Origin of the sequence: uncultured Barnesiella sp., from assembly GCF_946496565.1 — a bacterium.
GTDB classification, from domain to species: Bacteria; Bacteroidota; Bacteroidia; order Bacteroidales; family Barnesiellaceae; genus Barnesiella; species Barnesiella merdigallinarum.
Window position 1 is genome coordinate 1 of the sequence record NZ_CAMMHD010000012.1, and the last position, 57671, is coordinate 57671.

The 57671-nt window shown below is 53.9% G+C and carries 47 protein-coding genes, 1 tRNA gene, 1 pseudogene and 1 riboswitch (1 of these 50 running past the window's edge); of the genes and pseudogenes, 27 read left to right on the plus strand and 22 right to left on the minus strand.

Features of this window, described 5'->3' with window-relative positions; all coding sequences use genetic code 11:
• The first annotated feature begins 228 nt into the window (after positions 1-228).
• The 3 genes from argS to cysS are packed head-to-tail and all read left to right on the plus strand — an operon-like array spanning position 229 to position 4261.
• Positions 229-2022 carry an arginine--tRNA ligase gene (gene argS, locus Q1K76_RS07565; protein WP_087407952.1) on the plus strand — a complete coding sequence of 598 codons (1794 nt, stop codon included), beginning with the start codon at positions 229-231 and terminating at the stop codon, positions 2020-2022.
• A gap of 30 nt (positions 2023-2052) precedes the next feature.
• Entirely contained in the window at positions 2053-2751 is a 699-nt protein-coding gene (locus Q1K76_RS07570; RefSeq protein ID WP_087407951.1) for a Bax inhibitor-1/YccA family protein, read from the plus strand.
• Between the two features lie 37 nt (positions 2752-2788).
• Entirely contained in the window at positions 2789-4261 is a 1473-nt protein-coding gene (gene cysS, locus Q1K76_RS07575) for a cysteine--tRNA ligase (protein WP_087407950.1), read from the plus strand.
• A 114-nt stretch (positions 4262-4375) separates the two neighbouring features.
• On the opposite strand, the gene sulP is transcribed toward cysS, so the two are convergent.
• From sulP to upp, 4 genes are all read right to left on the minus strand, one after another.
• Positions 4376-6061 (minus strand): SulP family inorganic anion transporter, encoded by a 1686-nt coding sequence (gene sulP, locus Q1K76_RS07580; protein ID WP_087407949.1) that lies wholly within the window; start codon positions 6059-6061, stop codon positions 4376-4378.
• A 276-nt stretch (positions 6062-6337) separates the two neighbouring features.
• The gene (locus Q1K76_RS07585) at positions 6338-8713 is read right to left on the minus strand and encodes a GDSL-type esterase/lipase family protein (protein ID WP_300132268.1); all 2376 of its coding nucleotides are present in this window, start codon (positions 8711-8713) and stop codon (positions 6338-6340) included.
• Positions 8714-9003: 290 nt separating this feature from the next.
• Positions 9004-10134: an N-acetyltransferase gene (locus tag Q1K76_RS07590; RefSeq protein WP_258326867.1), complete on the minus strand. Its 1131-nt coding sequence runs from the start codon at positions 10132-10134 to the stop codon at positions 9004-9006.
• A 47-nt stretch (positions 10135-10181) separates the two neighbouring features.
• Positions 10182-10832, minus strand: coding sequence for a uracil phosphoribosyltransferase (upp, locus tag Q1K76_RS07595; RefSeq protein ID WP_087408044.1), 651 nt, complete (start codon positions 10830-10832; stop codon positions 10182-10184).
• A 270-nt stretch (positions 10833-11102) separates the two neighbouring features.
• On the opposite strand from upp, the gene pckA reads away from it, so the two are divergent.
• Positions 11103-12710: a phosphoenolpyruvate carboxykinase (ATP) gene (gene pckA / locus Q1K76_RS07600; protein ID WP_087407945.1), complete on the plus strand. Its 1608-nt coding sequence runs from the start codon at positions 11103-11105 to the stop codon at positions 12708-12710.
• 116 nt (positions 12711-12826) lie between these two features.
• Here pckA and Q1K76_RS07605 read toward each other — a convergent pair whose 3' ends face one another.
• On the minus strand, positions 12827-13303 hold the full coding sequence (locus Q1K76_RS07605; protein WP_258326870.1) for a DUF456 domain-containing protein: 477 nt from the start codon (positions 13301-13303) through the stop codon (positions 12827-12829).
• A gap of 269 nt (positions 13304-13572) precedes the next feature.
• Between Q1K76_RS07605 and Q1K76_RS07610 the strand changes: the two genes are divergently transcribed.
• The 5 genes from Q1K76_RS07610 (at position 13573) to Q1K76_RS07630 (ending at position 17215) form a co-directional block, all read left to right on the plus strand.
• A complete protein-coding gene (locus Q1K76_RS07610) occupies positions 13573-14295 on the plus strand; it encodes a tRNA threonylcarbamoyladenosine dehydratase (protein WP_300132271.1) in 723 nt (240 codons plus the stop codon).
• Entirely contained in the window at positions 14292-14972 is a 681-nt protein-coding gene (locus Q1K76_RS07615; protein WP_087407942.1) for an ABC transporter ATP-binding protein, read from the plus strand. The genes Q1K76_RS07610 and Q1K76_RS07615 overlap by 4 nt, the downstream gene beginning before the upstream one ends.
• Entirely contained in the window at positions 14969-15631 is a 663-nt protein-coding gene (locus tag Q1K76_RS07620; RefSeq protein WP_087407941.1) for a NigD-like protein, read from the plus strand. The genes Q1K76_RS07615 and Q1K76_RS07620 overlap by 4 nt, the downstream gene beginning before the upstream one ends.
• 4 nt (positions 15632-15635) lie before the next feature.
• Positions 15636-15947, plus strand: a complete 312-nt coding sequence (locus tag Q1K76_RS07625; protein WP_087407940.1) for a DUF3467 domain-containing protein — start codon at positions 15636-15638, stop codon at positions 15945-15947.
• Between the two features lie 65 nt (positions 15948-16012).
• Positions 16013-17215 (plus strand): DUF3843 family protein, encoded by a 1203-nt coding sequence (locus Q1K76_RS07630; protein WP_300132286.1) that lies wholly within the window; start codon positions 16013-16015, stop codon positions 17213-17215.
• Between the two features lie 13 nt (positions 17216-17228).
• Here Q1K76_RS07630 and nrdG read toward each other — a convergent pair whose 3' ends face one another.
• The 9 genes from nrdG to miaB form a co-directional block, all read right to left on the minus strand.
• Positions 17229-17714: an anaerobic ribonucleoside-triphosphate reductase activating protein gene (nrdG, locus tag Q1K76_RS07635; RefSeq protein WP_087407938.1), complete on the minus strand. Its 486-nt coding sequence runs from the start codon at positions 17712-17714 to the stop codon at positions 17229-17231.
• The gene (locus tag Q1K76_RS07640) at positions 17715-20093 is read right to left on the minus strand and encodes an anaerobic ribonucleoside triphosphate reductase (RefSeq protein WP_300132288.1); all 2379 of its coding nucleotides are present in this window, start codon (positions 20091-20093) and stop codon (positions 17715-17717) included.
• 52 nt (positions 20094-20145) lie between these two features.
• Positions 20146-20354: riboswitch (cobalamin riboswitch) on the minus strand.
• Positions 20355-20710: 356 nt separating this feature from the next.
• Positions 20711-21760, minus strand: coding sequence for a tRNA preQ1(34) S-adenosylmethionine ribosyltransferase-isomerase QueA (gene queA / locus Q1K76_RS07645; RefSeq protein WP_087407936.1), 1050 nt, complete (start codon positions 21758-21760; stop codon positions 20711-20713).
• Complete coding sequence (gene truB, locus Q1K76_RS07650; RefSeq protein ID WP_300132289.1) at positions 21757-22494, minus strand: tRNA pseudouridine(55) synthase TruB; 738 nt, start codon at positions 22492-22494, stop codon at positions 21757-21759. The genes queA and truB overlap by 4 nt, the downstream gene beginning before the upstream one ends.
• Before the next feature lie 6 nt (positions 22495-22500).
• Positions 22501-23349: an undecaprenyl-diphosphate phosphatase gene (locus Q1K76_RS07655; RefSeq protein ID WP_087407934.1), complete on the minus strand. Its 849-nt coding sequence runs from the start codon at positions 23347-23349 to the stop codon at positions 22501-22503.
• 35 nt (positions 23350-23384) lie between these two features.
• Positions 23385-23660 (minus strand): DUF3098 domain-containing protein, encoded by a 276-nt coding sequence (locus tag Q1K76_RS07660; RefSeq protein WP_300132292.1) that lies wholly within the window; start codon positions 23658-23660, stop codon positions 23385-23387.
• A gap of 20 nt (positions 23661-23680) precedes the next feature.
• A complete protein-coding gene (locus Q1K76_RS07665) occupies positions 23681-24511 on the minus strand; it encodes a permease-like cell division protein FtsX (protein ID WP_300132294.1) in 831 nt (276 codons plus the stop codon).
• Between the two features lie 244 nt (positions 24512-24755).
• Positions 24756-25946: an MFS transporter gene (locus Q1K76_RS07670; RefSeq protein ID WP_300132295.1), complete on the minus strand. Its 1191-nt coding sequence runs from the start codon at positions 25944-25946 to the stop codon at positions 24756-24758.
• A gap of 15 nt (positions 25947-25961) precedes the next feature.
• Positions 25962-27323: a tRNA (N6-isopentenyl adenosine(37)-C2)-methylthiotransferase MiaB gene (miaB, locus tag Q1K76_RS07675; protein ID WP_258326877.1), complete on the minus strand. Its 1362-nt coding sequence runs from the start codon at positions 27321-27323 to the stop codon at positions 25962-25964.
• A 537-nt stretch (positions 27324-27860) separates the two neighbouring features.
• Here miaB and Q1K76_RS07680 point away from each other — a divergent pair.
• Both Q1K76_RS07680 and Q1K76_RS07685 read left to right on the plus strand, forming a co-directional pair.
• The gene (locus tag Q1K76_RS07680; protein WP_300132297.1) at positions 27861-28031 is read left to right on the plus strand and encodes a hypothetical protein; all 171 of its coding nucleotides are present in this window, start codon (positions 27861-27863) and stop codon (positions 28029-28031) included.
• Between the two features lie 230 nt (positions 28032-28261).
• Positions 28262-29752 (plus strand): acetyl-CoA hydrolase/transferase family protein, encoded by a 1491-nt coding sequence (locus Q1K76_RS07685; RefSeq protein WP_087407928.1) that lies wholly within the window; start codon positions 28262-28264, stop codon positions 29750-29752.
• 114 nt (positions 29753-29866) lie between these two features.
• On the opposite strand, the gene Q1K76_RS07690 is transcribed toward Q1K76_RS07685, so the two are convergent.
• Together Q1K76_RS07690 and Q1K76_RS07695 are read right to left on the minus strand one after the other, a co-directional pair.
• Complete coding sequence (locus Q1K76_RS07690; protein ID WP_087407927.1) at positions 29867-30547, minus strand: phosphoglycerate mutase family protein; 681 nt, start codon at positions 30545-30547, stop codon at positions 29867-29869.
• Between the two features lie 180 nt (positions 30548-30727).
• The gene (locus Q1K76_RS07695; RefSeq protein ID WP_087407926.1) at positions 30728-32710 is read right to left on the minus strand and encodes a glucosamine-6-phosphate deaminase; all 1983 of its coding nucleotides are present in this window, start codon (positions 32708-32710) and stop codon (positions 30728-30730) included.
• Positions 32711-32897: 187 nt separating this feature from the next.
• Here Q1K76_RS07695 and nagB point away from each other — a divergent pair, with 187 nt between their 5' ends.
• A complete protein-coding gene (nagB, locus tag Q1K76_RS07700; protein WP_087407925.1) occupies positions 32898-33710 on the plus strand; it encodes a glucosamine-6-phosphate deaminase in 813 nt (270 codons plus the stop codon).
• Between the two features lie 170 nt (positions 33711-33880).
• On the opposite strand, the gene queG is transcribed toward nagB, so the two are convergent.
• From queG to Q1K76_RS07715, 3 genes are all read right to left on the minus strand, one after another.
• Positions 33881-34825, minus strand: coding sequence for a tRNA epoxyqueuosine(34) reductase QueG (gene queG, locus Q1K76_RS07705; protein ID WP_087407924.1), 945 nt, complete (start codon positions 34823-34825; stop codon positions 33881-33883).
• Positions 34800-35408: a polysaccharide deacetylase family protein gene (locus Q1K76_RS07710; protein ID WP_087407923.1), complete on the minus strand. Its 609-nt coding sequence runs from the start codon at positions 35406-35408 to the stop codon at positions 34800-34802. The genes queG and Q1K76_RS07710 overlap by 26 nt, the downstream gene beginning before the upstream one ends.
• An 83-nt stretch (positions 35409-35491) precedes the next feature.
• Complete coding sequence (locus Q1K76_RS07715) at positions 35492-38749, minus strand: DUF2723 domain-containing protein (protein WP_300132301.1); 3258 nt, start codon at positions 38747-38749, stop codon at positions 35492-35494.
• A gap of 268 nt (positions 38750-39017) precedes the next feature.
• Here Q1K76_RS07715 and Q1K76_RS07720 point away from each other — a divergent pair, with 268 nt between their 5' ends.
• From Q1K76_RS07720 to Q1K76_RS07745, 7 genes and pseudogenes are all read left to right on the plus strand, one after another.
• Positions 39018-40028 (plus strand): NAD(P)-dependent oxidoreductase, encoded by a 1011-nt coding sequence (locus Q1K76_RS07720; RefSeq protein WP_298661995.1) that lies wholly within the window; start codon positions 39018-39020, stop codon positions 40026-40028.
• 72 nt (positions 40029-40100) lie between these two features.
• Positions 40101-40688, plus strand: coding sequence for a TIGR00730 family Rossman fold protein (locus Q1K76_RS07725; RefSeq protein ID WP_258326883.1), 588 nt, complete (start codon positions 40101-40103; stop codon positions 40686-40688).
• 13 nt (positions 40689-40701) lie between these two features.
• Positions 40702-41601 carry a DUF4271 domain-containing protein gene (locus Q1K76_RS07730; RefSeq protein ID WP_300132305.1) on the plus strand — a complete coding sequence of 300 codons (900 nt, stop codon included), beginning with the start codon at positions 40702-40704 and terminating at the stop codon, positions 41599-41601.
• On the plus strand, positions 41598-42347 hold the full coding sequence (locus Q1K76_RS07735; protein ID WP_300132308.1) for a uroporphyrinogen-III synthase: 750 nt from the start codon (positions 41598-41600) through the stop codon (positions 42345-42347). Before Q1K76_RS07730 ends, Q1K76_RS07735 begins: the two co-directional genes overlap by 4 nt.
• An 82-nt stretch (positions 42348-42429) precedes the next feature.
• Positions 42430-42840: a ribonuclease P protein component gene (locus Q1K76_RS07740; RefSeq protein ID WP_087407917.1), complete on the plus strand. Its 411-nt coding sequence runs from the start codon at positions 42430-42432 to the stop codon at positions 42838-42840.
• Positions 42837-43055, plus strand: a pseudogene (yidD, locus tag Q1K76_RS11885) (membrane protein insertion efficiency factor YidD); the annotation flags it as partial. The gene Q1K76_RS07740 and the pseudogene yidD, both read left to right, overlap by 4 nt.
• Positions 43056-43106: 51 nt before the next feature.
• Positions 43107-43760 (plus strand): TatD family hydrolase, encoded by a 654-nt coding sequence (locus tag Q1K76_RS07745; RefSeq protein ID WP_309249695.1) that lies wholly within the window; start codon positions 43107-43109, stop codon positions 43758-43760.
• On the opposite strand, the gene Q1K76_RS07750 is transcribed toward Q1K76_RS07745, so the two are convergent.
• Positions 43717-44256 (minus strand): UpxY family transcription antiterminator, encoded by a 540-nt coding sequence (locus Q1K76_RS07750; protein ID WP_087407915.1) that lies wholly within the window; start codon positions 44254-44256, stop codon positions 43717-43719. The genes Q1K76_RS07745 and Q1K76_RS07750 overlap by 44 nt on opposite strands.
• 238 nt (positions 44257-44494) lie before the next feature.
• On the opposite strand from Q1K76_RS07750, the gene tyrS reads away from it, so the two are divergent.
• The 3 genes from tyrS to Q1K76_RS07765 all read left to right on the plus strand — a co-directional run bounded on the left by tyrS (position 44495) and on the right by Q1K76_RS07765 (position 47275).
• Positions 44495-45787 carry a tyrosine--tRNA ligase gene (gene tyrS, locus Q1K76_RS07755; protein ID WP_258326888.1) on the plus strand — a complete coding sequence of 431 codons (1293 nt, stop codon included), beginning with the start codon at positions 44495-44497 and terminating at the stop codon, positions 45785-45787.
• An 81-nt stretch (positions 45788-45868) separates the two neighbouring features.
• Positions 45869-45939 (plus strand) — tRNA-Gln (locus tag Q1K76_RS07760).
• Positions 45940-46174: 235 nt separating this feature from the next.
• Positions 46175-47275 carry a hypothetical protein gene (locus tag Q1K76_RS07765; RefSeq protein WP_258326890.1) on the plus strand — a complete coding sequence of 367 codons (1101 nt, stop codon included), beginning with the start codon at positions 46175-46177 and terminating at the stop codon, positions 47273-47275.
• Between the two features lie 179 nt (positions 47276-47454).
• Here Q1K76_RS07765 and Q1K76_RS07770 read toward each other — a convergent pair whose 3' ends face one another.
• Entirely contained in the window at positions 47455-49317 is a 1863-nt protein-coding gene (locus tag Q1K76_RS07770) for a right-handed parallel beta-helix repeat-containing protein (protein WP_300132312.1), read from the minus strand.
• 280 nt (positions 49318-49597) lie between these two features.
• A complete protein-coding gene (locus tag Q1K76_RS07775; RefSeq protein ID WP_300132314.1) occupies positions 49598-50686 on the minus strand; it encodes a TlpA disulfide reductase family protein in 1089 nt (362 codons plus the stop codon).
• A gap of 219 nt (positions 50687-50905) precedes the next feature.
• Between Q1K76_RS07775 and Q1K76_RS07780 the strand changes: the two genes are divergently transcribed.
• The 5 genes from Q1K76_RS07780 to Q1K76_RS07800 form a co-directional block, all read left to right on the plus strand.
• The gene (locus tag Q1K76_RS07780; protein WP_298662008.1) at positions 50906-51595 is read left to right on the plus strand and encodes a succinate dehydrogenase/fumarate reductase cytochrome b subunit; all 690 of its coding nucleotides are present in this window, start codon (positions 50906-50908) and stop codon (positions 51593-51595) included.
• 37 nt (positions 51596-51632) lie between these two features.
• Positions 51633-53654: a fumarate reductase/succinate dehydrogenase flavoprotein subunit gene (locus Q1K76_RS07785; RefSeq protein WP_300132316.1), complete on the plus strand. Its 2022-nt coding sequence runs from the start codon at positions 51633-51635 to the stop codon at positions 53652-53654.
• A gap of 43 nt (positions 53655-53697) precedes the next feature.
• A complete protein-coding gene (locus Q1K76_RS07790; protein ID WP_087407908.1) occupies positions 53698-54453 on the plus strand; it encodes a succinate dehydrogenase/fumarate reductase iron-sulfur subunit in 756 nt (251 codons plus the stop codon).
• Between the two features lie 177 nt (positions 54454-54630).
• A complete protein-coding gene (locus tag Q1K76_RS07795) occupies positions 54631-56034 on the plus strand; it encodes a hypothetical protein (RefSeq protein WP_300132318.1) in 1404 nt (467 codons plus the stop codon).
• Between the two features lie 166 nt (positions 56035-56200).
• Positions 56201-57671, plus strand: the 5' portion of a protein-coding gene (locus Q1K76_RS07800) for a T9SS type A sorting domain-containing protein (protein WP_300132319.1). The gene runs 1478 nt beyond the window's last position; the window shows 1471 of its 2949 coding nt (coding positions 1-1471); it begins with the start codon at positions 56201-56203; the stop codon falls past the right edge of the window.

The window sequence follows — 57671 nt, forward strand, 5'->3', positions numbered from 1 at the left end:
TGCCTCTGCGCTCGTCTTTCACTATCTTTCCAGAAGAAAGGAGGCGGCTCGGCACTGTCAAATGTCGAAAACTTCGTTTTTCGTTTGCCTCTGCGCTCGTCTTTCACTATCTTTCCAGAAGAAAGGAGGCGGCTCGGCACCGTCAAATGTCGAAAACTTCGTTTTCCATTTGCCTCTGCGCTCGTCTTTCACTATCTTTGTACCCCATATATTTAATAAAGTAGAGAGATGAAAATAGAACAAATCATATCCGATGCCGCCGCCAAGGCCGTGAAAGCCTTGTATGGAGTCGACGCGGCCCCCGGGACGACCAATCCCCAGAAGACGAAAAAAGAGTTCGAAGGCAACCTTACCCTCGTGGTCTTCCCCTTCTTGAAGGCCTCGCACAAAGCTCCCGAAGCTACGGCTCAGGAGATTGGCGAATACCTGAAGGAGCATGAACCTGCCGTTGCCTCGTTCAACGTAATCAAAGGGTTCCTCAACCTGGTTATCGCTCCGGCGTTCTGGAGCGAGATGCTGCACCACATCGACGAGGAGGCTCAATTCGGTATCCGCCAGGCTGCCCCCGATGCTCCGCTCATCATGGTCGAATACTCTTCGCCCAACACTAACAAGCCGCTGCACCTGGGTCACGTACGTAACAACCTGCTGGGATACAGCCTCTCGAAAATTCTGCAAGCCAACGGCAACCGGGTGGTGAAGACCAACATCGTGAACGACCGGGGTATCCACATCTGCAAGTCGATGCTGGCCTGGGAGAAGTGGGGCAACGGCATCACGCCCGAAAAGGCCGGCAAGAAGGGCGACCACCTCATCGGCGACTTCTACGTGCTCTTCGACAAGCACTATAAGGAGGAGCTCAAAGAGCTCGAGGCCAAGGGCATGACGGCCGAAGAGGCCGAAGCCGCATCGCCCCTCATGCAGGAGGCTCGCGAGATGCTGCGCAAATGGGAGGCCGGCGACCCCGAAGTACGTCGGGTTTGGGAGATGATGAACAACTGGGTATATGCCGGATTCGACGAGACGTATCGCCGTCTGGGTGTAGACTTCGACAAGATCTATTACGAGTCGCAGACCTACCTCGAAGGGAAGGCCAAAGTGCTCGAAGGTCTCGAAAAGGGGCTCATGTTCCGCAAGGAGGACGGCTCGGTATGGGCCGACCTGACGAACGAGGGCCTGGACCAGAAACTGCTGTTGCGCAGCGACGGCACCTCGGTCTACATGACCCAGGACATCGGCACGGCCCAACAACGCTTCAGGGACTTCCCCATCGACAAGATGATCTATGTGGTGGGTAACGAACAAAACTACCACTTCCAGGTTCTCTCCATACTGCTCGACCGGCTCGGCTTCAAATGGGGCAAAGACCTGGTGCACTTCTCCTACGGCATGGTAGAGTTGCCCGAGGGCAAGATGAAGTCGCGCGAAGGTACGGTAGTCGATGCCGACGACCTGATGGACGAGATGATTGACACCGCCCGCGAGACCTCGGCCGAACTGGGCAAACTCGACGGCTGTACCCCTGAAGAGGCCGAAGAGATTTCGCGCATCGTAGGCCTGGGTGCCTTGAAATACTTTATCCTGAAGGTAGACCCCCGCAAGAACATGACTTTCAACCCCAAAGAGTCGATCGACTTCAACGGCAACACGGGGCCCTTCATCCAGTATACCCACGCCCGCATCTGCTCGGTGATGCGCAAGGCTGCCGAAGCCGGTATCGACTACCACAGCGTAGATACCAGCCACGTAGAGCCTACCGAGAAAGAGATTTCGCTCATCCAGCACCTGGCCGACTTCCCCTCGGTCGTAGCCGAGGCCGGTCGCATATATAGCCCCTCGCTCATTGCCAACTACGTGTACGACCTGGTCAAGGAGTACAACCAGTTCTACCACGACTACGCCATCCTGCGCGAGGAGGATGCCCAGGTACGGGCCTTCCGCCTGATGCTCTCGGCCAACGTGGCCAAGGTCATCAAGACCGGTATGGGTCTGCTCGGCATCGAGGTGCCCGACCGTATGTAAAGAACAACAACCTTTTAAAACCAGACAGATATGGAAAACTCGTATGATTCGTATAAATCGACAGCCACCTCATCGGTGTTGTCGACCGTGATGCGCAAAGTATATGTGCGCATGTTCCTGGCTCTCGTGGTGACTGCCTTCACGGCACTCTACGTAGCCTCGTCGCCCGCCTTGCTGACCACCATTCTGGGCAGCCGGGCCATCTTCTTCGGCCTGATGATTGCCGAGCTGGCTGTCGTGTTCGTCCTCTCGGGCATGCTCCACAAGCTCAGCACCGCTACGGCCACCCTGCTCTTCTACCTCTACGCCATACTCAACGGCGTGGTATTCTCGTCGATATTCGTGGTGTATGAGTTGGGCTCCATCGCCTACACCTTCTTCATCACGGCCGGTGTATTCGGTGCCATGAGCGTGTACGGCCTGGTGACCAAAAACGACATGACCCGATTCGGCAGCTACTGCGTGATGGCCCTCTTCGGCCTCATCATCGCTACGGTAGTAAACATCTTCGTAGCCAGCAGCACCCTCGACTGGATTATCAGCTTCGTGGGTGTAGCCCTCTTTATCGGCCTCACCGCCTGGGATACGCAGAAAATCAAAAACGCCGCCTACGAAGTAGAGTCCTCGCAAATGGGCAAACTGGCCACCATCGGAGCCCTGTCGCTCTACCTCGACTTTATCAACCTGTTCCTCTATCTGCTCCGCTTCTTCGGCCGCAGCAACGATTAAGGGAACAACCTGAACAAGCTATCTAAACAGACACGATATGACACAACCCTTTTTCATCTACAATACGCTCGACCGTAAAAAGGAGGAGTTCAAACCGCTGAACCCGCCCTATGTGGGCATGTATGTATGCGGTCCCACCGTCTACGGCGACGCGCACTTGGGACACGCCCGTCCCGCCATCACCTTCGATGTGCTGTTCCGTTACCTCAAGCATCTGGGGTATAAAGTGCGCTACGTGCGCAACATCACCGACGTGGGTCACCTCGAAAACGATGCCGACGAAGGCGAAGACAAAATCGCCAAGAAGGCCCGCCTCGAGTCGCTCGAGCCGATGGAGGTGGTACAATATTACCTCAACCGCTACCACAAGGCCATGGAGGCCCTCAACGTGCTGCCCCCCAGCATCGAGCCGCATGCCTCGGGACACATCATCGAACAGATCGAATACATCAAGAAGATTCTCGAGGCCGGCTACGCCTACGTGAGCAACGGCTCGGTCTACTTCGACGTGGTGAAATACAACAAAGACCACCACTACGGCAAACTGTCGGGCCGCAACATCGACGACCTGCTCAACACTACCCGCGAGCTCGACGGGCAGAGCGAGAAGCACAACAGCTTCGACTTCGCCCTCTGGAAAAAGGCAGCCCCCGAGCACATCATGCGCTGGCCTTCGCCCTGGAGCGACGGCTTCCCCGGCTGGCACCTCGAGTGCTCGACCATGAGCACCAAGTATCTGGGCGAGGAGTTCGACATCCACGGCGGCGGCATGGACCTGCTCTTCCCCCACCACGAGTGCGAGATTGCCCAATCGGTAGCCGCACAGGGTCACGAAACGGTGCACTACTGGATGCACAACAACATGATTACCATCAACGGGCAGAAGATGGGCAAGTCGCTGGGCAACTTCATCACCCTCGACGAGTTCTTCACCGGCAACCACAAGCTGCTGCAACAGGCCTACTCGCCCATGACCATACGCTTCTTCATCCTGCAGGCCCACTACCGCAGCACCGTCGACTTCAGCAACGAGGCGCTGCAAGCCTCTGAAAAGGCTCTGCAACGCATGCTCGAGGGTTGGAACAACCTGGCCAAAATCACGCCGAGCGACACCTCGACGGTCGATGTCAAGGCTATCCGCGAGCACTGCTACGAGGCCATGAACGACGACCTGAGCACGCCTATCGTCATCTCGCACCTCTTCGAAGCGGTGAAGATCATCAACACGGCGCTGGCCGGCGAAGCCAAACTGACGGCCGACGACATCGCCCACCTGAAGGAGACCTTCTCGACCTTCCTCTTCGACATCATGGGTATCCGCGAGGAGGCCAAGGCTTCGGACGAAGGTAACGAGGCTTACCACAAAGCCGTAGACCTGCTGCTCGACGTACGTAAGGAGGCCAAGGCCCGCAAGGACTGGAGCACCTCGGACTACATCCGCGACAAGTTGACCGAAATCGGTTTCGAAATCAAAGATACCAAAGAGGGCGTGGAGTGGAAACTGAAATAACCGCACGCTCGACCGAACAAAATAATAACGCCCGGGGCCGTTGCCCCGGGCGTTATTTGTATAGCATCGTCGTGGAAGAGAGGCGCGGCACCGAAGCCGCTCCGCCCCACGGGCCTATTTCTGCATTTCGGCCACGAACTCGTTGGCCTTGGCCACCGCCTTGGTGATGTGGTCGCAGATGTGGTCGTCGCCGATGAGGCGGTCGATATTGGCCTTTTTCAGCGTCTCGTGTACCTGGGGATTGACACCCGAGAGAATCACATGTATCTTCTCCTTCTGCGACGAGGTAATCAGAATCTCGAGGTTGTGCAGGGCCGTGGAGTCGATGAAGGGCACCTTGCGCATGCGGATGATGCGCACCAGCGGACGGTCGGCCATACTGCGCATCAGCTCGTCGAACTTGGTGGCGATACCGAAGAAGAAGGGGCCTTCGATTTCGTACACCTCTACCCCCGGGGCCACCTTCAGCACCTCGTGCTGATTCGACTCGGTGCCGTGGGCAATGTCGAGCTCGTCGTGGAATACCGAGATTTTGGTCGTCTCGGTCATCCGGCGCAGGAAGAGCACTACGGCCAGCAACAGACCTATCTCGATGGCAATCGTCAGGTTGAAGATGACGGTGAGCAGGAAGGTGATGATGAGCACCGATACGTCCGACTTGGGGTTCTTCAGCAGCGAGCGCACCGTGCGCCAGCCGCTCATGTTATACGAAACCACAATCAGCACACCGGCCAGGCACGACATGGGCACCAGCCGGATAAGCGGCATGAGGAAGAGGAATATCAGCAGCAACACCACGGCGTGTATCATGCCGGCTACCGGGGTGCGGCCGCCGTTGTTGATGTTGGTCATGGTGCGGGCAATGGCACCGGTCACGGGGATACCGCCGAAGAAGGGCACCACGATATTGGCAGCCCCCTGGGCTATCAGCTCGGTGTTCGAGTTGGTCTTGTCGCCGGTCACACCGTCGGCCACGGTAGCCGAGAGCAACGACTCGATAGCCCCCAGCACGGCGATGGTGAAGGCCGGAGAAAGGAGTTGGTTGATGGTATCCATGTTGATATTGAGCGACTGCGGCTCGGGCACTTCGCTGCTGATGTTGAAGCGGTCGCCAATCGTCTCGATACCCTCAATGCCCCAGACATTACGGAGGATATAGACCAGTACCGTCATCAGGATAATGGCCATGAGCGAACCCGGTATCTTGTTGGAGATACGTGGCGTATAGGCGATGATGAGGATACTGAGCACCCCGATGCCCAGCGACCAGAAGTTGGTGGTATCGATGTGCTGGAAGTAGGCAATCCACTTCGATATGAAGTCGGCCGGCACACTCTCCATCGTGAGCCCCAGCAGGTCCTTTATCTGTGTGGCAAAGATGGTGAGGGCGATACCGCTGGTGAATCCCACCACAATGGGATAAGGTATGAACTTGATGATGGTTCCCAACCGGAAGCAGCCCATGAGCACCAGAATCAAGCCCGCCATGAAGGTAGCGATGGCCAACCCCTCGAGACCGTAGGTCTGTATGATGCCGTAGACAATGACGATAAAGGCACCGGTAGGCCCGCCTATCTGCACGCTGTTACCGCCCAGAAACGAAACCAGGAAGCCACCGATGATGGCTGTAATAAGACCCTTTTCGGGCGATACCCCCGAGGCGATACCAAAAGCGATGGCCAGTGGCAGTGCCACGATGCCCACAATGATACCGGCCATGAGGTCTTTCAGAAATCTCTCTTTGGAATAGCTGGCCAACGAAGCCACGAACTTCGGGTGAAAATCCAATCTGCTTTTCATCTTTCTTTACCTATATATAATACCTGTTATTATCCTCTTTTTCTCAACAGAGGTCACTCGATAGCAACACCGGCAAGCCCGGCAAAAGTGCGACTCAAGCGAACCGGCATTCGCGCCGGTTTGAAAAACAGCGGCAAAATTAACTCTTTTTTATGATTCGAACGGTATGTTTGTTGAAAAAAATTAAAATAGAAAAGGGGGCGATAACTCGCGGATGGTCGACCCGACGAGCCTTGCCCCCTGAAGGGAAAAGATAGTTACTACGCGATAAAATGCTTAATAGATAATGAGCAGACCCTTTTGAGCCGTACCTTCGAGGAGTACCAGATAGGTACCGGCCGTAAGAGTATCGGTCGAGAGGGTATCGCCCTCGGCCCGCAACGACTGGCTATCGACCAGCATACCGTTCACCGAATAGATGTCGAACCGACCGGTGCAACCGGCGTTGACCCGGCTGCCCTGCCTGACCGGATTGGGCGAAAACAACAGGTTGTCGACCTTGACCGAGGCAATGCCCGACGTGCTGTTGTCGACCAGCGAGAGGGTGTTGGTACTCTGGGCCAGGTTGAGCAGAGGTACCTCGGCGCTCAACGGAGCATAAATCTCGAGGCTCGAGCGCAACATCTTGCCTTCGGCTACGGCGGCCAGCTCCTCGGCATTCATACCCGAGCGCCAGAAGAAGAGCTGACGGTACTGAGCCTCTGCGGGGGCTGCACTTCCACCCAAGGCAAAGCGTTTCACCACGAGCTTCTCGGCCAACTGTCCGGCATGGACACCGTCGACATAGAGCTGGGTCATACCCCAAGCATAGTAGTGGGTGAGCGAAACAGTGTGCCAGCTACCGGCCGTGAAGGCTACGGTCGAAACAATCTCCCCACCCAGCGGCGAGCGATAGACCAGGTTGCCGCTCTCGTCGACAACGAGGCGACCCATACCGCTTTCATTCTCGAACGAGGCCAGTGTACCGGCCGAAGCGGCATTCACCTCGAACGAGAGAGTAAAGGGGTGAACAATATTCTCGGGCGTGAATTCGATATGCTGTGTAGAGGTAGCCGTACCCAGTTCAAAGGCCGTGCTCTCCTGACGCTCCGGGGCCTCCTTGCCGGCATCGAGGGCATCGAAGAGCGAAGGTACGATGGCGTAGGAGAACTCGCGGTGACCGTCGGAGTTGGGGTGAGCGCCATCGCTCTCGATGGCTTTGACCCAGCGGCCCGAACCGTCGTCGACAGCACCCAGCATGTTGACCGAGGGAACCGTCCATTGCTGGATGGTGAGGTTGAGGTTTTTCAAAATCTCGTAGTCGTCGGCATTGAAACCGGCATTGGCATAGTTGTTGGCCATGACGGGAACGATGCCTACCGAATCGGCCTGATGGATGAGCTGCTTCATACCCTTCTCGTAGTTGATGGCCGCCTGTTGGGTAGGTGTACCGTCGTTGCGCTCGTTACCGAGCGAGAGGCCGTAGAAGACGTAGCGGCCGCAGTCGCGCAGCAAATCGCGCTCCCAACGGTCGAGCACCATCTGGGTCGTGTTGCCGCCTATCGAAATGTTGGACGAAATCCAATCCCGACCGATACCCTGTTGTGCCCGTTGTTCCAACAGGTAGGCATACATGTAGGCATAGCCATAGTTGTTGGTAGCACCGGTACCGTAGCATACCGACGAGCCCATGAACGAAATCTTATACTCGTCAATCTCCTTGCACGACTCGGGATAGGGCTTCTCGATGTCGGGACGCTCCATCGGTTCGTCGGTCTCGTGAATCTCTATCTTGTCGATATTGGGTCCACTGTTGCGGCACGACTCGGTAAACGAGATGGTGTTGAGCCCCTTGTCGAGCCAGACAAGTACCGAAGTTTCGGCTGTGGGCAGCTGGTCCCAGCCGCCTTGCGATTTGTTCACGTTGATGTAGATTTTGGCGTAGTTGTTGGTCTGTATGTCGAGCGGACGACCCATCGGGTCGTTGGTGAATATCTTCAATTCGTAGGGACCCTCTTCGGGAATATCGATGCAGGTAAACTGCAGAGCCGAGTTGGTATCCTTGTTGAAGTCGCCCACGTAACGGTCGTTCGACATACCTTCGAGCGTCTTCACCTTGAGGGTACCCGACAGGTGGGCATACTCGGCCTCCAGCACGATAGGGAAACCCTCGTGAGGTACGGGCAGCGGCGTTTCGGTCGTTTCGAGAATCTCGAACTTGTCGAGGTTGGGACCACCCGACGTCGTGGGATAGGGTGTAATCTTGATGTTGTTCTTGCCGGCAGCCATATAGACGAGCACGCTCGTGGTCTCGGCCGGCGGCGTATCCCATTTGGCCGTACCCTTTACCGAACACTCTACCTCGGGGTAGTTGTTTACCTTGACGGTGAAGCGGCGCGTGCCGTTGCAGTTGAAATAGGTTTTGAACTCGTAAGTCCCGGCCTCATCCATCTCGACATCGTGAAAGAAGAGGTAGCTGCCGGGATCGTTGCCACCGACATATTTGCCTCCCGAGAAGCCATCGACCGACTTGACTTTAGCCGGAGCATGAACCGAGTCGGCATTCTCGGCCTCCAAGACAACAATCGGATTTTGTGCGCACAAGCCAACAGCGGCACACAAAGAGAGGAGCAGAATCCCCGCTTTTTTCTTGAAGTAAAACTGGTTTTTCATGTGAATATACTATTATTATAATAATAAGGATTTCAAGCACTACTATTGTGACACAAAAAGAGAGTCCTACCCTTAGCCCCGACAGCAAATTTTTTTTATTCGTTCTGTCGAGACGGACCATCGGCCACACCCGCCACTTGCACGAAAGAGTCTCAGCTTCACACCCCCCAAAAACAGACACACCCCCAGCCACGGCCTTTTGTCCGTGACAGGGGGTGCGATAAAAGTTGCTATCTGTACAGGCTATGTGCAACGGGTCCGACACTCGAAACCCGAGGCTCGAGCCGTTATCAGAGTTTCTTGGTATAAGCCCGACGGCGCTTGTGCTGATGACGCTCGAAGTATTGCCACTGCGACTGCACCTTCTCGTTCTCCTCGAGTTCGGGATTGCTCTCGGCATACTTGTACCCGTTGCGGATAAAGACCGGTATCAAGTCGGAGAAGAGAAGAGCATTGACACCCTTGCTCTGATAGTCGGGGCGCACGGCCACCAACAACAGGTCTACGACATCGTTCTTTCCTTTCAAAGCCTTGAGCAAAGGGACAAACCCGAAGGGGAAGAGGCGGCCTCTCGATTTCTGCAATGCTTTCGACAACGACGGCATGGCAATACCCACGGCCACGAGATCGTCGTGCTCATCGACAATAAGCGTCACATTCTCAAGGCGCAACACCGGGATATACATGTTGACGTAGTAATCGATCTGCCGTTGCGAGAGTGCCGAATAACCGTAGAGTTCGGCATAGGCATCGTTGATAAGGTCGAAAATCTTCTGTCCATATTTTCCCTTATGAATCTCCGACACCTTTTTGAACTTGAGGATACGCAGATTGTACTTGCGCTGCACGATGTCGCTGATGCGTTGGTGCTTCTCGGGCACACTCTCGGGCACCTTGATTTTATACTCGACCCAGTCGACGGCCTTCTCATATCCCATACCCTCGATGTGGTCGACATAGTAGGGATAGTTGTAAATCGAAGCCATGGTACCCAGCTGGTCATATCCCTCGACCAGCAGCCCTTCGGGGTCCATATCGGTAAACCCGAGGGGACCGTGAATTTCGTTCATTCCCTTGGAACGGGCCCAATTCTCCACGGCGTCGAAGAGCGCCTTGCTCACCTCGCGGTCGTCGATAAAATCGACAAAACCGAACCGAGCTGCCTTCTCGCCGGTCTTTTCGTTGACTTTGCGATTGATGATACCGGCTATACGTCCCACGGGCTTACCGTCGCGATAAGCCATGTAATAGACCGATTCGCAAAAGTCGAATGCCGGATTGCTTTTTGCACTCAACGTGCCCACCTCGTCCAGGACCAGTGAGGGCACATAATACTCGTTGCCCTCATACAAATCGATCGAGAACTTGACAAAATTCTTTAGAGCACGATTCCCGGCAATTTCCTTAATTGTGATTGACATGATGTTTATAATTTCAGCAATTTATTCCTATGCGCTTGCCTCCGCTTCTACTCCTTGATTCCGTAGGCAAGGTCGCCCGCATCGCCCAGCCCCGGCACTATGTAGGAGTGGTCGTCGAGCTGGTCGTCTATGGCTCCCACCCACAAGGTCGTGTCGTCGGGGAAATGTTGTTTCACATAATCGATGGCCTGCCGACTGGCAATGACCGAAGCCACATGCACGCTCTTGGGGGTACCTTTGGTAAGCAATGCCTTGTACGACAACTCCATGGAACCACCGGTAGCCAACATGGGATCGGTGATGACGAGTACCTTGCCATCGAGACGAGGCGAGGCAATATACTCGATGAAGATGTCGAAATTGAGTTTGTCCTTGTATTTACGATACGCCGATACAAAAGCATTTTCGGCATCGTCGAGACAACTGAGGAATCCCTGGTGGAACGGGAGACCGGCTCTCAAGATCGTAGCCAGCACCACCGTATCGTCGGGCAGATTGACCCGTGCGGTTCCCAGCGGGGTGGTTACCTCTTTTTCGGAGTAATGGAGGCGATGGCTTATTTCGTAAGCCATGATTTCGCCAATGCGCTCGAGATTCCGACGAAACCGTATCCGGTCATTCTGAATGTTCACATCCCGTAATTCGGCCATGAACCGGTTTACTACCGAGTTTTTCTCGGCAAAATTGATAACTTCCATACTTTTCTGTTTTTTGCCGAAGAGCAAAAGTACGTATAAATTTTGTTTTAGAAAATTATAAATTGTTTTTTCTCCTGTTTGCCCTAAAAAAAGCGCCTTTTTGCTATGCCGGCATAGCGATTCGGGGTATATTTGTAATAAATACAAACAATTAGCGAAAATTTTCTTTAATTACATCGCTACTTGTAGAATTTGTTTTTAATTTTGCAGTCGGTTTTCATGGACTAAGAATACAAATAAACATTTTATAAACCATTAAATTCAAGAACAATGGCAACATTAGATTTAAGCAAGTATGGTATTAAAGATGTAAAAGAGATTTTACACAATCCTTCTTACGAAGTGCTGTTTGAGGAAGAGACCAAAGCAGGCTTGGAAGGCTACGAAAAAGGTCAGGTAACTGAACTTGGTGCTGTGAATGTAATGACGGGTATCTATACCGGTCGTTCTCCCAAAGATAAATTCTTTGTAATGAATGAAGCCAGCAAGGACACTCTCTGGTGGACCAGCGACGAATATAAAAACGACAACAAACCTTGCTCCGAAGCTGCTTGGGCCGATTTGAAAGCCAAAGCCGTAAAAGAACTCTCGGGCAAGAGACTGTTCGTGATGGATACGTTCTGCGGTGCCAACCCCGCTACTCGTCTGAAAGTACGTTTCATCATGGAGGTTGCATGGCAAGCTCACTTCGTTAAGAACATGTTCATCCGTCCTACCGAAGAGGAACTGGCCAACTACGGCGAACCCGATTTCGTATCGTTCAACGCTGCCAAAGCCAAAGTTGACAACTACAAAGAACTGGGCTTGAACTCCGAAACCGCTACGGTATTCAACTTGAAGACCAACGAGCAAGTAATCTTGAACACCTGGTACGGTGGTGAGATGAAGAAAGGTATCTTCTCGATCATGAACTACCTGAACCCCCTGAGAGGCATGGCTTCAATGCACTGCTCGGCCAACACCGACAAAGAGGGCAAGAGCACCGCTATCTTCTTCGGTCTCTCCGGTACGGGTAAAACCACGCTGTCGACCGACCCGAAACGTCTGCTCATCGGTGATGACGAACACGGATGGGACAACGACGGTGTATTCAACTACGAAGGTGGTTGCTATGCCAAGGTTATCAACCTCGACAAAGAGAGCGAACCCGATATCTACAACGCCATCAAACGTGACGCCCTCCTCGAGAACGTAACGGTTGACGCCAACGGTAAGATCGACTTCGCCGACAAGAGCGTAACGGAGAATACCCGTGTATCGTATCCTATCTACCACATCAACAACATCGTTAAACCGGTATCGAAAGGCCCGCACGCCAAACAGGTTATCTTCCTGTCGGCCGACGCATTCGGTGTATTGCCCCCCGTTTCTATCCTGAACGCCGAGCAAACGAAATACTACTTCCTCTCGGGCTTCACCGCCAAATTGGCCGGTACCGAGCGTGGTATCACCGAGCCGACTCCTACTTTCTCGGCTTGCTTCGGTGCTGCCTTCCTTTCGCTGCATCCTACCAAATATGCCGAAGAGCTGGTTAAGAAGATGGAAATGGTCGGTGCCAAGGCTTACCTCGTAAATACGGGTTGGAACGGTACGGGCAAACGTATCTCGATCCGCGATACTCGTGGTATCATCGACGCCATCCTCGACGGTTCTATCGACAAGGCTCCGACGAAAGTTATCCCCTACTTCGACTTCGTTGTTCCTACCGAATTGCCGGGTGTTGACAAGAACATCCTCGACCCGCGCGACACTTATGCCAACGCTGCCGAGTGGGATGAAAAAGCCAAAGACCTGGCAGGCCGCTTCATCAAGAACTTCGCTAAGTTCGAAGGCAACGCCGCTGGTAAGGCTCTGGTTGCTGCCGGCCCGAAACTCTAATCGAAAATCGATTAACTCCAATAAAAACCGAGGCTACTCCACACGGAGCAGCCTCGGTTGCTTTTTAAATACATCTGATTCAATACGGGTTCCTCTTGCCGGCCCGGTAACGGCTCTCACACGAGTGCCGCTACAAACTCATAGATGAAGTAGCCGCAGAGCGATACCTTGATCACTACACCCAGCAGGAAACCCACAAAGGCTCCCAGCCCTGCCCTGAGGGCTTCGTGCGTGAGCTTGCCACCCAACAGTTCGCCTGCGATAGCCCCCACCAGAGGGCCCAGAATGATACCCCACGGCGGGAAGAAAAACATGCCTATCACCGTGCCGGCTATGCAGCCGCGATTGCCCCACTTGCTGCCACCCCCGTATTTGGTGCCGATGAGCGGGGTGAAGTAGTCGAGCACCTGCACCACAATGACCAGGATGGCCCACACAACCAGTTGCGTGACAGTAAACTGCACCCGCTCGGTAATGTGCAGCAACAACATACCCACATAGGCCAGCGGCGGCCCGGGCAGTGCGGGAAGAAAACAGCCGGCCAGCCCCACGAGCAGGCACAAGGCTCCCAAAACAATCCATACAATATCCATATCGTTCTTTCGGTTTTAAGGGTTATGCTCGTCCCCTCCGTCCGGCAAATCGGGTAAGCGACCCAACCGTCGAGGCGGGGACTTTCACAAGCAAAGATAGCATAAATGGACGACGAAACAAATTCTACGAAACGGTATCTCCGCTCACATTCAAGCGATTCCGTCGGGAAAATGAAGCCGCGAACATTCATTTTACGGACGGGGATTCCGATTTTCTCCAAAAAAAGAGTATCTTCGTAAATTGATAAAATACAAAAAGAGAAGATACGATGAACGAAGAGTGGCTGTCGCGAACCCGCCTGCTGATGGGCGATGCCGCCATGGAGCGGTTGCAACGCGCCCATGTTATGGTGGTGGGTGTTGGAGGCGTGGGTGCCTATGCGGCCGAGATGATTGCCCGGGCCGGCGTAGGCCGCATGACCATCGTCGACGGCGACACGGTGGCCGAGAGCAACCTGAACCGCCAGCTCGTAGCGCTGCACAGCACGCTGGGGCGACCCAAGACCGAGGTGATGGCCGAGCGGCTGCTCGACATCAACCCCGAGTTGCAGCTCACCGCCAAACAGCGATTCCTCGAAGCCGACGACATCCCGGCCCTGCTCGAGCGGGAACCGGTCGATTTCGTAGTCGATGCCATCGACACCCTGGCGCCCAAGATTGCCCTCATCACCTATTGCCTGCGTCACAAGGTGCGCATCGTCTCGTCGATGGGTGCAGGTGGCCGCAAAGACCCGTCGGCCATTCGCCTGGCCGACATCGCCGACACCTATCACTGTGGACTGGCCCGGGCCGTAAGGCTGCGGCTGCGCAAGGCAGGCATCACCAAGGGACTGAAAACGGTATTCTCGACCGAACAGGCCGACCCGCACGCCGTCATAGCCGTAGAGGGCGAGCGCAACAAGAAGTCGACCGTGGGCACCCTGTCGTATCTGCCGGCCCTGTTTGGCTGCCATCTGGCCAGCTACGTGATACGAAAACTTACGGAATCATGATAGAGATTAAAAACATACACAAGAGCTACGGCTCGCTCGAGGTGCTGAAGGGAATCGACGCCACCATCGAGCAGGGCGAAATTGTTGCCATCGTAGGAGCGAGCGGCGCCGGCAAGACCACGCTGCTGCAAATTGTCGGTACCCTCGACAAGCCCGATTGCGGCGAGATACGCTACGACGGCAAGCGGGTAGACAACCTGCCCGACCGCGAGATGGCCCGATTCCGGAACGGACACATCGGGTTTGTCTTCCAGTTTCACCAACTGTTGCCCGAGTTCTCGGCCCTCGAAAATGTGATGATACCCGCCCTCATCGGCGGACGCAACAGCTCGGAGGCGGAGCGGGAGGCCAAGCGGATACTCGACTTTCTGAGTCTGGGCGACCGGCTGGCACACAAACCGGCCCAACTCTCGGGCGGCGAGAAGCAGCGGGTGGCCGTGGCCCGGGCCCTCATCAACCGTCCCTCGGTAATTCTGGCCGACGAACCCTCGGGCAGCCTCGACTCGAAAAACAAAATCGAGCTGCACAAGCTCTTCTTCGACCTGCGCGACGAGTTCAAGCAGACCTTCGTCATCGTCACCCACGACGAGACACTGGCCCAAATGACCGACCGCATCCTCTTCATGAAAGACGGCTCTATCGTGGAACCGGCCGGGAAGGAGGAGGCCGAGGTATGAAACGACACGTCGCCCGTCGCTGGTGGCTGCTCGCCGTGCCGTTGCTGCTGTTGACGGCCTGCGAGAAGGAGGAGGATCTCTACGGCATCTTCTATGCCGACATCGTCACTTGCCACCGGGGCAACGAAGGGACCTACTTCACCTGCCAGGCCACCGACTCGTCCCCGATGGATACCCTCTGCCCCATCGGCGCGGTAGACGAGAGCCGCACGGCCGAAGGGGTGCGCGTGCTGCTGCAATACCGCCCCGTCGAGGAGTTGAGCACGACCCGCAAACGGATAGAGGTGCAGGCCCTCTCGGCCATCCACTTCGATACCCTGCGGCTGGTCTCGCACGAGCGGATGACCGAGTTGCCCGACGATACCCTCTACCTGCAAAGCATCTGGAAAACGGGCGATTTCCTCAACCTGCGCTACCGTATCGACTACCACAGCCAGCCGCACAGCATCATGCTCGTAGCCGACGAATCGACCCTCGAGGGCGATACCCTCAAGGTGGAGCTGCGCCACAGCCGCAACGACGACCCCGAGGGACACTGGAGCAACCTCTACTCGTCGTTCAACATCGAGGGGTATCGCAACCGCCCCTACACCACGCTGCAAGTATATGTGAACCAAGTAAATTTCAATTATAAATATTATTATTTCAAACTAAACTGACATCATGGAAGAGAAAAAAGAGATTCAAATAGAGTTGTCGGCTGCCGTAGCCGAAGGTACCTACTCCAACCTGGCCATCATTTCGCACGCTCCGTCGGAGTTTGTCATCGACTTTATCCGGGTAACTCCGGGCGCTCCCAAAGCACCGGTGAAATCGCGCATCATCCTCACGGCCGAGCATGCCAAACGGCTGCTCTTCGCCCTGCAGGACAACATCCGCAAATATGAATCCCAGTTCGGTCCCATCCAGATGAACGACCCGCAACAACGGGGCGGAGGCATGCCTCCCTTCATGGCTCCCGGCGGCGAGGCTTAATCGACTTGCAGGCGGGCCGCTACCCGGTCTGCCTGCCTTTGTATCACCCTCTAAAAGACGACCACATGAACATCACCCTGCAACAATGGCTGGCGCGGCAGCCCTATACCCTCACCACCGACAGCGACCGCTACTACACGCGACTGGCCAACCGGCTGTACGACGAGATAAAACAATCGCCGCTGAAGACGCGCTGGAGCGACGACGCGGTAAAATCAATCTGCTGCGACCTCGTGGGCTACTTTGCCGACATCCTGTCGGGCACCGGGCTGTGGGCGGCATTCGTGGCCCAGCACCAGGCTTTCTACGGGCGTACACTGCCCTTCTTTACCCCCGAAGCCTACTACGAAGGCGAGGTGAACCGCGACGACGTGCGGGTGCTGCTGTGGTATCTGTCGGCTGCCTACGGCAACGAACACGAGGTGCTGTCGCCTCTCGATGCCGACCTCATCGCCACGGCCGACCCCATCTACAATCTGCTTGAGAGCGAATACGAAACGGCACCCGACTCGCCGCTGCTGCAAGAGTTTTGCCAACCCGAACTGAACGATACCTCCGACCCCGAGGCGCGGTACCGCTTTGCCGAATGGCTCTTTTGGGAATCGTTCCTGCTGGGACCGTCGAACCGCTCACTGGCCCGCCAACTGCTGCACGAGGTGCACAGCAAACCGAATCACACCGACAAAGAGAAACTGAACCGACTCGAAAAACTGCGCCGCGAGTCGCTCTACACCCTGCCGGCCGGACCGCTGGCCCTCTTTGCTCACGAATGGGTGTCGCTGTTGTGGCAACACACCCTGCCCGAAGAGCTCGAAGAGCAGAAAGAGCTGCACCCCTATTACCAGCAGTTCACCCAATCGACGGGCGGCAGCCCCGTGAAGTATATCGGCTCGTATGCCGAGCTCGACCGCTTCCTCACCGAAGGGATGCAATGGGGCGAGACCGAAGGCGGACACCTGTCGCACCTGGCTCACAAAAAGAATTTCGTCCTCTACGTAACTCCCTATAAAGGGATGCTGGTGGCTTCGGATATTGCCCAATACATAGCCGACCCGGCCAACCCCTGGTACAACCCCGAGGAGGCCCGCAAAGGGGCCATATCGCTGCTCACCGTGCCGGGACGTTGCCCCGTAGACCTGCTGCTCTACCTCTGCTCGCACGGCTTGCTGCCCGATGCCTGCTTTGCCGACGGCAACCCGCAGCTCGTGGCCGATAATTGGGATTTCATAGCCCGCTGCCTCCTGCAGGATTACTACCGGGCCGTGTAAACACTGAATTGCCTCATTCTGTTTTCTGCCCCTGCGACAGGTGCAGAATGCGCTGGTTGCTGCTGCCCCTGAAGGGTAGCGTGGGATCGAAGAGCGACTGCACGAAGGGGCCGTCGACCAGCGTGTCGATATACTCGAGGCAAGGTCGCCGGGCCTCATCGTCCAACAGCACCTCGTAGGTATAGCCCGTATAACACCAGATATTCAAACCCGTCTCGGCCTTGAGGCGCCGCAACAGAGCCAGCAGGGCCGGCGGATTGTAAAAGGGGTCGCCCCCCGAGAGGGTAATGCCGTCGAGCAACGGATTGGACCTGATTTCGGCGATGATGCGATTGAGCAAGGCCTCGGTGAGCGGCTCGCCCGCCCGGGGATTCCAGCTGCCGGCATTGTGGCACCCCCGGCAATGGTGCGTACAGCCGGCCAGATAGATGGAATAGCGTACCCCGAAACCGTCGGAGATGGTCTCGGGGTAGACATTGATCAGGTGCAGTGTTTCCATTTACTTGTGTTTTACCCGGTCGCGCTCTTCGGCCTGCTTGGCCGAGTTCCACGACTCGAGGCTGCCGGTGAGGTAGCCGGTAATGCGACGCATGCGCGAGATGTTCTCGCTCTTGCACACCGGGCATTGCGTATAGATGACACCCCGGTAGCCGCACGCACGGCAGGTATCGACCGGGTGGTTTATCGAACCGTAACCGATGCCCTCGTCGTGCATCACCTTCACGATTTTCAAGATGACCGATACATTCTTCTTCGCCTCGCCGTCGAGCTCGACATAGGTGATGTGTCCGCCCCGCGTAATGGCGTGGAAGGGGGCCTCCTTACGGATCTTCTCGACGATGGTCACCGGCTCCTTCACGTCGATGTGGAACGAGTTGACGTAGTAGTCGCGGTCGGTCACGCCGGGGATAACCCCGTAGCGCTTGCGGTCCAGACGGGTGAAGCGACCCGAGAGACCCTCGGCCGGCGTGGCCAGTACCGAGTAGTTGAGCCCATAGCGGCTCTTGTACTCCTCGACCACGTTGTTCATCACCATCACGGCATCGTAGAGCGTCTGCCAGGCCTCCTCGTTGCGGGCATGCCCCTCGCCGTAGATGGCACACATGGCATTGTGGCCGCCGATAAAACCGATGCCCAGCGTACCGCTATTGATTACGTCGCCCACCTCATCGTCGGGATTCAGCCGTCCGCCACCCTTCCACACGTCGTTACCCATCATGAAAGGGAACTGACGGGCGAGAGCCTTGCGCTGATACTCGTACCGCTCGTGCAACTGCTCGGCAATCATCGAGGCGGTGGTGCGCACCTTCTCGAGAAAGAGGATACGGGCCTCGCGGCGGATGGCGTGCTTGTCGCCGTCGGGGTGCAGCTCTTCGGCCTCGCGACGCGCCTCGATGGCCAGGCGCGGCATATTCATCGAGGTAAAGGAGAGGTTGCCCCGCCCCCACGAACTCTTCGCACCGTGCAGGTTTTCAAACACCCGGGTACGGCAACCCATCGTGGCCACCTCGTAGCGGAAGCGGTCGGGGTCGTCGGCCCGCCAAAGTTCGTTCCGGTTGTAGTCGGTATCGAGAAATACGAAATTGGGAAAGAGCGAAGTGGCCGTGGTCCGGCACGACTCGAGCAGCAGGTCGAAGTTGGGCGCCTTGAATGGGATACGTCCCGCCATCGCCCCCTCGAAGTCGGCCATCGCCGCAGCATAATCCTCGTCGCTATACGATACCCCATTCTTCACCTTGAAAATCTGTATCGGGAAGACCGGCACCTCGCCGTGGCCCAACCCCTCGGTTGTAGCCGAGAGCAGCTCGCGTATGACCATGCGCCCCTCGGGCGAGGTATCGGTACCGTAGTTTATCGAACTGAAAACCACCTGGTTGCCACCCCGCGAGTGCATGGTGTTGAGGTTGTGCACCAATCCCTCCATGGCTTGGTGGGTATCCTTGCGGGTAGTCTCGTAGCTTTGTGTCCAGGCGGTGCGCAACTCATTGGCCGAGAGAGTCAGGCCCAGAGTCTGCAGGCGGTCGGCCAGTGCAGCCTGTTGCACCTCCGTATCGGCTATCGAGGCGACCGAGTCGGCTATCGCCTCTCGCAGCGACGGATGGTCGCTCTCGCCATGCAGGCGCAAGATGAAGTCGATGGCCGTCTCGAGATGTTTGCGGAAACTCTTCAGCACCCCCGGTGCCATGAAGTGGTCGAAAGCCGGGATGGCCTGCCCGCCGTGCTGCTCGTTCTGGTTGGTCTGGAACACGATAGTGGCCAGCGTGGCGTAGCTCTGTATCGACTGAGGCGTGCGCACGGTTCCGTTTTTGGTATGGAAACCGCGGTTGAAAATATCCTCCAGGTCGTACTGCACGCAGGTGGCCGTCTTGGTGGGATAGTAGTCGAGGTCGTGGATGTGAATGTCGCCCTCGCGGTGCGCCCGCCCGTAGCGCACCCCCACCAGATACTTGTAGGCGTAATCCTTGGTCACCTCCGAGGCGAAGGTCATCATCTGCCCGGCCGGCGTATGCGACGACATGTTGGCGTTGCTCAGGTTCACGTCGTTCTTCTCGACAGCCACGATGCCGTCCATCACCTGCTTCATCGAGGTGCGTTTCTCGCGCTCCTTGGTGCGCCACTCGCGATAGATGATGAAGCGCTTGGCCACCGAAGGGTTGCGCCGCATCAGATGGCGCTCGACCAGATCTTGAATCTCCTCGACCGAAATCTCGCTCTTGTCGATGGCGGCGGCCACCTCGCCGGCAATCTGTTTCACCGCAGTTTCGTCGTCGATACCATCGGCCCGATAGGCCTTGGCAATAGCCCGCTCGATTTTGGCAATCGAGAAACTCTCTTGGGCACCATCGCGCTTGGCAATGGTAATGCCTGCATAATCCATGTTGATAAGTTGTTTAGGGTTGGATACTGCGGACGTCTCCTCGAACGTCCTTTTGCTTCTCTCTCACTCCGGCAGGTCTTCTGGCTCTTCCCTGCCCCGATGACGCCTTCCCGACATTACAGAAACAGATTCTCGTCAGTGGCTCGTGTCACGGGACTTTCACAGGAATTACAGCAGCGGGACTGCTCGGGATTCTCACCCGATTCCCTTTTTATCGACACCATCGTACAACGGGGCCGAACCGGAATGCGGGTACAAAGTTACACAAATTCGCGATAACCAAACAACAAATTTCGAGACAAAAGTTTCCTTTTTCGGGAAACTTTTGAAAACCAGAATAGAAAAAAGTTTCCTGAAACCAGCAACGAATAGAGGCCCATACCAACTCCCATATGGAAACTATACTGCTATAAAACAGCAAAAAAGGCATCTATTCCATTGTTCAATCGGATATCCAATCGAATCAACCAAATTGTTATCTATTCCAGCAACATAATAAAAAAGGCGAGATAGTAATCTCTCTATAAGAGAGAGAACCTTGCCGCACCGTTTGTCCCCAAGGTGCAACAAGGTTCTCTGTATCTTCCGGGACAAGAGCGTCCCTGATATCTTACCAATTACAGAATGAGCATGGCGTCGCCATAGGCACCGAAACGATACCCCTCCTTGAGGGCAGCATCGTAGGCCTCGAGGACAATTTCATATCCGCCGAATGCCGCTACCATCATCAGCATGGTCGAAAGCGGCATGTGGAAGTTGGTCACCAGACTGGTGGCTACCGTAAAGTCGTAGGGCGGGAAAATGAACTTGTTGGTCCAGCCGTCGTAGGTCTTCATGTGGCCGCCGGTGCTGACCGCACTCTCGATACCCCGCATCACCGAGGTACCCACGGCGCACACCTTGTGGCCGCCATCCTTGGCGTGGTTGACGAGCTCGACGAGCTCGGGGGTCACAATCAGCTGCTCCGAGTCCATTTTGTGCTTGGTAAGGTCTTCGACATCGATTTCACGGAAGTTACCCAGGCCCGAATGGAGGGTGAGGAAGCCGTAGTCGATGCCCTTAATCTCCATGCGCTTCAACAGCTCACGGCTGAAGTGGAGCCCGGCAGCGGGAGTGACCACAGCCCCTTCGTGGCGAGCAAAGATATTTTGATAACGCTCGGCATCGAGCTCCTCGACCGGACGGGTGATATAGGCCGGCAAAGGCATCTCGCCCAGTTTGTAGAGGGCCTCTTTGAACTCGTCGTGCGAGCCGTCGTAGAGAAATCGCAACGTACGGCCGCGCGAGGTGGTATTGTCGATTACCTCGGCCACCATCGAGTCGTCGTCGCCGAAATAGAGTTTGTTGCCGATACGTATCTTACGGGCCGGCTCTACCAGAACGTCCCACAGGCGATTCTCTTCGTTGAGCTCGCGCAGAAGGAATACCTCGATTTTGGCACCGGTTTTTTCTTTATTGCCATAGAGGCGTGCAGGAAAGACTTTGGTGTCGTTGAATACAAACACATCTTTCTCTTCGAAATAGTCGATAATCTCTTTGAAGATGCGGTGTTCAATCTTTCCCGTTTTCCGGTCGATTACCATCAACCGGGACTCGTCCCGGTTTTTTGCCGGGTATTGAGCGATTTGCGCTTCGGGCAATTTAAATTTGAATTGGGACAGTTTCATATTTGTTCGTTATTACTTTCTTCGTTTTTATCTTCTTCGGAGGTTGTCAAGGGGGCCTCGTCGATCATTCGGGCCACCTCATCGACCGACAGGCAATCGGCGAGCGTCACATCGCCCACCCGTGTACGCACAAGCCCCACCAGATGAGCTCCACTGCCGAGGGCCGCCCCGATGTCGCGGGCAAGAGCCCGTATGTAAGTACCCTTGCTGCAAACGACCCGTATCCGGATAAGGGGCAATTCGCAGGAGAGCAGCTCGATTTCGTCGATAACCAGCTCCTTGGGTTTAAGCTCTACCTCCTGCCCCTTGCGCGCCATGTCGTAGGCTCTGCGCCCATCGATCTTACAAGCCGAATAGGAGGGAGGCACCTGCATAATGGAACCGACAAAACGCGGTAATGTTCGCTCTACGCTCTCGCGGGTGATGTGCTCGTGCGGGTAGTGTGCATCGATTTCGGTCTCCAGGTCGAACGAGGGGGTAGTCGCACCCAACTGCAAGGTGGCGATATACTCTTTGGTATGATACTGAAACTCCTCGATGCGTTTCGTGGCCCGCCCGGTGCAGACAATCATCACTCCCGTAGCCAGGGGGTCGAGTGTACCGGCATGACCCACTTTCAGTTTCTTCTGCTTGAGCCTGCGCAAGATTCGCAAACGGATTCGCTTGACGACATCGAACGAGGTCCAATGCAGCGGTTTGTCGATATATATGATTTCGCCTTCGTTAAAATCCATTACACATTACATAATCGTTAAGTTATGTCCCGTCAACAACATGACGAGAATCACACCACCCACTATTATACGATACCACCCGAAGGCCTTGAATCCATAGCGGGTAACGAAACCGATGAAAAACTTGATGGCCAGCAAGGCTACCACAAAGGCAACTACGTTGCCCAACAACAAAGTACCCATGTTGTTCATAATCAAATCGGCTCCTTCAGGTTCTGAAAACAGCTTCAGCATCTTGTATGCCATTGCCGCAAACATGGTGGGAACAGCCAGAAAGAACGAGAACTCGGCTGCCGCCTTGCGCGAAAGTTTCTGTGCCATACCGCCCACGATGGTCGCCATCGAACGCGATACACCCGGTATCATGGCGATACATTGGAACAATCCTATGTAAAATGCTCGTTTCTCGGTAAGCTCGGTGTTGTCGCTGCCCTTGTTGAATATCCGGTCGCAGAAGAGCATGAAGATACCGCCAATAACCAGCATGACGGCAACGACTACCACGTTTTCGAGCAGGGTATCAATCCAGTCGCCCAAGAGCAAACCGAATATGGCAGCGGGGATGAATGCCACCAGCAACTTCCAGTAAAAATCGTAGGTGTGCAGGAAACGCCGCAAGGCCGAGGGATTGCCCGGGAGCGGAGTGCGATTGAGCCGGAAAAACCGTTTCCAATAGAGACATACCACCGACAAGATAGCACCGAACTGTATAATGACCGTAAATGCCCTTACAAAGGGAGTACTTTCTACACCCAGAACACTCTGTGTAATAATCATGTGCCCCGTAGAGGAAACGGGTAAAAACTCGGTCAGTCCCTCTACAATGGCGATAATAATCGTTTCTAAAAAATCCACTTTCTTGAAAATTTAAACAGAAATATCAAACTGCCTTATTGTCTCTTTTTAGAGTTGTGCATGATTGCATAGACCATGAAGACAAACCCCACGAAGGCTATGCCGGGGGCCAGCACAATGCGACGAAAACTGAAGATGTCGGGGTTATATGCCTCGGGGGTAGTACCGGGCCCCAGCATCAGCAGGAAACCGATAACAATCACGGCAAACGATATGGCAATGAGCTTAATATTGGCTTTTCCCAGAGCAAACGAGGCCTTTTGCTCCGTGTCGGAAAGCACCGGTGCCGATTTCTTTTCTTGAGATTTCATATGGTTATACTGTTTTTTTATCACACATAATACAAGTCGTCTCTATCCATGCGGATATAACGGTTCACGGCCCAATAGGCCGAGACGGCCGACAGGATAATACCCAGCACCAGCACGGTGAGGAATACCAGCAGCATCATGGGTACCGACACAAGTGTCGTGAAGTTTTCCATCTCGGACATGAGGTAATAGACACACCCCGAGAGGAGCAGCATGGCAATGACCGAGGCCACAATGCCGTTGATGACATTGGAGACAATAAATGGCCTCCGTATGAAGGCCGGGGTAGCACCTACCAGCTTCATCGTGTGAATGAGGAATCGCTTGGAGTAGGCACCCAACCGGATGGTATTGCTAATCAGCGCAAACGATATAATCATCAGCACAATGGCCAACGCCAGCAAGATGAGGCCGATGCGGCTCATGTTGTCGTTGACCGACTGAATGAGGTCTTTCTGATAGAGGATGTCGCTCACGATTACCTGGTCGCGAAGACCTTTCTCGATAACCGAGAGACTGTCGGTGTTGGCATAGTCGGCTTTGAGCTTGACCTCGATCGACGATTGCAAGGGATTGACCCCCAACACATCTTCGGGATTTTCGCCCAACTCGATCATCACCTCCTTCAGGGCATCCTCTTTCGAGATGTACTGAGCAGCCTTCACATAGTCGGCCCGCTCGAGCATGCGTTGCAACTGGTGCACCTGTTGTTCGCCGGCCGACTCGTTGAGGACAATCGAGAAGCCTATATTCTCCTTGACATGACGGGAGAGATTGTTGGCCAAAAAGCCCATCAAGACCATAATCCCCAAGATGAAAAGGACCAGCGACACGCTTAATGTCGAAGTCATTCGAGCATTCAGAAAAGAAATCCGTTTGCTGAAAGAAGCCTTGTTGTTCATATCTCTCTTTTTTACCAAATCAAGCCTTTTGTTCTGTGAGGATTTTACGCCTCTGTTAGACACCTATTTCGACGTTCCTACCCCTTTCTTTTAACGAACCAGAAAACAAAAGGATATTATTAGCCCAAATTTTATGCAAAATAAAGTCTATCTGGGCGAAATCGCTCTTTTTGTTCACATATTTTAATATTTTCTATCGCAACTTATATTTTTCGAAATGGGCTGCCGTCTTGAACCGGAAGAGCAGGTACCCTATCGTGCAGAGCACACAAGCGGTAGCATAGACCGTAGCATAATTGGTGAGGTCGGCAATCTGCCCGCCGATAAGGACCCCCAGCCCTACCCCCAAGTCCCAGGCTGTGAGGTAGGTCGAGTTGGCTGTACCCCGCTGATTATTGGGAGCCAGATTGATAAACATCGTCTGATAAGCCGGACAGATGCAGCCGTAACCCAAACCCAGCACCACCGCCGCACCGTAGTAGCCCCACTCGTTACGCACCCCTACGAAGATGAGGTAACCGAGCAGCGACAGCAACATGCCCACGAAGATGTTGCGGGTAACGAAACCGCGATTGAGCCATTGCCCCGAGGCGAGCCTCGACAGGATAAGGCCGATAGCCAGCAGAATGAAGAAGAACCCGGCCCCCGACTCGATGCCCAGCTCCTCCTTGCCATAGACAGCCAGATAGGTCGACAGCACCCCGTAGCTGAACGAATAGAAGATGAGCGTAACCGCTTCGGGCATACCCCTCAGCAGCAGAAACCGGTCGAGCGAGATGGGCGGCTTCTCGGGTACCGGGTCGCGCCGGTAGGGCATCTTGATGGTCGAAACGGCAATCAGTCCGATAGTAGCCGATACCATCGAGAGCAAAAAGATATAGTCGAAGTTGGCATAAGCATCGTGTATATAAAGTGAAAGTGTGGGCCCGACAGCCATGGCCAGATTGTTGCTCACCCCGTAGTAGCCTATGCCTTCGCCCCGTCGCGACGAGGGCATCACGTCGATAGCCACCGTACTGTTCGAGACGGTGAGCAGACCGAATGCTACCCCGTGCCCGGCCCGAATGATGGCAAACAGGAGCAGCGTGCCGGCCAGCAGATAGCCGCCGAAGAAGAGCAAAAAGACAAAATAGCAGATGAGCAGCAGCGGCTTGCGGGGAAAGGTGTCGACCATATACCCGGCAAAGGGGCGTATCATCAGGGCAGTGATGGTATAAGACGAGAGTATGAAACCGGCCGAGGAACGGCTGGCGGCAAAGGCCTCGCTCAAATACATGGGCAATACCGGCAACAGCAGGTAGAAGGCAAAAAAGAGCAGGAAGTTCCCGGCCACCACCACACAGAAGCTGGGTGTCCACAGCTTATCTTTAACCACTTTTTCCATAAGACACTCGGGAGTTTAGTCCAACGCTTCGCCCAGCAGGGTAGCCGACGAGGCGTCGGTCACCCGTACCCGTACCAACTGGCCGATACGGTGGTTGCCCTTGTCGAAGACCACCACCTTGTTTTGCGAGGTGCGGCCGAAGAGCTGTTCGCGCGAACGCTTCGAGAAACCCTCGACCAGCACTTCGAACTCGTGGCCGATGTCGCGGCGGTTGCTCTCGAGCGAGAGCTCGTTCTGCAAGTCGATCATGCGTTGCAGGCGGGCAATCTTCACCTCCTCGGGTACATCGTCGGGCAGATGCTTCGAGGCATACGTACCGGGACGCTCGGAGTATTTGAAGAGGAACGACGAGTCGAATCCTACCTCGCGCATGAGCGAGAGGGTCTCTTCGAAATCCTCTTCGGTTTCGGAGTGGAAGCCGCTGAACATGTCGGTCGTGATGCCGCAATCGGGCAAGATGCGACGGATGGCGGCAATGCGGTCGAGATACCATTCGCGGGTATACTTGCGGTTCATCAGTTTCAGAATGCGGTTACTGCCCGACTGTACCGGCAGGTGTATGTGGTGGCACAGGTTGGGCCAGGCGGCGATGACGTGGAGGGTCTCGTCGCTCATGTCCTTGGGGTGCGACGTGGTGAAGCGTACCCGCATCTCGCCGGCAGCCTGGGCCACCAGAGCCAGCAGGGCGGGAAAATCGACCACCGTGCCGTCGGCCCGCTCGTAGCGATACGAGTTGACATTCTGCCCCAGCAGCGTCACCTCCTTGAAGCCCTTGGCCTTGAGGTCGGCCAGTTCGCCCAGAATGCTCTCGGGCTCACGGCTGCGCTCCCGCCCGCGGGTATAGGGTACAATACAATAGGAGCAGAAATTATTGCACCCCCGCATGATGGAGATAAAACCCGAAATGCGGTTCAACCCGATGCGCGAGGGAATCACCTCGCGATAGGTCTCGGTAGTCGAGAGCTCTACGTTCACCGCCTTCTCGCCATGCTCGGCAGCCCCTACCAGATTGGGCAAGTCGAGGTACGAATCGGGACCAGCCACCAAATCGACACCGTTCTCGGCAATGAGTTGCTCGCGCACCCGCTCGGCCATGCAGCCCAACACCCCTACCACCAAATGCTTGTGATGCTTGCGCAACGACTGGAAGTAGGCCAGACGCGAGAGCACCTTCTGCTCGGCATTGTCGCGAATGGAGCAGGTATTGACGAAAATGGCATCGGCATCCTCGATATTATCGCACAAGGTGTAACCAGCCATCTGCATGATCGAAGCCACCACCTCGCTGTCGGCCACATTCATCTGGCAACCATAAGTTTCGATAAAGAGTTTCTTCTCTGCAACCGGCTGCCCAACGGGGGTTTCAGTCGCTTCCATATTTTTCATTCTATCCGTTTTATTCTTCATTTAATTTTAATTTATCAACAAAATCGACAAAAAAATAATATTTTCTTTTCTAAAATTTGTTTTTTAAAAAATAATTATTTTCTTTGCAATCACATTACATGAAATTTTTTCATAGTTAAGGTTTAGGTTAAATCGGCTAAGAGTTGTTGAGAAACAGCTCTTAGTTATTTTATAGAGCTCCAAAATTTGGAAGATTCTCAATAAAACTCTATATTTGAGGACAAAAATAGTAAAAAGAGATGGATTTTTCAGAGATAATCGTCGCTATAATCATCGGGGTGGTCATTCTTGCCATCAATTCCGTTGGTTCCAAAAAGCAACAAAGCTCTAAAAATCAACCGGGAAGACAACCTGGTCGAACCATCTTTCCCGAAGCCTCCACTCAGACCCCTCAGCGAGAAGAGCAGGAAGAGAGTCGAGATGCTTCCACACCACTTACCCTGGACGAAATTTTCGCAGAGCTGCGCCGAGCTCACGAAGAGGAGGAGCGAAAGGCTCACGAGGCCGATGAATATATCCCCCGAGCTCCCCGAAGAGCGCAGCCGCAACCGTCTCGCCGCCCTCAGGTGCAGCCCCTGGAGCGAAGAGAACCTCAAACCGAATGGCGACCACAGCCTCGACCTGCAGAACAGCCGGCTGCGACCGTCCCAAAACCCGAACCGGCAGCAACAATACTGACACCCGAGGAGGAGGGAAAATCGGCGCTCGCCCGTCCGCAAACATCTGCCCGACCCGTGACACAAACCGTACCGGTACAGGAATCCGAAGCAGAGACTGAATCAATAGATATAAGCGATATAGATTGGCGAAAAGCGGTCATCGCTGCAGAAATACTGAATAGAAAATACTGAAACCGAGAAACACCTTAACCTTGAAATATCTCAAAAACAACAAAATTTATCATAGATATGGCATTTAATTTTATTACCGCCGAAGAAGCGGCTCAATTCGTTCACCACAACGATAATGTAGGATTTAGTGGCTTTACTGCAGCAGGTACCCCCAAAGTAGTCCCTGTCGCCATCGCCCAACGGGCCGAGGCCGAACATGCAGCCGGGCGCCCCTTCCAGATTGGCGTCTACACCGGTGCCTCGACCAGCGACTACGTAGACGGCGCCCTCACCCGTGCAAAAGCCATCAGAAGCCGTACACCCTACCAGTCGCACAAAGATACCCGTGCAGCCGTCAACTCCAACGAGATTGCCTACTTCGACATGCACCTCTCGCACCTGGCGCAAAACCTGCGTTACGGATTTCTGGGCAAGGTAAACGTGGCCATCGTCGAAGCTACCGAGGTAACCCCCAACGGAGAAATCCTGCTGGGCAACGGTGTGGGTGCTACTCCCACCTTCTGCGCGCTGGCCGATAAAATCATCATCGAACTGAACCACCACGACCCCAAAGAGCTGCGGGGCATGCACGACATTTACCAACCGCTCGACCCGCCCTACCGTCGCGAGATTCCCATCTACAAACCCAGCGACCGTATCGGTGCTCCTATCATTAAAGTAGACCCGAAGAAAATCGTGGGCATCGTCGAAAGCGACAAGCTCGACGGCGTGAAACCCTTCACCCCGGCCGACGAGACCACCATGAAGATCGGAAACAACGTGTGCGACTTCCTCGTAAGCCAGTTGAAAGCCGGCCTCATCCCGCCCCAATTCCTGCCGCTGCAATCGGGTGTAGGCAACATCGCCAACGCCGTGCTGGGCAGTCTGGGCTCCAACCCCGACATCCCCGCCTTCGAAATGTACACCGAGGTGATACAAGATGCCGTTATCGACCTGATGAAAGAGGGTAAATGCAAATTTGCCAGCTGCTGCTCCATGACGATAAGCGACGGCAAACAAGACGAGGTGTTCAGCAACATCGACTTCTTCCACGACAAAATCATCATGCGACCGGGCGAAATATCGAATCACCCCGAAATCGTACGCCGACTGGGCCTCATCACCATGAACACCGCCCTCGAGGCCGACATCTTCGGCAACGTGAACTCGACCCACGTAACCGGTACCAAGATGATGAACGGCATCGGCGGCTCGGCCGACTTCACCCGCAATGCCTACCTCTCGATATTCACCTGCCCCTCGATTGCCAAAGGTGGCAAAATCAGCGCCATCGTACCCATGGTTTCGCACCTCGACCACAGCGAACACTCGGTACAGGTGCTCATCACCGAGCAGGGTGTAGCCGACCTCCGCGGCAAATCGCCCATCCAACGCGCTCACACCATCATCGAGAACTGCGTTCACCCCATGTACAAAGAGCTGTTGTGGGACTACCTGAAACTGGGCAAAGGCCACACGCCTCACAACCTGAAGGCCGCCTTCGGATTCCACAACGAGTTCCTGAAATCGGGCGATATGGCTCTTACCAACTGGGCCGAATATGTATAATTAAACCGTCGAATGCGATTAATAACCGATACCCTCGAGGCCACCCGCGCCTCGGGGGTATTGTGTTTATAACGCGAGAGCTGGAAACGATCTTTTTCGTCGCACCGATTCCGATTACTCGTCGGGCAACCGGATAGGCCGCCGACGGAACACCGTGTCGGAATTCCGGGCGAGCGGCGTCGTCAATCGGTATTCCTGAGCGGCATCGTCATACTCGAGTATCACCAAGTCGCCATTCCGGGGCGAAGCCATCTCTTCAAACTCCTCGACCGTGAGGTGAAACCACCGCATCACAAAGAGGCGTATGGCCAGCGAGTGGGTGATGAGTACACAGTTGGGCGGGAAGTCGGGGCTGCGGAAATCGCGATGCAGCGACCCCAGCAGGTCGTTGATGCGGTCGTAGACATCGGTGCCGGCCTCGCCGCCCGGAAACCGGTAGTAAAACGTGCCGTAGCGGCGACGCTCCTCTTTCAACCGCTTCAGCTCGGCATAGGTGCGCAGGTAGCCCCACTCCTGCTCTCTGAGGCGGGGCTCCTCGTTGTAGTCGAACTGACGACGGGGAAAGGCCCGGGCCACCTGCTCAAAGGTAGAACGGGTGCGCCAGAAGGGCGACACATAGAAATAGAGCGGTTCGTCACCAACCAACGCCTTCAGGGCTTCACCTGCCTCACGAGCCTGCTCGAGACCTCGGGGAGTCAGCTCTATCGTGTAGTCGGGTTCGGTGGCAAACTGGCTTTCGTCGGTATTGGCATAGCATTCGCCATGACGTATCAGGATAATTCGGTGTGGTTTCATAGGTATATTTACATGAGGTATGTGTGTATGATCTTTGCAAACGAAGGGTCCCCGGTTCTTACAGTCCCCCGGGGCATTGTGCAACAGTCCCCGAAACAAGTATTGCCTCTTGTTGTCTCTTCTTATTTAAAGAAAAGGGGCTGCATCACGCCGATACAGCCCCTCTATACAGGTTACGGATTATCGTATGGGATGATATTCTACAAAGGCTTCGATGGCCTCGTACGAAGCCAGACCGAGGCTGGCGTAGAGGTCGGCCGTAGCTTTGTTACGATCCTCGGCACGTTGCCAGAACAGACGCTCGTCATCGCCCAGGAAGGGAGCGCTCTCCATCTGCGACTGGTGTTTGAGAATCGAGTTACGTTTCTGACGCAGCTCTTCGGGGCTCAGGGGCACAGCCATTTCGATGTGGTCGATTTCCCATTCGGCCCAGGCACCACGATACATCCAGATGCGGCAATCTTTCATCCACTCTTCGTCCTTGATTTCGTCGATAGCGGCCAGAACGGCATCGAGGCAAACCTTGTGAGTTCCGTGCGGGTCGGCCAAGTCGCCGGCTACGAAAATCTGGTGCGGTTTAACCGACTCGATCAGGTCTTTTACAATCTGAATATCGGCTTCGGTCAAATCGCCTTTCTTAATGGTACCCGTCTCGTAGAAGGGGAGGTTCAGGAAGTGAACATTCTCGGGCTTGATGCCGATGTATTTGCAGGCGGTACGAGCCTCGCCCCGACGAATCATTGTCTTGATAAAGCGAATATCGGGCGTATCGGACTCACCGTCTTTCTTCTGCTCGATGAATTTGTGGATTTCGCTGCTCTCTTTCAGAAGCTCGGGGGTATCGAACTTGAACTTCTTGGCGATGTTGTCGATAAGCATGATGTAACGCATCATATCTTCGTCGCCTACGGCAATGTTGCCCGAAGTCTCGTAAGCCACGTGTACATCGTGTTTCTGTACGGCAAGACGTTTGAGGGTACCACCCATCGAGATCACATCGTCGTCGGGGTGCGGGCTGAATACGATAACCCGTTTGGGATACGGAGTAGCACGCTCGGGACGGAAAGTGTCGTCGGCATTGGGTTTACCACCGGGCCAACCGGTAATGGTATGTTGCAGCGAGTTGAAGATGCGGATGTTTACGTTGTAGGCCGAACCGTAGAGGGCAACGAGTTCGCTCAAGCCGTTGTCGTTGTAGTCTTTGTCGGTCAGTTTCAAGATGGGTTTACCCGTCACCTTGCAGAGCCAAACAATGGCCCGACGGATGAGTTTCTCGTCCCATTCGCACGACGTTACGAGCCACGGACGGCTGATGCGCGTCAAAGCCTCGGCAGCCGAAAGGTCGAGCACCACTTTGGCACGACGATGGGTCTGCAGGAAGGAAGAGGGAATGAGGTCGGTCACTTCGCCCTCGATGGTGCGTTTCACGATGTTGGCGCGATTTTCACCCCAGGCCACGCAGATGATACGACGGGCCGACATGAGGTTCGAGATACCCAGCGTGATGGCACAGCGGGGAACATTCTCGTTCGAATTGAATTGCGACGAAGCCACGTGACGGGCATCGCTACCGAGCAACATGAGACGGCACGACGAGTTGAGCTGCGAACCCGGTTCGTTGAAGGCGAGATTACCCACGGCACCGATTTCGCACAGAGCCAGGTCTATACCGCCGCAGGCTTCGATCTCTTCCTCGTATTTCTTGCAGTATGCGAAGAGATCTTCTTTCGAAACCATCTTGCTGGGCGTGTGGATATTCTCGGGGTCGATATTCACCTTGTCGAGCAAAAGCTCTTTCAAGAGGCTCATGGTACCGGGAGCACCTTCGGCCAAGGGATAGTATTCACCGATGTTGAACACGATTACATTCGAGAAGCTGATTTCTCCGGCCTGATACATGCGCACCAGTTCGGCATAGACCGAGTGAGTGGCTGCACCCGAACCCAAAGCGAGAACGCAATGGCGATGTTCGGCCTTGCATTTCTGAATCAACTCGGCAATGTCGTGAGCCACATATACCGAACCTTCGTCGGAACCTTCGAAGATTTTGGTATAGACCTTTTCTTCCCGCGTCAGAGCCGCGAGTTCCAACTCACCGTCAGGATCGTAATACCGTTTGGGTATACGGTCCAGTTTAATTTGAGAACTAAGATTTGTTTTCATCGCGATAGTATTTTTGAGTTACAAACTTAATGATTCCTTTACATTTTTTCCACACAAAAAAGGTGAAAAATGATGGAAGTATATTCGATTTTTAGAAAAATACACAAAATTTTCACCCGCCGGTCGATACTTGCCAAAAAATGATTACTTTTGGGGAAAGCTAAAATCCATAAAAATCTATAAAATCATGAGACTGATTATCGAACCAACCTATGATGCAGTTTCGCGTTGGGCCGCTAACTATGTGGCATCGTGCATCAATAAATTCAACCCTACCGAAGAGAAGCCTTTCGTACTGGGCCTCCCCACCGGCTCGTCGCCGCTGGGCATGTACAAACACCTCATCGAGTTGAACAAGAAAGGTATCGTGTCGTTCCGCAACGTCGTTACCTTCAACATGGACGAATATTGCAACCTGCCCGAAGATCACGAGCAGAGCTACCACACTTTCATGTGGAGCAACTTCTTCTCGCACATCGACATCCGTCCCGAGAACGTCAATATCCTCAACGGCAACGCTGCCAACCCCGAAGAGGAGTGTGCCCGCTACGAGGCTAAAATCGCCTCCTACGGCGGTATCGAACTCTTCCTGGGCGGCGTAGGCCCCGACGGCCACATCGCCTTCAACGAACCGGGTTCGTCGCTTACCTCGCGCACACGTGTGAAAACCCTGACGCAAGACACCATCATCGCCAACTCGCGCTTCTTCGGCGGCGATACCAACCTCGTGCCCAAAACGGCGCTCACCGTGGGTGTAGGTACCGTCATGGCTGCCCGCAACGTACTCATCATTGTCAACGGCCACAACAAGGCTCGTGCCTTGCAACAGGGCGTAGAGGGCGGCGTTTCGCAAATGTGGACCATCACGGCTCTGCAAATGCACCCCAAGAGCATCATCGTATGCGACGATGCCGCTACGGCCGAGCTGAAAGTGGGTACCTACAAATACTTCCTCGACATCGAGCACAACAACCTCGACCCCGACAGCTTGCTGAAGTAATCTCACTCGAAAGCCAAAATCTTTCGAACCGCATAGCGAGGGTTCCACACATCGGTGTGGGGCCCTCGTTTCTTTTTACCCTCACTCAAGGGATGTATTTCAAAAGGGAACAGGATAGAGCCGGCTATCGGTGCGAAGGGGGTACGATGGTATCGTTTTGTGCCGATTCGTCACGATTTACGGTTTTTCTTCCACACGGCAAAGTTGCGCATGAGCCCCGCATACTTGGCCCGGCGCACGGCCGAATGGCGGAATATGCGGTTGAAATCGTCGGGAGTCAACGCCTCGAAACGGGCGGCGTCGAGAGCGAGCAGTTCGTCCGAGGGGGCGAACTCGGGGTGCGTCGAAGGAGTAGCCGCCCGATTCCAGGGACAGCACTGCTGGCAGGTGTCGCAGCCATAGACCCGGTTGCCCATCCGGTCAGCCACCGCGGGCGGTATCTCGCCGCGGTTTTCGATGGTCTGGCACGAAATGCAGCGGCGGGCATCGACCTGCCCCGGCTCATCGAGCGCCCCCACAGGGCAATGCTCCCGGCAGAGCAAGCAGTCGCCGCAGCGGTTGGACAAGGGTTTGTCGGGGGGCAAGGCGAGTGTCGTAAGCAACTCGCCCAGAAAGAAGTAAGAGCCCTTACCGGGGATAATCAACTGGGCATTCCTGCCGATAAATCCCAGACCGGCCTGCACGGCCCAATAGCGTTCGCGCACAGGGGCGGTATCGCAACACACCCGCCCGGCATCGCCCGAGAGAGGGGCCACGAAAGCGGCGAGCTGCCGCAGCTTGTCGCGCATCACCTCGTGGTAATCGCGGCCATAGGCATAGTAGGCAAACTGAGGATGCTCCTGCGGCTGGAAACGGGCCGGATAGTAGTTGAGCGCCACGCATACGATGGTGCGGGCTCCCGGGTAGAGAAGGGCCGGATGATCGCGCAAGTCGAGGTAGTTGCCCAGATAGTCCATCTGGGCCTGCCTGCCCTCGTCCAGCCAGCGGCGATAAGCCTCGCGGGCCCGGGGCTCTACCTCGTCGACCCGAGCGAAGCCACACGCATCGAAACCCAACCGAAGGGCTTCGCTACGAATCTGCTCTCGCCACTCAAAGGGTGCGGAAGATGAATCCATTTTCGCGCAGCCAGTTTATGGTTCGGGGCAAGGCATAGTGCAGGTTGCGCTCGGCCTTGATCGAGTCGTGAAACACAATGATGGAGCCGTTGCGGGCATAGCGCTTCACGTTGCCGAATACCTGTTCGCCTGTGAGCTTGTTGCTATAATCGCGAGTCACCACATCCCACATGATGATGCTGAAATCCTTTTTCAACAGGTTGGCCTGCCCGGGGAGCATGTGTCCGTGGGGCGGACGGAAGAGTTGGCTCTGAATCAGGTCGTGGGCATTGAGCACGTTGCGCACATATTTCTCGGGCGGGGTCGACATGCCCTGTATGTGATTCATCGTGTGGTTGCCCACCTGGTGCCCCCTGTGCCTCAACTCCTGGAAGAGGTTGGGATTGCGAGCCACATTTTCGCCCACACAAAAGAAAGTCGCCTTTACCGAATAGTAGTCGAGAACATCGAGCACCCACGGCGTAACCTGGGGAATAGGACCGTCGTCGAATGTCAGGTAGACGGTCTTCCGATCGCCCGGGATGCGCCAGATGGCCTCGGGGAACAGCATCCGATAAAAAAACGGGGGTTGCTCTATAAACATAAATGATATATCTAACGAAAAAAATCGGGAGAGAATCGGCGAAACAAGCTCCCCGACACTCTCCCGTAAAGGATTATATTCGATTACTCCCGAACGGCAAAACGCGATGCAATCTTGTTTTGCAAATCGGTAAGTCCGTAGGCTGTACTCAGCTCGTTGATAGCATGAACGATGTAGACATGCTTCTCGTAATCGTTGCGGATGGAGCGGAGCTGACCCGGAGTGAGGTCTTTGTACCAGTTGAGGTAGCCGGCCGAGTTTTCAAGAATCTCGTTGAGCAGAGCCTCGCCCTTGGCCGTTTCGCCCAGTTCGAGGTAGGACTGACCGAACGACAGCGACGTAAGGTCGTGAGTTACCTGCCAGCCCGGAATCTTCTCCATGATAAGGTTCAGAGCCGTCAGGGCCTTTTCGTTCTTGCCCTCCTTGATAAGCTGCTCTACCAGGTCGGCAAACATCATACGGATGGTATTGCACATGCGGCGCACGTTCTCGTCGAGATAGAGCGGATGCTCTTTCGTCACCTGGTCGATACCGCCCCAGCGGAAGCGGTTGACCATATTGTCGTACATCTTGTCGGTATTGATGTTGTTGTTGACCCCTTTCAAAGGTACCACCTGATAGGCCAGACCGGTACGCGAGAAGTAGTCCTCGAGACCCAGGTAGTAGCTGTTACCCACCGTCACGGCAAAATAGACGGGGCGTTTCCAGCCCTGCTCGGCATTGGTGTTGATGATGTCGAGCGAGGCGATTTCGCTCATGGTGAATCCCCGCTTGTTGGAGAAGTCGGGCACAATGCGCGAAACGATGCTGTCCTTCAATGCGGGAGCTACCGTACCCGAAGCCACCACGGCATTAGCATCGACCGGTATATAGAGCTGGTTGGTGGGCAGGTGGTTGAGGGCACCGTATCCCGGCACATCCTTGGTCCACGACTCATCGCTATAGAGATAGTCGAGTGCGTTGCGTACCGTAATCGAGTCGGCCAGACGGTTGATTACGTAGTTGTAGGAACGCACGTCATAGGCATACTTCGACTCGTCGGCCGAGATGGGCAGTGCTGCCGATTCGTAGGCCGGACGCTTCATCTGGTCGATGTACCAGTCGGTCTGCAGATACGAGAGGTTGCACACCCGCACATCGGTGCGATAGCCCTCGACCTCCTGTACATACCACAAGGGGAAGGTATCGTTATCGCCGTTGGTGAAGAGAATGGCGTTCTCGTCGACACTCGAGAGGTAGTTCATACCGAAGTCGCGGCAGACATAGCGGCCCGAACGGTCGTGGTCGTCCCACGTCTGGCTCACCATCTGCAAGGGCACACACAAGCACAGGAGCGAAGCCACCACGGCAGTCGCCGTCGACTTGGGCTGCTCGTCGGTCGTCTTGGCCAGGTAGTTGAGGCCACGCCAGATGGCGGCGACACCCAACCCGATCCAGATGGCAAACGCGTAGAACGAACCGGCATAGGCGTAGTCGCGCTCACGCGGCTGGTAAGGCGTCTGGTTGAGGTAGATGACAATGGCGATACCCGTCATGAAGAAGAGGAAGAAGGTGACCCAGAAGCTCTCGATACCCTTCTTGCCCGAGAAGGCCTGGAAGAAGAGACCGATGAGACCGAGCAACAACGGCATCATGTAGAAAACGTTGCGGCCGGCATTGTTCTTCAGGTCGTCGGGCAGGTTGGTCTGGTCGCCGGCAATGTGCTTGTCGATGAAGTTGAAGCCGCTTATCCAGTTACCGTTCTGCACTTCGCCGTGGCCCTGAATATCGTTCTGACGGCCGGCGAAGTTCCACATGAAATAACGCCAGTACATGTAGTTGAGCTGGTAGTCGAGGAAGAAGGCGAGGTTTTCGCCGAAGGTGGGCTTCATCACCGTCTTGGTACCGTCGGGAGTCTTCACCTGTACGGGGCGGCCCTTGAAGTTGGTCCACTCCTTATAAGCCGATATATGTTCGGCCTTGTCGCTGTACATGCGGGGGAAGAGCATGCACAACTCGGGTTCGTATTTGTAGTGTTCGTCGTGCCCGGTGATGATGTAGCGGTCGGGATCGTCGGGCGACGATTTCAGTTTCTTCTTCCAGATGGGTTTCCCCTGGGTCGACACGGCCGTACCGTTGGCATCGCGCAACACCTCGGCGGGGAAGGTCTGCCCGTAGAAGAGCGGACGGTCGCCATACTGCTCGCGGTTGAGGTAACCCGAGAGGCTGAAGATGTCTTCGGGCGAGTTCTGATCCATGGGCGTGTTGGCCGTCGAACGTATCATAATCAAGGCATACGACGAGTAGCCGATGAAGATGACGAACAACGAGAGCAGAATCGTGTTCATGGTCACTACCGACGGACGCTTGCGCATGAAGAAGAGGTAGTAGGCCAGGGCCAGCGAGAGGATGATGCCAATCACATAACCGTCGCCGATGAAGGGGATACCTACCAGCACGATACTGATGAAGAACGAAATCTTCATCAACTTCTCGCTGCGCTGGGCGTAAGTCTCGTAGATGGCCCAAGCGATAACCCCTACAATCAGGAAGAAGTAGAATACCACACCGCTGTTGAAAGGCAGGTGGAAGACATTGACAAAGAGCAGTTCGACCCAGCTGGCCACCTCGACGAAACCGGGAACCAGTCCGTAGAGCAGCAGCACGATGAGCACAAACGAGAGCAACAGGGCAATGATGGAGCCCTTCAGGTTGGTATTCTTGAACTTGCGGTAGTAATAAACCAGCACGATGGCAGGGATACACAGCAAGTTGAGCAGGTGCACCGCAATCGACACGCCGATGATGTAGGCGATGAGTATGATGTAGCGGTTGGAGTGCGGCTCGTCGGCTACGCTCTCCCATTTGAGAATCAGCCAGAATACGAGTGCCGTACAGAAAGAGGAGTAGGCATAAACCTCGCCCTCTACGGCCGAGAACCAGAAGGTATCGGACCAGGCATAGGCCAGAGCACCTACCACACCGCAACCCAGAATGGCAATCATCTGACCCATCGACATGGTCTCGACGGTCTCGCCCTCACGCAGCACAACCTTCTGTGCCAGACGGGTGATGGTCCAGAACAGCAGCAAGATGGTGGCGGCACTCAACAATCCCGACATGAGGTTGACCATGTAGGCTACCCCCGAGGGCGAAGAGGCAAAGTTGGCAAAGAAGCGGGCCGTCAACATGAAGATGGGGTTTCCCGGCGGGTGACCCACTTCCAGTTTATATCCCGAAGCTATAAATTCACCGCAGTCCCAAAAACTGGCGGTCGACTCCAAAGTCAGGATATAGGTAATCGCCGCAACGACGAAGACCACCCATCCCAACACATTGTTCAGTAATTTGTACCGTTTCATTATACTACTTTTGTCTTTATTTTCAGGCAGTTCTACAGACAAACGCCACACACGAAAACAACCCCGGGAAAGGCCGAAACCATTTTACCGAGGGAGCAGAGGAGTCTATCTGTTTTCATATACCCGGCAAAGATAATGAAAGATTGTTAATCTCCCCTCATTATAAACTTTTTATAATAATTTATCGGCTATATTTCACAAAATCGCAGTTCGACAGCCCTACTTCGCCGGTTTCTTATTACTTTTACCCGCCAAACGAAATTGCATTATGAGTACCCGAATACTGATTACCGGCGCCGGTGGATTCATCGGCGGATTCATCGTCGAAGAGGCCCTCTCGCGGGGATACGAAACCTGGGCCGGGGTGCGCAAGACCACTTCGCGCGAACACCTCAAGAACCCGGCCATCCGTTTCATCGACTTCAACTACGGTAACCCCGACCTACTGGCCGACCAGTTGCGCGAGCACAAACGGGAATATGGCAAGTGGGACTACATCGTGCACAACCTGGGAGTGACCAAGTGCAAGAACCCCGACGACTTCGACCGCATCAACTACGGGTTTGTCAAGAATTTCACCGAGGCCCTCGTCGCTACCGACATGGTGCCCAAGCAGTTTATCCTCATGAGCAGCCTGGGAGCCTGGGGGTTGGGCGACGAAAAAGGCTTCACCCCCATACGCCCCACCGACACACCCCACCCCAATACCCGTTACGGACAGAGCAAGCTGAAGGCCGAGCGACACCTGCAATCGCTCGAGGGCTTCCCCTACGTGGTGATGCGCCCCACCGGAGTATACGGGCCCTACGAAAAAGATTACTACCTGATGATGAAGAGTATCAAGTGCGGATTCGACTTCATCGTAGGATACAAGCCGCAGCTCATCACCTTCATCTACGTGAAGGATCTGGTGCAGGCCATCTTCAAGGCCATCGACCGGGGCGTGACGCGCCGAGGCTATTTCCTCTCCGAGGGGAGGGCCTACACCTCGTCGCAATTCCGCCGGTACGTAGCCGCGGCATTGGGCAAGCGTTGGGTGATACCGGTGAAGATTCCCATCGCCGGACTCTGGATTGTCTCGGTCATTGCCGAAAAGGGTGCCGCTCTCCTGGGCAAGACCAGCACGCTGAACCGCGACAAGTTCCGCATCATGAAGCAACGCAACTGGATATGCGACATCAGCGATGCCCGCAACGAACTGGGGTTCGAACCACAATACAGCCTCGAGCGCGGGGTAAACGAGTGCGTGAAGTGGTATCGCGAGCACCATTGGCTGTAAGGTAGCCCGCTGTAGACACGCCGTCTTTCAAAAAAAAGCGTTACCTTTGCAGTGCGATTCAAGCTGGTGACAATGAAAAAGATAAAATCGGTGTGCGTCTACTGCGCATCCAGTTCCAAAATAAACCCCGACTACTTCGAGGCGGCTCGCGAAATCGGGCGGCTCCTTGCCCAACGAGGCATGCGATGCGTATGCGGAGCCGGGAACCAAGGACTCATGAGTACCCTGGCCGACAGCGTGTTGGCTCACGGTGGCGAAGTGCTGGGAGTGATTCCCCAGTTTATGATTGACGAGGGGTGGTGCCACCCGGGTCTGACCCAGACCGTAGTAACTGCCGACATGCACGAACGCAAGGAGCGCATGGCCCAAGAGGCCGATGCCGTCATTGCCCTGCCAGGCGGCTGCGGCACGTTGGAAGAGCTCTTCGAGATTATCACATGGAAACAACTGGGGCTCTTCCTCAACCCCATCGTGATACTTAATATCGACGGATATTACGACCCCCTCATCGCGATGCTGAACAAGGCTATCGACGAGAACTTCATGCGCCACGAACACGCCCGCCTGTGGCAAGTGGCCCAGACTCCTCAGGAGGCCATCGACGACATCTTAAACGCTCCGGCCTGGGACCCCAGTATCCGCAAAATAGCTGCCATCTAACCACCCGACCGCCATGCCTATCCCTGCTGCACCTCACTCCGCTATCGTAGCCGACACCCTGCACACGGCCGATACCACCGGCACCCGGCTGCCGGCGAGCCAGCCCGAAGTGTTCGTGCCGCAATACATCGGGGGCTTCGAGCGCAGTACTCCGCTCAAGGAGAGCGACCCCCTCAAGGACCTGCAAGAGACCATCATTGCCATACCCGAGGGGTTTTCTGCCGAGCGTATGCCCGATACCCCCACCAACAACTCGTTGCTGGTGAGCATTGTTGTAGTAGTTTTTCTGCTCTTTGCCTTCACTTTCAAAAAAGGGACCAAGTTCCTGGGCGAGATATTCAACAGCGTGCTCAATGTGAAAGACCGCCAGAACCTTTTCGACGACACCACCGTGCGGGAGACCCAGCTACGAGCCGTACTGCTGGGCATGACCTGCGTATCGGAGGGGTTCTGTCTGTTTCAACTGCTGGCCTCCACCCGACCCGACCTGTCGATATCGATCGGGGTGGGTGTCTGCTGCGGCAGCCTCATCGCCTGGGTCTACTATACGTTACAAAAATGGCTCTATCGCGGACTCGGACTCGTATTCTCCGACACGGCCCACACCCGCAAGTGGGTCGAGAGTTTCATCTCGATCAATGCTATCATCAGTATCCCCATCGCCGTGCCGGTACTCTTGTCGATATTTGTTCCGCAATGGGGAAAGGTGATGCTGGTCGTCGCAGGAGTTATCTATCTGGCATCCCGTATCTTATTTATTTATAAAGGGTTTAAGATTTTTTACCGCAATATATTAGATTTATTCTATTTTATTGTGTACTTTTGTGCCCTCGAAATCGCACCCCTATTTTGGGTATATAAATCAAGCATATTGATATATAATTTTGTCGAACTAAAAATACAGCAGCTTTGAAAATTAAGAAAATTCTTGTTTCTCAGCCTAAGCCGAGTTCCGAAAAATCGCCTTACTACGATATCGCCGAGCGATATGGCGTCAATATCGTATTTCGTCCCTTTATCAAGGTAGAGGGCCTGACCTCCAAAGAGTTCAGACAACAGAAGATTTCCATACCGGAATATACCGCTGTCATTTTCACGGCTCGTACCGCCATCGACCACTTCTTCCGCCTGTGCGAAGAGTTGCGCGTCAATATCCCCGAGACGATGAAATATTTCTGTACGACCGAGGCTATCGCCCTCTATTTGCAGAAGTATATCGTCTATCGCAAACGCAAGATATTCTTCGGCAACTCGGGCAAACTGGACGACCTGGTTCCCTCGTTGCTGAAACACGCCGGGGAGAAATTCCTCTTCCCCGTGTCGGATGTGCACAAAGAGCAGACCACTGTTCTGGAGAAACACAAAATCAACTACACACGGGCCATCATGTACCGCACCGTGAGCAACGATTTTGAAGAGGGTGAACCGTTTGACTACGATATGCTCATCTTTTTCAGCCCGTCGGGCATCAAGTCGCTGCTCAAGAACTTCCCCGAATTCGAGCAGGGCGACATCAAGATCGGTACCTTCGGTCCCACAACGGCCCAGGCCGTACGCGATGCCGGCCTGCGACTCGATGTCGAAGCTCCCTCACCCGGAGCACCATCGATGACCGCCGCTCTCGACCTTTTCCTGAAAGAACAAAGCAAAAAGAAATAAACTCTTTTTCAACAAGAACCAAACCTCATAATCGTCTTTCACCGAAAGGAGGCGCTTATGAGGTTTTATTTTCAAACACACGATGAACGAACACAGTCTGCCCAAAAGCGAAAAACTATGCAGCCGAACAGCTATCAACCGCCTGTTTGCCGAGGGTAGTGCCTTCATCGTATACCCGTTGCGCGTCGTCTACCGCATCGACGATGACTCCACGGCTCCGCCGCAATTCTTTGTCAACATACCCAAGCGCAAGTTCAAACGGGCCGTCAAGCGGGTCTATCTGCGCCGACGCATCCGCGAAGCCTATCGACTGCACAAGGAGATTCTGACCGAACCTTTGTTGCAACGCCACCAATCGATGCACGTAGCTTTTCTCTACCTCGACAAGGACCTGAACGATTTCCACACCATCGAACGCAAGATGATCGAGGCTCTGCAGCGCCTGGTGCAGAAAAGCGAACAGCAACCCACCCCTCCCGCCGTAGAGCCATGAAAAAGTTGCTGTCGACCCTGCTCATATGGCCCATCCGCTTCTACAAGGCGGCCATATCGCCCATGCTGCCGCCCTCGTGCCGCTATGTGCCCACCTGCTCGCAGTATGCCATCGACGCCATACAGATACACGGCCCCTTCAAAGGCTTGTGGCTGGCCACCCGTCGGCTGTTGAGCTGCCATCCCTGGGGAGGCAGCGGCTACGATCCGGTTCCCCCCAAGTTTCCGACCGACATCCACACCCATCACGACCGTTACGGGGCCATCATCAGCACCACTCCCGAGGAGTTTCGTCCCCAACCGGGCAAATACTATTCGGTAGGGCTGCACCCCTGGAGCCTGTCGGATACCTCGAAAGAGTCGATTGCCCGGCTCGAAGCCGCCGTACAACACGAACAGGTGGTGGCCGTAGGCGAAACAGGGCTCGACAAACTCAAAGGAGGCGTCAACTACGAAGAGCAGCTCATCTATTTTGAGAAACAGATACGTCTCTCGGAGCAGTGGCACAAGCCGCTGGTCATTCACGCCGTGAAGTCCTACGACGACATCATCCGCATACACAAAGCCAAACGCCCCGCACAACCGTGGATTATCCACGGCTTCAGAGGCAAGCCCGAAACGGCGGCACAGCTCCTCCGCGAGGGACTATTCCTCTCGTTCGGCGAGTATTACAATCACGAAACCCTGAAATCGGTACCCCTCGACCGACTCTTCCTCGAGACCGACGAAGGCAACATGACCATCGACAAACTGTATCGGAAAGCAGCCCACATACGCAACCAGTCGCCCCGACGGCTACACAAGGCTCTGGCCGGCAACATTGCCCGCATCTTCCCGTTGGAGCAACCGGCCCGACAATCGTCTCAACCCGAAAACATTATGGAATACGTTCGATCAACGAAGGGTGAACAAATGCCGTAGCCACGGCCATAACCCCCTCGATCGAAACTACTACCCGCCGGTCGCCCTTGACCCGCAGGAACACCCCCTCGACCCCGGCAAAGACACCGCCGGTAATACGCACCCGATCGCCCTCGCGCAACGAGACAACCTGAGAATCGAGATAAACCACCTGCTCGTCATAGGCTCCTGCCACGGCTATAAAGCTGGACATCTGCCGGTCGGGCACCACCAGAGGCTCGTGCTTCTCGCGATCCATGATATAGCGCAAAGGAACCTTGAGCGAAATCTCCTTCTTGATTTCGTCCATCTTCTCGCGATTCAACCGCACGAAAACCAAATTGTGAATGACGGGAACCAGCTTGCGCACCTTGCGCTCGCCCTTGATAAACTCCTTGTAGTGCATGGGGATAAACGACTCTATCCCATACTGGTCGAGATAACCTTTCAATGCCATCTCCCGGCTATAAGTCACCCGAATGGCAAACCATTTGAGATCGGTCTTGTTTATACCCATAACAGTATCTGAAGAAAATAGGTTTGCACAAAAATAATTTAAATACACGAGATTAACGAAAAAAAACAGAGATGGTTCTTATTTTTTGTTATTTCGAAATTAAAATTGTTTATTTCGATAAAGAGTCGTAATTTTGCAGCTACCGCAGAAACAAGGAGTTCGGTAAGTCTGCACAACCTGCCGCCCCCTATCACCCTGCGAGAAACAACGACCAAACATTTAATAAAGTTTTCATTCGATGAATTTTGTAGAAGAACTAAAATGGCGCGGAATGGTACACACCATGATGCCGGGTACAGAAGAACTCCTTGAAAAGGAAATGGTTACCGCCTACTTGGGTTTCGACCCCACGGCCGATTCGCTCCACATAGGCCACTTGTGCGGCGTGATGATGCTGCGACATTTCCAACGCTGCGGCCACAAACCGCTGGCCTTGGTCGGGGGTGCTACCGGTATGATTGGCGACCCCTCGGGCAAATCGCAAGAGCGCAACCTGCTCGACGAAGAGACCCTGCGCCACAACCAGGAGTGTATCAAAAAGCAGTTGAGCAAGTTCCTCGACTTCGAGTCGGATGCTCCCAACCACGCAGAACTGGTAAACAACTACGACTGGATGAAGGACTTCTCGTTCCTCGACTTCGCCCGCACCGTAGGTAAGCACATCACGGTCAACTATATGATGGCGAAAGACTCGGTTCAAAAACGACTCAACGGCGAGGCTCGCGACGGACTTTCGTTCACCGAGTTCACCTACCAACTGCTGCAAGGCTACGACTTCCTGCACCTCTACGAAACCAAGAACTGCAAGCTGCAACTGGGCGGTTCGGACCAATGGGGCAACATCACCACCGGTGCCGAACTGATACGCCGCACCAACGGCGGCGAGGTATTTGCCCTCACCTGCCCGCTGGTAACCAAGGCCGACGGTACGAAATTCGGCAAGACCGAGTCGGGCAACGTATGGCTCGATGCCCGCTACACCTCGCCCTACAAGTTCTACCAGTTCTGGCTGAACGTGAGCGACGAAGATGCCAAACGCTACATCAAGATATTTACCTCGATTTCGCGCGAAGAGATCGAAGCCCTCATCGCCGAGCACGACCAGGCTCCCCACCTGCGCGCCCTGCAGAAACGGCTGGCCCGCGAGGTTACCGTCATGGTACACTCGCAAGCCGACTACGACGCTGCTGTCGAGGCCTCGAACATCCTCTTCGGGAACTCCACCTCGGAGCAACTGCACAAACTCGACGAAGCCACGCTGCTCGCCGTATTCGAGGGTGTGCCCCAGTTCGAAGTGTCGCGCGACGCTATCCTCGGCGGGGTACCCGCTATCGAACTGACCACCGAAATGGCTGCCGTATTCCCCTCGAAAGGCGAAATGCGGAAACTCACTCAGGGCGGTGGCGTCTCCATCAACAAAGAGAAACTCGCAGCCCCCGATACGAAAATCGACGGCAGCTATCTGCTCAACGACAAATACATCATCGTACAACGGGGTAAAAAGAATTATTACCTGCTTATCGCAAAATAATTCGACTAAAATTTGGCAAAGCCGTAAAAACACATTATCTTTGCCTCGCTTTTGAGGGTTAGACCTCAAAGCATAGAAGTTTGGCTTATGGTGTAATGGCAGCACAACAGGTTTTGGTTCTGTTTGTCTAGGTTCGAATCCTGGTAAGCCAACACAAGAACGAGCAACGGTACGCCGCTGCTCGTTTTTGCGTTTATACAGAGTATTCCTCCGTTCTGACCCCACTTCCTGAAAAAGCCAGACTAACAGTTGTTTTCCTGTCCGCTTTACATTATCTTTGTGAAACAAGCATCCTCCCCCTTCAGACACAGATGAATATAAAATAAAAACAGCCCCCGGCCTCCATGGGCCATCCAAACAAAAATAACCATATAAAAAAACAAGACCATGAAAAAACACAACTTACAAGAGTCAGTCCCTGCAAAGACCCCTCAACGGTCTGCCACGCAGAACCGCATCGGATTGCCAAATTTATACTCCACACGGCTATGGGCAATCTGCCTGATACTATTCGCCTCGTTCACAGCTCTGCCCTATTGCAACCAGGCCAAGGCGGCTACCACAGAAGAGGAAGATTCAGCCCTGCCAATCGTCGCCTGGTTCAACGAACGCGATACCATGACCTACTGGATAAGCGAAGGCTCCTGGAAATTTGAAGGGACCGACACGGTCAAGACCCTTGGAGCCAACACCAAAGTGATGATAACGGTTACCGACTCTACAAAAGAGGGGTATCAGATGGAATACAAGTTTCTGAAATTCAGCACAGACACGGATGCCGAATCCGAAATGCAGAACTTCATGCAGGAAACCGTCCAACGACTTCAAGACGAAATTGCGGGTACAACCATACGGTTCAGAACAGACGAGTTAGGAAAGATTATCCAATATGACAACCTGGAAGAGGTGGAGAAACAGGCCAAGCGTGTATTCGACGGAATCATCCAAGAATCTTCATGGATGGACAAACTGAATTCAACCGGCATAAAAGCCGACGAGCTATTCAGAAACATAGACCCCAGCAAGCTGGTACAAAGCTATACGGAAGAGTTGGAAATGCTTTTCCAATACCATGGATACCAGTTCCCCCTGAAAGAGACCACCCTGCACGAAGAGGCCACCGATACCAAGTACGAATCGGATACTTACCTGTCGGCAACCATCGACCCCGAAAGTTATGAATATGATATAATCATCGAAATCAACAATTACATACCCAGGAAAGATATCAAGCAACTGCTTGGTGGGTTCGTCGATATGCTTATGGACAAAGAGGACGCTACTACCGTGAAGGAAGATATGGATACCGGATTTGACGAGCAAGTGACCGAAGATGCCGTAAGCAAAGAATTTCTGCACATAAAATATTTCCCCGACGGATGGCCCCAGGAGGTCATCAGCCAGCAGAAAATAATTATCGGCAACAAAGGCAAAATGACGCAAAAGTACATTACATGGGATGAGCGCAGCGTGCGCAACTCTGACTGACACAGGAGACCAGTCTCCCCATGGTCCCGGCCGGACAAGCCTTCGAAATGCCAACCCTAAAAGTCGGTAGAGCCATTCGTGGCTTTCCCCCAAGAGCTTCGTGTCTGCAAGTATACACACAACAAGAGCGGGAACTCATCACAAGTCCCCACTCTCGCACAAGTTGAAAATGTTATGATTTATTTGACAAGCAGTCGATGGTTATATACCTTACCGCCCACTGTCACTTGCAGCAGATAGACACCTGCATCGAGCCCGTCGACCAAAAGGGTCTGTACGGGAGCCTCAGCTGCAAGCACCAAAGCACCACGCAAATCGTAGACAGCTACCTCAGACACACCGTCGGCCAGCGTGATATAATCTTGTGCCGGGTTGGGCCAGAAGAGTTTTTCAACAGCTACCCGCTCGATCGAAGTGGCTTTCTCTACCTCATAGGCGCCGATTGAAGGAGCCGTTTCCGAACGGGCTTTACCCCGTTGGTCAACCGTGGGAACACCCTCTACCACGATACCGGCACCGGCAGCAATACCCTCGGGCGAGATGGCTATCGTTTTGGTAGTTCCCTCGTTGAGAGCCGGAACGGGTTCGGCATCGGCAAACAAAGTCTGGTCGGTATATACCGTGTTGTCTACAAACTCATCGACCGTAACCGGGTCGCCTTCCAGCTCGGTTCCGTAGATGTTGTGCGAACCGGCCAGCGTACAGTTGTCGTACGTGTAGATGTCGGGACCTCCCTCACTACCTACGACAATCGTATTGTATACATTAACCACAGCCCCCGAAGCTATATGAATACCCGCTCCGTAGGTATCGTGCACACTCTTGTTGCCTACGAGAGTACAGTTGTAGACACTGGCATTTCCCTGGAAAGCCAACGCTCCGCCACCTTTGGAGGCTCCCGTAATTTCATTCTGGTAGAAAGTACAGTTGGTGAGGGTAGCCGCATCGGAGGTCGAGAGAATGGCACCCCCGTGAGCTGCCGAGGTATTCTCGCCGAAATAGCAGCCCGAGATATTGTAGTTTACCTCCGTCTTGAATGATGCATACCAGGCACCACCCGAGGTTCCCGTAGAGCTATTACCCTCGAACGAGCAGTTTTCTACCGTTATATTGCCCATCCATGTCAACAAGGCACCGCCACCGTTGGCCGTATTGTCGTTGAATGTAGAATTGGTAATTTTCAAAACACCGTCGGTCACATTGTTTTTTTGCACCACGGCTCCGCCGTAATGACCTGCACTATTGGTCGTAAATGTACAGTTATCGATTTCGGCCGAAGCTCCGGCATTTTGCAAAAATATGGCACCGCCATCGGCTGACGAACCGGAAGCCTCATTGCCGGTAAAGGTACAGCCTGTAAAATAGTTTGTACTGCCCGAGCAACCTACGGCACCACCATGCGTGGTACTGGTATTGTCGGTAAAGGTACAGTCGGTGAAACGGCCCGTCACACCGCTGTTGGTATAGACGGCACCGCCCACTTTCGTAGCCGAGAGATTCTGGAACGTACAGTTCGTAAGAGTAATGTCGCCACAAGCCATGATACCGGGTGCATAACCGTTCCGAGCCTTGTCGAAGAGCAGGTTTTCGCCGGTGAACGAACCGTTCTTACCCACGAGAATCGTTGCCGACCACGAGGCCATGGTTGTTTCGTCGTCAATCAGGGCCGTGCCGTCACCGCCATAGAGCGTACAGTTCTTGAGCGTGAGCGAAACCAGTTCGGCATCTTCGGCCGGCGCATAGAGGCCTATTTTGAAAATACGGTAGTTCGATACCCCCGGCTCGGCCACCGAGATGGTTTTGCCCTGGGCATCGATAGTCAGATTCTTGTCAATCTGTATCGTGGCCGGAATAGTCACCGTAGTTTCGTCGCCGATAGAAAATTCTATCTCCGATCCTCCCGGAGCATTGGCCACCACATAGGGAAGCGAGCCCTCTTCGCTGGCATCGCCCGAGGTCTTGGTCACCAAAAAAGTTTCGGCAAAAGCTGCGCTCGAGAACAAACAACATGCGCAACTCATCAAGAGTAGTTTGTTTTTCATAATAGCACTTTTTAAAAGGTGATAAGAAATGAAATAATTATTTTTGCAAGTATAATAATTTTTTTATTTATGCACAAAAGATTTCGTTTGCTTTCTTTATAATTCTTATATTTTTCTATTCGAAACATAAAAGAAACTAAAAAGAAAAAGAAATGAAATATATACTACAAAAAAAGGAGCGGCCTCGCAGAGGTCGCTCCCGAAATCGGACCAAAACCCGGCCTGCAGTCTCTCAAGCGGGTTTCTTCCAAAGTTTCCTTTATAGGCTATTTACTGTTGTTTATTTCACGTTCTTCATCACTTCGACTACTTTTTCCTTCATGGCCTCGTCGCGCAAGTCACGTGCAACGATGGTACCGTCGGGGGCAAACAAGATGATATGGGGAATACCCTGAATGCCGTAGAGTTCGGTCGGTATCTGTTGAGCGTTGATGATTTGCGGCCAAACGATACCCAGCTCCTTGATGGCAGCCTGCGTATCTTCGGGTTTATCCCACACGGCTACACCCAGCACATCGAGACCCTTGGCGTGATATTTGTCGTAGAGCTCCTTGATGTTGGGAATCTCGCCCCGGCAGGGACCGCACCACGAAGCCCAGAAGTCGACCAGCACATACTTGCCCTTGCCCACATAGTCGGAGAGCGAAACCTTCGTGCCGTCGGGTTGCTCGATGGTGAAGTCGGTAAACATCTGACCCTCGGCTGTCTTTTTCCAGATTTCGAGACGTTGGTTCATCACCTTTACCAGAGGATCGGCCTTGAGGGTTTCGCCGGCCAGGTTGATGACCGAGTCGAGACGCTCGGGCGAAAGATCCCAGTTGAAGAGGGTCCATGCACCCACGGCGTTGTTGTTGTTACGGTCGAAGTAGTGCGAGAAGAGTTTGTCTATCTCGGGCATGATGAAGGTCAGCTGCACCTTGTCCCACTCGGCCGAAGCCTCTTCGTCGGACAAACCTTTTGCTATGATCTCTTGTTGTTTGGCTATGAAGATTTGGTTCAACGAATCGATGTCGTTCATAAACGAGGCAAACTCGTCGTTGAGCGGAGTACCCGATACCTTGTCGGTTTCGCCCAACTCTACGGCAATGTGACCGTTCTCGACGATAAATCCCATGCGGTAAAAAGAGGGTACTTGCAACATACCCACGAAAGCGGTATCGGCCTTGCCCTTGAACTGGAACTTGTTATCGGCAATCACCGCGCTGTCGAGCACATCGCGCGAAGCCATATCGGTCAGGTAAACCATGTCGCCGTTCAGGGTAGAGTCGGCCACTGTTCCGTCGATGGTATACGACGAAGGATTGGAGTTGCAGGAAACAACCGTTGCGGCAGCAGCAGCCACCAGAAAGAAAAGATTTCTATTTTTCATATACGTTATAAATTGATAGCGAGGCAAAGATAGAGATATTTCGATAAAAACGGGAAGTTTTACGTTCTTTATCATTTAAAAAGAGTGAAGCCAAAGGACTATACATTAAAGAAATATTTCCTTATTATCTTGTATATTCCGCATACTTCAGTTACTTTTGCATGGTGCAAGGTTGCATAATCTTTATTTACAACAAATAATAACTTAAATTCAAATCCTATGTGGTTAAGTAACTCGTCCATAGGACGAAAAGTAGTCATGAGTGTGACAGGACTCTTTCTCGTCCTATTTTTAACGTTTCACATGTGTATGAACTTAGTGGCGTTAATCAGCCCTGCCGGCTACAATGCCGTATGCCAATTCCTGGGAGCTAACTGGTATGCCCTGATTGGTACGGTCGTTATCGCCGCCGGAGCCGTGATTCACATCATCTACGCCTTCTGGCTGACGATTCAAAACCGGAAAGCTCGCGGAAACGACCGCTACCTGGTGAACGTACGTCCGAAAAGCGTAGAGTGGGCCTCGCAAAACATGCTGGTACTGGGTATCATCGTGGTACTGGGTCTGGCTTTGCACCTCTTCAACTTCTGGTACAAGATGCAGCTCAACGAGGTTATCGGTCACCTGCCCGAAGTCAATCCTCACGACGGTATCGCCCTGATTCGCGAAACCTTCAGCTGCCCGGTTTATGTAGTTATTTACCTCATCTGGTTCGTAGCTTTGTGGTTCCACCTCACCCACGGTTTCTGGAGCGCCATCCAAACCCTGGGTATCAACAACCACGTATGGTTCAACCGTTGGAAATGTATCTCCAACATTTTCACTACCATTATCTGCTTGGGCTTTGTTGCCGTTGCCATCTCGTTCTACATCATGAGCCTGACCGGCTGCGGAACTTGCACCCTTTAATAAACCAACCTATTCATTTCACAGAAAAAAAATTGTTATGGCTACAATAGATTCTAAAATACCCGAAGGCCCCTTGGCTGAAAAGTGGACCAATTATAAAGCACACCAAAAATTGGTGAACCCGGCCAATAAACGTCGTCTCGACATCATCGTCGTTGGTACGGGTCTTGCCGGCGGTTCGGCTGCCGCTACGCTGGGCGAGCTGGGATTCAACGTGCTGAACTTCTGTATTCAGGATTCGCCCCGCCGCGCTCACTCTATCGCCGCACAAGGCGGTATCAATGCTGCTAAAAACTATCAGAACGACGGCGACTCGGTATACCGCCTCTTCTACGATACGATCAAGGGTGGTGACTACCGTGCCCGCGAAGCCAACGTATACCGTCTGGCCGAAGTGTCGAACAACATCATCGACCAATGCGTGGCTCAAGGCGTACCTTTCGCCCGCGAATACGGCGGCCAGTTGGCCAACCGTTCGTTCGGTGGTGCCCAGGTATCGCGTACTTTCTATGCCAAGGGTCAAACGGGACAACAGCTGCTGCTGGGTGCATACGCATCGCTCAACCGCCAGGTAAAGAAAGGTACGGTAAAACAGTATACCCGCTACGAGATGCTCGACCTCGTCATCATCGACGGCCGTGCCCGCGGTATCATTGCCCGTAACCTGGTAACCGGCGACATCGAGCGCTTTGCCGCTCACGCCGTAGTTATCGCTACCGGTGGATACGGTAACGTATACTTCCTTTCGACCAACGCCATGGCATCGAACGGCTCGGTTGCCGTACAATGCTACCACAAAGGTGCCTACTTTGCCAACCCGGCCTATGCGCAGATTCACCCCACCTGTATCCCCGTACACGGTGAATTCCAGTCGAAACTGACGCTGATGTCGGAGTCGCTGCGTAACGACGGCCGCATCTGGGTTCCCAAGAAAAAAGAGGATGCCGCTGCCATCCGCGCCGGCAAACTGAAACCGACCGATATCAAGGAAGAAGACCGCGACTACTATCTGGAGCGTCGTTATCCGGCATTCGGTAACCTCGTGCCCCGCGACGTGGCTTCGCGTGCCGCCAAAGAGCGTTGCGACGCCGGTTACGGTGTAGGTGCTACGGGTTATGCCGTTTACCTCGACTTCAAGGAGAGTATCGAGCGTCTGGGTAAACAGGCCATCCAAGGTCTCGACCACCACGAAATCGAAAAACTGGGTGGCGAAGCCGCTGCTATCCAAATCAAGGGTAAAGAGGCTGTGGCCAGCCGCTACGGCAACCTGTTCCAGATGTATGAGAAGATCGTAGACCAGAACCCCTACGAAACGCCTATGATGATCTATCCCGCTTCGCACTACACGATGGGAGGTATCTGGGTAGACTACGAACTGATGACCTCTATCCCCGGTCTGTTCGCTATCGGCGAGGCCAACTTCTCGGACCACGGTGCCAACCGTCTGGGTGCATCGGCCCTGATGCAAGGTTTGGCCGACGGTTACTTCGTACTTCCCTACACGATTCAAAACTACCTGTCGGACCAGATTCAGGTACCCCGCTTCTCGACCGACCTGCCCGAGTTTGTAGAGGCCGAAAAGGCTGTCAAAGCCCGTATCGCCCGCTTGATGAACATCAAGGGTAAACGCTCGGTTGACTCTATCCACAAAGAACTGGGCCACATCATGGTCGAGTATGTAGGTATGGGCCGTAACAAAGCCGGACTCGAAACCGCACTCAAGAAAATCGACGAGGTGAAGAAAGAATTCTACACCAACGTACGTATCCCGGGCGAAGCCAATACGCTGAACGTAGAGCTCGAAAAAGCTCTGCGCGTAGAGGACTTCCTCGAAATAGGCAAGTTGATGGCTCTCGACGCTCTCAACCGCGAAGAGTCTTGTGGTGGCCACTTCCGTGAAGAGTATCAAACCGAAGACGGAGAGGCTAAACGTGACGACGAACACTTTATGTATGTAAGCTGCTGGAAATACCAAGGCGAAGATAAGAAGCCCGAACTATTGAAGGAAGAACTGAAATACGAGGCTATCAAGGTTCAACAACGTAACTACAAGAAATAATTTGTCTAATCGCCGTTTAATTCCGGTATAACACGATAAAGTTATGGAAAAAACAATCAATATAACACTGAAGATTTGGCGCCAAAAAGGGCCCAAAGAAAAAGGTAGATTTGAGGAATATAAACTCAACGGTGTATCTACCGACAGCTCTTTCCTCGAAATGCTCGACTTGCTCAACGAGCAACTCATCAACGAGGGTAAAGAGCCCGTAGTTTTCGACCACGACTGCCGCGAAGGTATCTGCGGTATGTGTTCGCTCTATATCAACGGACACCCCCACGGCCCCGACACCAGCGTGACGACCTGCCAGTTGCACATGCGCAAGTTCAACGATGGCGATGTAATCACGGTTGAACCGTGGCGTTCGGCCGGATTCCCCGTAATCCGCGACTTGATGGTAGACCGTCGTGCCTTCGACAAAATACAGCAAGCCGGTGGTTATATCTCCATCAACACGGGTGGTGCTCAAGATGCCAACGCTATACCCATCTCGAAAGAGGCTGCCGACGAGGCTATGGACTCGGCTACCTGTATCGGTTGCGGTGCTTGTGTAGCTGCTTGTAAAAACGGCTCGGCCATGCTCTTCGTTTCGGCCAAGGTAAGCCAATATGCCCTGCTGCCGCAAGGCCGCGTAGAGGCTGCCGCTCGTGCCCGTGCCATGGTAGCCAAGATGGACGAACTGGGATTCGGTAACTGCACCAACACCGGTGCCTGCGCTGCCGAGTGCCCCAAGAACATCTCGCTCACCAACATCGCCCGCTTGAACCGCGAGTTCATCTGCGCCAAACTGAAAGACTAATCACCTCTTTCATACGTCAAAAAACAATCCCGGGAAGGCCTTCCCGGGATTGTTTTTTTATAGAACACCACCCCATCGCGACTCATCGCATCGAACTAGGACCGAAAATCGAGAACAAATAGAGTTTCGAGATAACGAATTATTCGTATCTTTGGACTGCGTATTTGTGTTTTGGCTATGAGACGAGGTTTTCTATTCGTCATATTCGTATTGTTATGGATAGGGTTGGGCTCGTGCAGCCGCTACCATTCCGGAAGGGCCGAATCGCTCTATCAGCAAGCCCTGGAGATGGAAGAGCTCCACATCCCCGACTCGGCCATCGTACTCTATCGTCAAGCTCTGAAACAGTTGGACGGAACCGAAAACGCCGAGTTGGAAGCGTCGATATACAACCGGCTGGGCGACCTTCTGCTCGACCACAATATCTACGAAACGGCCTGGGACACCTACACACAGGCTCTGAAAGTATCGCAAAACCTGCCCGACAAAAGCAATCTGTCGCACGCTTACCGGGGTATGGGCAAGTATCACTACCTCTACAAAAACCCCGACAGCGCTCTGTTCTACTTCGAAAAACCTCTCGCCTTCCTCGACCAGATAGCCGACCGAGAGGAACGCTCGTCGGTCTACAACAACCTGTCCAGCGCATACAAACAGCACAACGACCTGGCCCGGGCCCTGCAATGCAATGCAGCAGCGTTGTCACTGACCCGCAACAAGGTGAAACGGCTGCGCAATTATGCCGTGAGGGGACAGCTTTTTGCCTTGCAGATGCAATACGACTCGGCTCTCTTTTATCTCGAACAGGCCAGCCGTAGCGACGATATGTCGGTAAGGGCATCGGCCTACTTCAAACTGGCCGACCTACCCGACGAAGCCGGTATAGCCGACTCGTTGCGATACCGGTATCTGCAAGAGGCTTACCGACTTTCCGACTCGATCGAAAACATGGCTATAGCCCACCAGATAGATCGCCAGGAGCATATACGCATTACTACCGATCTGCAGGAACAGAGCCACACACGCCTGATTGTAGCCATAACGATATGTGTGGTAGCCTTGCTGTTGATCTCGGTAGCCGTATTCCTGTTTTATCGCCAACACCTCAAACGTCGCAACGAACAACTCTTTGCCCATAAATGGGAGAAACAGGAGGCCCGGGCCCAGGAAAACGAGAGCCGAGAACTGCAAATGGTCGAAATCATACGCAAGGCCGGCGAACGATGCAGCCGCGATTTCAAGACAACCAGCACCTACAACGAGTGGTACCGACGGATTACCCAGGGCAAGGAGTCGCTCAGCTACGACGAGCAAAAGGAGTTTCAGGCAATTGTCGTAAAAGAGTTCGACCCCTACCTGCAACAGCTCTCGAGTGTAGTGCCGCTGACGGGAAACGACGCTTTTCTCTGTGCCCTCATTCAACTGGGATTCTCGACTCGCGAGTGCGCCGTATGCCGTGGAATCAGCAACGAAACCATACGTTCGCAACGCACCCGACTGCGAAAAAAAATACCTCAAAACTTTTCAGACCAGGGTCTGGGTGTGGTCATTTTGGGCGAAGAAAATCTTTCGAAACGTTAAATTGCAACGCTTCATTTTATAATCATCTGATAATCAACATATATTTCTGATTAAATAGCAACACCTCGCGTATTGTTATTTTCTTATTTTTTTCTCATTTTTGTATTACAGAATTTTCATTTCGAAAGAAATATCCTTTGCAAGAGACCAAAACAAAACAAATCGTATGAAAAAATTTACAAGTTTTCTATTTTCGTTGTGCCTCGTTCTGGGAGTTTCAGAGGCATGGGGTGAAATAAAAATCACCACCTCGCTCGAACTGGGCAGTGAGTTTACCTTCTACCCCTCGCCGGTAGCCTCGGACGGTAAAGTGATTGTCGACTGGGGTGACGGTGTTCAAAAAGAGTATACCGTAGACGGTATGTGGACTCGCAGTGTGAGCGACAATCAAGTGGGCGACACGATACGGATACTCTCGCCCATGCGTTCGTTCGACTGCTCCGAAGCACATGTAACTTCGCTTTCGATTGTCAACGAACCCGAGTTGACCACACTCGACTGCTACCGCAACGAGATAGAACGCACCAATCTTGATATTTCGGGTGCCCCCAACCTCGAAACCCTTAACTGCTACAACAACCCCAAACTGATGTTCCTGAACCTGTCGGAGCACAAAAAACTGAGAAACCTCGACTGCCGCTACGATAAAACCGATGCGTCGAACCCCGACGACCGGGGCGGCATCACAACCATCATATTGCCCAGCGAAGGCAGTGCTCTGGAGTCGATTACGGCCTACAACAACGACCTGAGCGCCATAGACCTGTCGGGTTGCCCCAATCTCTACTCCATCAACCTGGAGGGGAATGCTCTGGCAGAGATAGACGTTACCAAACTGGCCGAACTGCAACAGCTCGACATTCGCTACAATTACATCCAGTCAATCGACCTGACCCAAAATGCCAAACTCGAAAAGCTCTTCTGCAACGACAACTATCTGACCGAACTGAATGTATTTGCCAATACCGCCCTGATGGACCTGGTATGCAGCAACAACCAGTTGACCCGGCTCGATCTGACAGGAAACAGCAAAATCACCAACCTCTCGTGCGATGGCAACCAACTGACCAAACTGAACGTGTCGAACATGTCCAACCTGCTTTCGCTCAAGTGTGGCGACAATCTGCTTACCGAAATAGACTTGAGCCAAAACACTCACCTGACAAGATTCTGGGGCCCCAACAACCTCTTTACCTACCTTGACTTTTACTATAACCAGGGCATCAATACCATCGATATTCGCAACAACAAGGGTATGACTCCCTGCAGCCTCAACTACATGTATCAGACTCTCTCGGGTCTGGAGAGTGCAAGCCCCTACCCCAACCTGCTGCTCGAAGGCAGCAATGCCGAGACCAGCGACACCTACATCGCTACCGAATCGAAATGGACAGTCGACGTTACAGGCGACGGCAGTGCTACCTGCGGCACGGTGACGGCTACAATCGTACCCTCCGAATTGGGAACCTTCACCCTCTCGCAACCCGACCTGGTAACACACGAACTGCACGCAGTCGAAAACAACCAGCTCGAATCGGGTGTACCTACCTACATCACCGCCTCGCCTGCCGAAGGTTATCAGGTGCGCTACTACGAGGTGAACGGCCAACGCATCAACAGCAATATTTTTGCTGCTT

Coding starts and splice junctions, on each gene's coding strand:
- argS (WP_087407952.1), top strand. CDS start 229: ATGAAAATAGAACAAATCATATCCGATGCCGCCGCCAAGGCCGTGAAA.
- Q1K76_RS07570 (WP_087407951.1), top strand. CDS start 2,053: ATGGAAAACTCGTATGATTCGTATAAATCGACAGCCACCTCATCGGTG.
- cysS (WP_087407950.1), top strand. CDS start 2,789: ATGACACAACCCTTTTTCATCTACAATACGCTCGACCGTAAAAAGGAG.
- sulP (WP_087407949.1), bottom strand. CDS start 6,061: ATGAAAAGCAGATTGGATTTTCACCCGAAGTTCGTGGCTTCGTTGGCC.
- Q1K76_RS07585 (WP_300132268.1), bottom strand. CDS start 8,713: ATGAAAAACCAGTTTTACTTCAAGAAAAAAGCGGGGATTCTGCTCCTC.
- Q1K76_RS07590 (WP_258326867.1), bottom strand. CDS start 10,134: ATGTCAATCACAATTAAGGAAATTGCCGGGAATCGTGCTCTAAAGAAT.
- upp (WP_087408044.1), bottom strand. CDS start 10,832: ATGGAAGTTATCAATTTTGCCGAGAAAAACTCGGTAGTAAACCGGTTC.
- pckA (WP_087407945.1), top strand. CDS start 11,103: ATGGCAACATTAGATTTAAGCAAGTATGGTATTAAAGATGTAAAAGAG.
- Q1K76_RS07605 (WP_258326870.1), bottom strand. CDS start 13,303: ATGGATATTGTATGGATTGTTTTGGGAGCCTTGTGCCTGCTCGTGGGG.
- Q1K76_RS07610 (WP_300132271.1), top strand. CDS start 13,573: ATGAACGAAGAGTGGCTGTCGCGAACCCGCCTGCTGATGGGCGATGCC.
- Q1K76_RS07615 (WP_087407942.1), top strand. CDS start 14,292: ATGATAGAGATTAAAAACATACACAAGAGCTACGGCTCGCTCGAGGTG.
- Q1K76_RS07620 (WP_087407941.1), top strand. CDS start 14,969: ATGAAACGACACGTCGCCCGTCGCTGGTGGCTGCTCGCCGTGCCGTTG.
- Q1K76_RS07625 (WP_087407940.1), top strand. CDS start 15,636: ATGGAAGAGAAAAAAGAGATTCAAATAGAGTTGTCGGCTGCCGTAGCC.
- Q1K76_RS07630 (WP_300132286.1), top strand. CDS start 16,013: ATGAACATCACCCTGCAACAATGGCTGGCGCGGCAGCCCTATACCCTC.
- nrdG (WP_087407938.1), bottom strand. CDS start 17,714: ATGGAAACACTGCACCTGATCAATGTCTACCCCGAGACCATCTCCGAC.
- Q1K76_RS07640 (WP_300132288.1), bottom strand. CDS start 20,093: ATGGATTATGCAGGCATTACCATTGCCAAGCGCGATGGTGCCCAAGAG.
- queA (WP_087407936.1), bottom strand. CDS start 21,760: ATGAAACTGTCCCAATTCAAATTTAAATTGCCCGAAGCGCAAATCGCT.
- truB (WP_300132289.1), bottom strand. CDS start 22,494: ATGGATTTTAACGAAGGCGAAATCATATATATCGACAAACCGCTGCAT.
- Q1K76_RS07660 (WP_300132292.1), bottom strand. CDS start 23,660: ATGAAATCTCAAGAAAAGAAATCGGCACCGGTGCTTTCCGACACGGAG.
- Q1K76_RS07665 (WP_300132294.1), bottom strand. CDS start 24,511: ATGACTTCGACATTAAGCGTGTCGCTGGTCCTTTTCATCTTGGGGATT.
- Q1K76_RS07670 (WP_300132295.1), bottom strand. CDS start 25,946: ATGGAAAAAGTGGTTAAAGATAAGCTGTGGACACCCAGCTTCTGTGTG.
- miaB (WP_258326877.1), bottom strand. CDS start 27,323: ATGGAAGCGACTGAAACCCCCGTTGGGCAGCCGGTTGCAGAGAAGAAA.
- Q1K76_RS07680 (WP_300132297.1), top strand. CDS start 27,861: ATGAATATATCCCCCGAGCTCCCCGAAGAGCGCAGCCGCAACCGTCTC.
- Q1K76_RS07685 (WP_087407928.1), top strand. CDS start 28,262: ATGGCATTTAATTTTATTACCGCCGAAGAAGCGGCTCAATTCGTTCAC.
- Q1K76_RS07690 (WP_087407927.1), bottom strand. CDS start 30,547: ATGAAACCACACCGAATTATCCTGATACGTCATGGCGAATGCTATGCC.
- Q1K76_RS07695 (WP_087407926.1), bottom strand. CDS start 32,710: ATGAAAACAAATCTTAGTTCTCAAATTAAACTGGACCGTATACCCAAA.
- nagB (WP_087407925.1), top strand. CDS start 32,898: ATGAGACTGATTATCGAACCAACCTATGATGCAGTTTCGCGTTGGGCC.
- queG (WP_087407924.1), bottom strand. CDS start 34,825: ATGGATTCATCTTCCGCACCCTTTGAGTGGCGAGAGCAGATTCGTAGC.
- Q1K76_RS07710 (WP_087407923.1), bottom strand. CDS start 35,408: ATGTTTATAGAGCAACCCCCGTTTTTTTATCGGATGCTGTTCCCCGAG.
- Q1K76_RS07715 (WP_300132301.1), bottom strand. CDS start 38,749: ATGAAACGGTACAAATTACTGAACAATGTGTTGGGATGGGTGGTCTTC.
- Q1K76_RS07720 (WP_298661995.1), top strand. CDS start 39,018: ATGAGTACCCGAATACTGATTACCGGCGCCGGTGGATTCATCGGCGGA.
- Q1K76_RS07725 (WP_258326883.1), top strand. CDS start 40,101: ATGAAAAAGATAAAATCGGTGTGCGTCTACTGCGCATCCAGTTCCAAA.
- Q1K76_RS07730 (WP_300132305.1), top strand. CDS start 40,702: ATGCCTATCCCTGCTGCACCTCACTCCGCTATCGTAGCCGACACCCTG.
- Q1K76_RS07740 (WP_087407917.1), top strand. CDS start 42,430: ATGAACGAACACAGTCTGCCCAAAAGCGAAAAACTATGCAGCCGAACA.
- Q1K76_RS07750 (WP_087407915.1), bottom strand. CDS start 44,256: ATGGGTATAAACAAGACCGATCTCAAATGGTTTGCCATTCGGGTGACT.
- tyrS (WP_258326888.1), top strand. CDS start 44,495: ATGAATTTTGTAGAAGAACTAAAATGGCGCGGAATGGTACACACCATG.
- Q1K76_RS07765 (WP_258326890.1), top strand. CDS start 46,175: ATGAAAAAACACAACTTACAAGAGTCAGTCCCTGCAAAGACCCCTCAA.
- Q1K76_RS07770 (WP_300132312.1), bottom strand. CDS start 49,317: ATGAAAAACAAACTACTCTTGATGAGTTGCGCATGTTGTTTGTTCTCG.
- Q1K76_RS07775 (WP_300132314.1), bottom strand. CDS start 50,686: ATGAAAAATAGAAATCTTTTCTTTCTGGTGGCTGCTGCTGCCGCAACG.
- Q1K76_RS07780 (WP_298662008.1), top strand. CDS start 50,906: ATGTGGTTAAGTAACTCGTCCATAGGACGAAAAGTAGTCATGAGTGTG.
- Q1K76_RS07785 (WP_300132316.1), top strand. CDS start 51,633: ATGGCTACAATAGATTCTAAAATACCCGAAGGCCCCTTGGCTGAAAAG.
- Q1K76_RS07790 (WP_087407908.1), top strand. CDS start 53,698: ATGGAAAAAACAATCAATATAACACTGAAGATTTGGCGCCAAAAAGGG.
- Q1K76_RS07795 (WP_300132318.1), top strand. CDS start 54,631: ATGAGACGAGGTTTTCTATTCGTCATATTCGTATTGTTATGGATAGGG.